A 56174-nucleotide genomic window follows, 5' to 3' on the forward strand; every position below is an offset into this window, starting at 1 on the left:
CTCGGCTTCGCGATCGGCGACGTACAGGGGCATGACGTCGAGGCGGCCGCCTTCATGGGGCAGGTCCGCATCGCGATGCGGGCCATCGCGGGCACGGCGTCCGATCCGGGGGAGGTCCTGGGCCGGACGAACGATCTGCTGCTGTCCGTGGACTCGCAACTCTTCGCGACCTGCACCTTCCTGCGACTGGACCCGGCGACCTGGGAGCTGCACAGCGCGCGGGCCGGGCACGTGGCGTGCGTGTGGGCCACCACGGAGGGCCGGTCCGGCGTCACGGAGGACCCGGGCGGCATGCCGCTGGGCATCGAGCCCGGCGAGAGCTATCCCGTCACCCGGCGCACCCTCGACTCCGACGGAGCGATCGTGCTCCTCACCGACGGGGTCGTCGAGGGCCCGTCGCTGCTGATCGAGGACGGCCTGGAGCGGGTCCGACAGCTGGTCGCGGCCCGCGTCGGGGCGAGCGCGGCGCGGCTGGCCGACGACGTCCTGGGAGCGGCCGAGCTGACGGGGCACGAGGACGACGCGGCCGTACTGGTCCTGCGGCATGCCGCGGCCCGGCGCGGGCCGCGGTGACGCCGCACCGTACCGCGCGTGTCACCGGCCGACGGCCGCCCCGGCCGGTGTCTGATGAGCGATGTGATCCGCAGCGAGGAAGTCAGACGCCGGGCCGTGTACGGGGCGCAGGTCCTGGGCGTGGCCGCCGCCTACTACCTGTCGGGGCGGCTCGGGCTGATGCGCCAGGTGGTGGTGGACGGCGCCGTGGTCACGCCGCTGTGGCCGCCCACCGGCATCGCCCTGGCCGCACTGCTGTGCCTGGGTGTCCGGGTCTGGCCGGGTATCGCGCTGGGCACGCTGGTCACGGTCTCCGAGATCGGTGACGCCTTCACGGTGAGCCGTCTGGCCATCATGTTCGGCAACACGCTGGCCCCGCTCGCCGCCTACGCCCTGTTGCGGAGGGTGGGGTTCCGCAGTGAGCTGGCCCGGCTGCGGGACGGGGTCTGCCTGGTCTTCCTCGGCGCGTTCGCGGGGATGCTGATCAGCGCGACGTTCGGAAGCCTCACGCTGCTGCTCGAGGGCAAGGTTCCGCCGGGGCGGTTCTGGCTGGTCTGGTCGTCCTGGTGGGCGGGGGACGCGATGGGCGTTCTCGTGGTCACCCCCGTACTGCTGGTGCTGCGCGGGGTGCGGCTGCCCCGCCCCACCGCCCGGTGGCTGGAGGCGTCGGTTCTCGCGGTCGTCGTGGTCGTGACGGCGTTGGTCGCGACGCGCAGCTCGCTGTCGATGATCTACCTGGTGTTCCCGGTGATCATCTGGGCTGCCCTGCGCTTCCAGCTGGCCGGCAGCGCCCCGTGCGCCCTGGTCGTCTCGGTGCTCGCCATCCTCGCCGGCACGGACGCCCTGGGGCCGTTCGCGGGGCACAGCCTGACGCAGATCATGGCCAACCTCACCCTGCTGAACGGAAGCGTCGCGCTCACCGCGCTGCTTCTCGGGGCCATCGTCGCGGAGCACAGGAACATCCGTCGCGAGACGGAGTACGCCGTCGAGGAGCTGGAGGCCCTGGTGGAGCAGCTCGCTCCGCTGTCGGCCGCTTCGCGCCAGGACAGACCGCGACGTCACGGCCCGCTCGACGGTGGTCCGCGCTCACAACGCGGGTGACTGCCGCGGACGTCCCCGGCGCCGGGGAGGAGCCGGCCCTGCCGGCGGTCAGTAGGGCAGGGGACGGCCCGACGGGGTGCGCAGATCAAGCGGCGGCGGCCCCGAAGGGGGCGGGGGACGACGGACGACAACACGGATGCGGCCCATTGCCACCACCCTCTCCTGGTCAACCGGTATGTGCCCAGTCGGCGCGGCTTCACACGTCCCGGCCTCCCCCGGTCCGCCCGCCCGTCCCCCGCAGGCCGTCGGCGCGGATGCGGGCCGGGCCCGGCGCGGTGACCCTTGATGTGTGGGGGGCGCAGATTCGAGGAGGAGGACGCATGTCCGCACTGGACAAGATCAAGAAGATGCTCAAGGGCCACGAGGACCAGGCCGGAAAGGGCGTCGACAAGGCCGGCGACATGATCGACGACCGTACGAAGGGCAAGTACAAGGGTCACGTCGACACCGCCCAGGACAAGCTCAAGCAGCAGTTCGGGACGGACCGGGACCAGGACGGGCCGCCCCGCGCCTGAGCCACCCCGCCGGTGACCGGGCCTCCGCCGTCCGGCCGCCGCCCCCGCGCACCCGTCCGCGCCGCGGATCACCCTCCGTGGTGCGGACGGGTACGCGCGGGCCGCGGTGCGGACCGGTACGCGGGCCGCGTCGTGCCTTGCACACCGCGCGCCGGGGGCCGGGCGCGACGGGGCTCGGGAAACCTGCCGGGGTTGCCCGCCGAATTCTTGTTATCGCCCCGCCCGCTCCCCATCTCCCGAGTGTGGGAAGTGACAGCACCGGATTCCGGAAGAGTGAGCACAGCATGGGCAAGGACCACCCGACGGTCTTGATCGCGGCGGCGCGGGGCGGCGACGAGCAGGCCAGGGACCGGCTCGTCTCGGCGTACCTGCCGCTGCTGTACAACGTCGTCGGACGAGCGCTGGACGGTCATGCGGACGTGGACGACGTGGTGCAGGAGACGGTGCTGCGCATGCTGCGCGGTCTGCCCGAACTGCGCCACCCGGAGCGATTCCGTTCCTGGCTGGTGGCGATAGCCATGAACGAGATACGCGCGCACTGGCGCGAGAGGCAGTCGGGGGCGGTCCCGGCGGACCGGCTGGGTCCCGTGTACGACCTGCCGGACCCCCGCGCCGACTTCGTCGAGGTGACGATCCTGGAACTCGGCCTGACCGGCCAGCGGCGGCAGGTGGCCGAGGCGACGCGCTGGCTGGACGAGGACGATCGCGCCCTGTTGTCGCTGTGGTGGCTGGAGGCCGCGGGGCATCTGTCCCGGGCCGAGGTCGCCGCCGCTCTCGAACTGTCCCCGCAGCACACGGCCGTGCGGGTGCAGCGGATGAAGGCCCGGCTGGAGGCGGCGAGGGTCGTGGTGGGCGCGCTGGCGGCCGAACCGCCGTGCGTGCTGCTGGAGGACGTCGTCACCGGCTGGAGCGGCGTCCCCTCCGCCCTGTGGCGCAAGCGGCTGGCCCGCCACGCGCGCGAGTGCACGGTGTGCTCGGGACACCGCTCGGGGCTCGTGCCCGCCGAAGGGCTGCTCGTGGGTCTCGCGCTGGTCCCGGTGGCGGCGCCGGCGGGAGCCGGGGCCGCGCCCGAACTGCTCGCCACGGCGCACCTCCGGGCGCCCGGCCCGGGCAGGGGCGGCGCGGCGCCGGGGCGCGCCGAGCGCAGACGGGAGCAGGTCCGTCGGCGCCGTCGCAACTCGGCCGTCGCCGCGGTGGTCACGGTCGCGGCGCTGGGCACGGGCGGGGCGGCCGTGCACCTCTACACCGACGGGGAGGAGCGGAACGCGACCACCGTCACGGCCGACGCTCCGGCGCCCCGATCGGGGCTATCGGTACCCACATCAGCTCCAGCGGCTACGTCCCCGGCTCCCTCGGGATCCGCGTCCGCGTCGCCCGGCGCCGCCCCGTCGCCGGGAGCCTCGCGTACGACGCCCTCGGCGAAGCCGAGGAAGGATTCCCCGCCCCCCTCGCCCGGCTCCGCGGCCTCGGGCCCGGCCCCGGCCCCCGAACCGGCCCCGCCCGCGTCCGCGTCCACGCCCGCCGCCCCGGCGGGGACGGCCGGACAGGTCACCGAACTGGTCAACGCGGAGCGGGCCGAGGAGGGCTGCGACCCGGTGACCGTCAGTGATCAGCTCAACACGGCAGCGCAACGGCACTCCGCCGACATGGCGGCCAACGACTACTTCTCGCACACCTCGCAGGACGGCAGGAACCCGGGCGACCGGATCGCCGCCGCCGGATACCGCTGGTCGACCTACGGCGAGAACATCGCCAAGGGCCAGCGCACCCCGGCCGAGGTGATGAGGTCCTGGATGGAGAGTCCGGGGCACCGCGCGAACATCCTCAACTGCGCCTTCAAGGAGATCGGCGTGGGGAAGCAGGATTCCGGCGACGGCCCGGTGTGGACGCAGGCGTTCGGCGCCCGCTGAGTCCGTGCGGGCGAGAGCCCGGACGCCGCCGGGCCGTCGAGGCCGCACGGGCGTCGTGGCCCGGCCGCCCCCGGACCCCGAGGGCCGGCCCGTCACCCCTGCCCCGTCGCCCGGGCCGGGGCAAGGGCAGGGGCAGCCCTTAGACTGCGGCAGTGATCGCTGAACCGGAGTGCGTGGTCCTGGACTGCCCTGCCCCAAAGGAGCTGGCGGCCTTCTACGCGGCGTTGCTCGGGGGCGAGGTCGACCGCCCCGACCGACGGTGGGGGTGCGATGCCGACTGGTCCACGCTGCACGCCCCCGGCGGACTCGTCCTCGCCTTTCAACGGGTGGCCGGTCACCAGCCGCCCAGCTGGCCCGGCGAGGACCCGCCCCAGCAGCTCCACCTGGACTTCAGCGTCACCGACCAGGAACGCGCCCACGACGAGGTCCTGGCGCGCGGGGCGTCCCTGCTCGACGCCGGGGACGGGAAGCGCAGCTGGCGCGTGTACGCCGATCCGGCCGGGCATCCCTTCTGCCTGGTACGCCACTGACCCTCGCGGCCCTGCTCCCGCGCCACGGGCCCGTCCGGTGCGTCGGTGCGGTCGGCGGCCGGCCGCACCGACGCCCGTAGCCACGCCCGCCTGCGGCCCGGCTCGCCGCCGGGGTCAGCGCAGAACCAGGGTCAGTGCCGCGCCGACGCAGGTGGCCGCGCCCACCGCGCCGGCCGAGACGGCGACGCAGCGGGCCCGCAGCCGGACGTAGCGCCCCGTGTACTCCTCGCGCAGTTCGTCCGCACGGTCCCTGATGCGGATGAGCGACTCCCGGGAAGCGGCGACGCGTTCGTCGGTGAACACCCGCTCGACGTCCTCACGCTGCGCCGTGGTCAGCCAGGGCAGCTGGTCGGTGAATCGGCGTGCCTGCCGCCGCGCCCGCTCGACCTCGGCGCTCCACAGCAGAAACCCTTCCAATTGGGCCAGGCCCCGGGCAGCGTCCTTCTCGGGCTTCATCCGTCCTCCTCACCGTCGGGGTCGTCAGGGCCGGAGCCGAGCTCACTCGTGCCGGTCCCCCGGGGCGACGATCACGGAGTTCTCGGGACGGTTGGTGGCTTCCTCCAGGGCGCGGACCGCCGGGTGGTGCAGGTCGAACGCCGGGGATTCGGAGCGGATGCGCGGCAGGGTGACGAAGTTGTGCCGGGGCGGCGGGCAGGAGGTCGCCCATTCCAGCGAGCGGCCGTAGCCCCAGGGGTCGTCGACCTCGATCTTCTTGCCGTACTTCGCGGTCTTCCAGACGTTGTAGAAGAACGGCAGCATCGACAGGCCGAGCAGGAACGAGGAGATCGACGAGATGGTGTTCAGCGCGGTGAAGCCGTCGGCGTCGAGGTAGTCCGCGTACCGGCGCGGCATGCCTTCCGCGCCGAGCCAGTGCTGAACGAGGAATGTTCCGTGGAAGCCGACGAACAGCGTCCAGAACGTCACCTTCCCGAGTCGTTCGTCCAGCATCTTTCCGCTGAACTTCGGCCACCAGAAATGGAATCCGGCGAACATGGCGAACACCACCGTGCCGAACACCACGTAGTGGAAGTGCGCGACGACGAAGTACGAGTCGGAGACGTGGAAGTCCAACGGCGGTGAGGCCAGGATGACGCCGGTCAGACCGCCGAACAGGAACGTGACCAGAAATCCGATGGCCCACAGCATCGGGGTCTCCACGGAGATGGACCCTTTCCACAACGTGCCGATCCAGTTGAAGAACTTCACACCGGTCGGCACGGCGATGAGGAACGTCATGAACGAGAAGAACGGCAGCAGCACACCGCCCGTGACGAACATGTGGTGGGCCCACACCGTCGCCGACAGGCCCGCGATGGCGATGGTGGCGGCGACCAGGCCGATGTAGCCGAAGACCGGCTTGCGGCTGAAGACCGGGAAGATCTCGGTGACGATGCCGAAGAACGGCAGGGCGATGATGTAGACCTCGGGATGGCCGAAGAACCAGAACAGGTGCTGCCACAGCAGTGCGCCGCCATTGGCCGCGTCGAAGACGTGCGCGCCGAACTTCCGGTCCGCCTCCAGTGCCAGCAGGGCCGCCGCGAGGACCGGGAAGGCCAGCAGGACCAGGACACCGGTCAGCAGGACGTTCCAGGTGAAGATCGGCATGCGGAACATCGTCATGCCGGGCGCCCGCATGCAGATGATCGTGGTGATGAAGTTGACCGAGCCGAGGATCGTGCCGAAGCCGGAGAACGCGAGGCCCATGATCCACAGGTCGGCGCCGATGCCCGGCGTACGGACAGCGTCGTTGAGCGGCGCGTAGGCGAACCAGCCGAAGTCCGCGGCTCCCTGGGGGGTGAGGAAGCCGGCCACCGCGATGAGGGAGCCGAAGAGGTACAGCCAGTACGCGAGCATGTTCAGCCGTGGGAACGCCACGTCGGGCGCGCCGATCTGGAGCGGCATGATCCAGTTCGCGAACCCGGCGAACAACGGCGTCGCGAACATCAGCAGCATGATCGTGCCGTGCATCGTGAACGCCTGGTTGAACTGCTCGTTCGAGAGCACCTGGATGCCGGGCCGGGCCAGTTCGGCACGCATCACGAGAGCCATGAGCCCTCCCACGCAGAAGAACGCGAAGGAGGTGACGAGGTAGAGCGTGCCGATCGTCTTGTGGTCCGTCGTCGTCATCCACTTGATGACGACGTTGCCGGGTTCCCCGCGCCGTACCGGCATTTCGTCCTGTTCGGCGCCTTCGGTATCCACCGGTTGCGAGATGCCCCTCGTCGTCACTACGACGCTCCTTCGATCGACGGCCCGTGTGGCCTCGCCGACCAGAATGGACCCGCGGCGATCGGTGCGGTGGGACATCCTTCCCCGTGCGACGCGAGCGGCCGACAAGGACACTCAAATGGCCCAAGGACCCTCCCCTGATCCAGGGCGAGTCAGCGCGCACGGCATCAGACTCGGCCCATCGCAAGGCGGCGGAGCGACCGGGTTGTCGGATACCGGATACCTGCGAACATTCCGCGTACTGGATTGCGCGCGAACGTTCCGTCATCCCCGCGAGGTGCGCCGTGGCGCCGTCGCGCACCCGCCCGGGATGATGTGACCACTCCCGGGGGCGAGGGCTCCGTGCGCGGCGGTCGGCGCAGCCCTGAGCGCCTCCCAACGTCCGCGAGCCGATCGGATATTCCCTCACGGGCCGCGGAATAGCCTCCACTGCCCCGGAGTTGGTGAATCCACAGAACGGCTTTTCCCCACACGGCAAGCTTCGAAAGGTCGAATCCATGAAGATCGGCATCATCGGCGCGGGCAACATCGGCGGCAACCTGACGCGGCGCCTCACCGCGCTCGGGCACGAGGTCGCGGTCGCCAATTCCCGAGGCCCCCACACCCTCACCGCTCTCGCGGAAGAGACCGGGGCGAAGCCGGTCACCGCGTCGGAGGCCGCGAACGGCGCCCAGTTGGTCGTGGTCACCATTCCCCTCAAGGCCGTGCCCGACCTGCCCGCCGGCTTTCTCGACGGTGCGGCGGAGGGCGCCGCGGTCATCGACACGGGCAACTACTACCCGCAGCAGCGCGACGGCCGCATCGCCGCCATCGAGGACGGGCTGCCCGAGAGCCGGTGGACGGAACGGCAGATCGGCCACTCCGTGATCAAGGCGTTCAACGGCACGTACGCCCAGGACATCCTGGACGGCGGCCGCCCGCGGGGCACTCCGGGCCGGCAGGCCCTCCCGGTGGCCGGCGACGACCAGGCGGCCAAGCAGGCGGTGCGTGACCTCATCGAGGAGCTGGGCTTCGACACGGTCGACAGCGGCGGCCTGGACGACTCGTGGCGTCAGCAGCCCGGTACGCCGGTGTACGGCAACCGGGGCGACGCCGACGCCATCGTCAAGGCGCTCTCGGAAGCGTCACCGGAACGCTCGGCGGAATGGCGCGCCTGACCCGGGCGCCACGCGGAGGGACGCCCGCGCACCCCCGCGGCCCGACCGCCGTGCGCGGGCGTGCGCACCCCCTCCACGGCCCCTTTCGCACGGGCCTCCCGACCAGGTCTACCGGCGAGTAAGGTACGGAGTCCGGGATGTCGGCCCACGGTCCGTACGACAACCCGGGTGTGCAACCTCTACGGCCGTGGACAAGGAGCCGCGTCATGCCCCGCACCATGTCCGTAGCGGACAGCATCGTCATCGACGCCACCCCGGCGCAGGTCTACGCGAAGGTCAGTGACCCCACGGCGATGGGGCGTTGGAGCCCCGAGAACCTGGGGGCCACCGTGCACGGCGATCGGCGCGACGCCTACGTCGGCATGGTCTTCGAGGGCCGGAACAAGCGCGGTGCCGCGCGCTGGACGACACGGTGCACGGTGACGGCGGCCGACCCGGGCGAGCGCTTCGCCTTCCGGGTGCACGCGATCGGCCTGCGGCGCCCTCTGTTGCCGGGGCCGATCGCCACGTGGGACTACCGTTTCGAGGCGGTGGACGGTGCGACCCGGGTCACCGAGACGTGGACCGACGGCCGCAGCCGCTGGCCGGACTTCCTCGCCAACGCCTTCGACCGCGTCGCGACGGGCGGGAAGACCTTCGCGCGGTTCCAGGGCGGCAACATCCGTACGACGCTGAAGCGCCTCAAGGAGGCGTTGGAGTCGGACGTCCGGGGAGATCAGAGCTGAGGGGCGTTCCCGAGGGCCGAGGACGGCCGGAGGTTTCGAGGGGCCCGGGTACTCCCACGCGATGACTTCGAGCGTGTGGTGGTGGTCGGCCCGATCGCGACGGCGGACCGGAGCGGCCGGCGTCAGCGGCTCGGTCCGGTCGCCCGTCGCATCGGCGATCACCGACCGTGCGGACACATCCGGTCGACTAATCCGTCGGTCCAGGAGCCACGCTCCGGGCAGCCCAGTGCGGGGGGCGGCCGAGGGACGCGGGGAGTGCCGTTCTCGCGTTGCCCTTGGCTGCGTTGAGCTGTGCCTGGGTGAGAAACAGGCTTCCCGTGAGGTCGGCGTCGGAGAGGTCGGCGTCACGGAAGTCCGCGCCGATGAGGTCGGCCAGGCGAAGGTCGGCACCGGTGAGATCGGCGGCGATCAGGTAGGCCCCGCGCAGGTCCGCTCCCCGCAGGTCGGCGCCGCGCAGCCGGGCCCCCATGAGGTCGGCACCGCGGTGGTAGCGCTTCTTGCGGCGGGGCGCGGCGGCCCGGACGAGTTCGCTGGTGCGCTGGAGCAGCCCGGCGACGCGGTCGCGGTGGCCGGCGACGTCCAGTTCCGCGAAGTCGACTGCGGGACGCGTGGTGTGCCGTTCCGTCTCTTCGAGGGCCCGGCGGAGCTCGGCGTGCAGGGGTCGTGCGGCCGGCAGCGCCAGGGCCTCGGTGAGGTACCACAGCAGTTCATGGAGCTGGCGCATCACCGGGAAGACCTGGAACATCTGCGCGGCGAGGTCGGGGGACGAACGCCAGTCGCGGCCCCCGTAGGTCTCCTGGGACACCTTCTGCCCGGCGCCGAAGCAGTCGTAAACGGTGCAGCCGGAGAAGCCCTTCGGACGCAGCCGCGTGTGGATGCCGCAGCGGAAGTCGTCCTGGAGGTTGGGGCAGGGGCGCCCGGCCTCCTTGTCGATGGCGAAGTCCGACGAGGCGGTCAGGGTGAGGGCGACGCAGCAGAGAGCGAAACAGTTCGCGCAGTCCGCACGCAGCGCCTCCCGTCCGTTGTCGGGCACGGCGGTCGGAACGTTGTCGGGCACGGGTGGCGGTCCTCGTTGGGTGGTGCTGCGGAAAGTGCGGGTGCGGAGCGCACAAGTCTACCGAGGTGCCGTGAGCGGTGCCCGTCGCCCTCAGCCACTCCAGCCGCCCTCTGTCGGCTCCTGCCTGCTCCTGCCTGCTCCTGCCTGCTCCTGCCGGTGCACACTGGGCGCGGCACGTAGTACCACGGAGGGGACGACGCATGGGCGCCGAGGAGAGCAACGGATTCGAGCCCGCGACCGGCGACGGCCCACCGGCTGCTGAGCCCGCCGCGGCTCGGGCCGCTTCGGTGCGGACCGCGTTCGAGGGGCTGCTGCAGATCCGCCGTCTCACCGGCGACGGGCGCCCCGGATCGGAGACCGCACCGGCGCCGTGGGAACGGAACCGTCCGGTGAGGGCGGTCGCGTTGGCCCTGGAGAGTTCGGGGACGACGCCTTCGGCCGTTGACCCGTCCGGGCGCCGGCTGACGGCCGGATACCGGGTGAGCGACGGGGAGTCGGCAGGTTCGGCCCGGGTCGAGTGGACGGGTCCGCCCGGCAGCGGCGCCGCTCACGACGAGGAGGAGGCACTGGCCGGCTGCGCCGCGGTCCTGCGGGAGCTGGGCTGGACGGTGTTGCTCTACCGGGGGCCTCGCAGACGGCGCTACCTGGAGGTGGAGCCGCCGGGCGAGGTGTCCGGCGGGCGCCACCGGGCGTGAGGCTGCGTTGTCAGACCCATGGGGGATGCTTGACGGCCTGACAGCTCTGAGGAGGAGACGCCGAGATGGACAACGACGAGCTCGCCGCGGCACAGGCGTACGTCCGCCTGCTGGAGGCCACCCGAGCAGCGCTCGCGGACCCCGACGACGCACCGGTCTACCTGCCGTTGCTCACCTCTCCGATGCGGGAGGCCGACCGTGCGCTGCGCAGCGCAGGGCTGGCGGGCAATGAGGACCGGTTGTTCGCTCTCGTCCGGGCACTGCGGCCGAGTCTTTCCGGCAGCGACAGATAGGGCACGCCGGGCGGCGCCGCGCCGGACAGGTGCGGCCCCGCCCGGGCGGGGGGCCGGGCTGGTGCCGGGGCGCGGGCGGGGCCCCGGCACCAGCCCGCTTCGGTCCGGCCTATCCGGCCTGTGCGGGGGTGTCCGTGGGACGGGGTGCGTCGGTGGGCCCCGGACGAGTCGTACCCAGCTCTTGATCTCCAGGGCCGAGCGGTGCGAAGAACCGGGCGACCTCCTCGTCACCGACCTCGGCGAGGGAGCCCGGCTTCCACTGCGGGGCGTTGTCCTTGTCGATGATCCTGGCGCGCACGCCTTCCACGAAGTCGGGGTGCTCGAACGCCCGGCTGGAGACACGGAACTCCTGGGCGAGAACGGCTTCCAGGCTATCCAGCCGGGCTGCCCGGCGGACCGCGGCCAGGGTGACCTTGAGTGCGAGGGGTGCCTTGGTCAGGAGTTCGTCCGCCGCCGCTTCCGCCTCGGCGACACCGCTCTCGCGCAGCTGCCGGACGATTTCCTCCACCGTGTCCGCCGCGTAGCAGGCGTCGATCCAGCCGCGCTGTGCGGCGAGCTCGCCGGCAGGCGGCTCCGCGGCGAACCGCTCGACGACGCCCCCGACCGACATGCCCTCGACGGACGCGCCCGGGACGCTCCGCTCGCCCAGCGCCTCGGTCAAGGCGGGCAGGAGCCGGGCCGGGACGTAACGATCGGCCAGACCGCAGAGAACGGCGTCGGCCGCCCCGATGGAACGGCCCGTCAGCGCCAGATGGGTGCCCAGTTCGCCCGGAGCGGAGGCCAGCAGGCGGGTGCCCCCGACATCGGGCACGAACCCGATCGCGGTCTCGGGCATGGCGACGCGTGAGCGCTCGGTGACGACCCGGATTCCGGCGTGCGCCGACACCCCGACTCCCCCGCCCATCACGATGCCGTCCATGAGCGCGACGTACGGCTTGGGGAAGCGGGCGATGCGGGCGTTGAGGCGGTATTCGTCCCGCCAGAAGTCCAGGGAAGCGCGTCCCGAGGACCGTGCGTCGTCGTGCAGGGCTCGGATGTCGCCGCCGGCGCACAGGCCCCGGTCGCCCGACCCGGAGAGCAGCACCGAGTCGATCGCCTCGTCCCGCTCCGCGCGGTCCAGGGCCTCGTGGAGCAGCCGCACCATGGTGTGGCTGAGTGCGTTGAGGGCCCGGGGCCGGTTCAGTGTGAGGTGCAGGCAGGCGCCCCTCGTCTCCAGCAGGACGGGCCGGTCGTCGTTCATGTGGTGCGCTCCGCTCGCTGGGCTCGTGGACACGTGGAACGCCTTCCATGGTCGCGGACGGTCTGCGGCCGTCGTTCCGCACCCCCCGGAACGGGCCTGGCGGAAGCACGGCGACGGAAATCACGGGGTGAGCCGCTGTGGCACTCCGCTGGATGCGGCTCGACAATTGAGGTCCTACGGGGTCCGCCGACGCGCGGCCCCGCCGGACGACCTCCGGAGCAGGAATGACCGACGACGAACGGTGGCAGGACGCCGAAGCCTCTCCGCTCCGCCGGATCGACCGGAGCACCAATGGTGAGATCCGGCCGACGGAACGCCTCGCCATGAACCGGACCGGCAGCTTCGACTGGGATCTGGACAGCCGGACCCTGGACATCGACGAGGCCGGGCTCATGGTGTTCGGCGTGGATCCTGCGGCGTTCGACGCACGCCCGGCCGCGCTGCTGGAGCGTCTGGAGCCGGCGGAACGGGCCCGGCTCGACGTCACGATCGACGAGGCCATCACTGGCGGCAGCAATTCCTACAGCGTCCACTTCCGCGTGCCCCTGGACGACGGGACCACGCAGTGGACTCATGTCCAGGCCCGCATCCTTCGGTCGAAGGACGGCAGGGCCCACCGGATCGTGGGGGTCGTCCGGGACGCGACGGCTGAGGTCACCCATTCGGCCTTCGTTCTCGATCTGGAGAAGCGACGGCAACGCCAGACCAATATCGTTGAGCGGACAACGAGTGCCATGTCACGCGCGGTGACCGTGGACGACGTGACGGCCGCCCTCACCGGACCCGGCGGACTGGCCCGGCTCGGCGCGGACGGTCTCGCCCTGGGGCTCGTGGAGAACTCCACGCTGAACATCGTCGCGCTGAGCGGTGAGTCGCTCGAAGTGCTCGACGGGCTCGGCTCCGGTGACCTCGACCGCGATGTCCCTCTCGCGGACACCATCCGCAGCGGACGCCCCCGGTTCATCACCTCCCTCGCCGCGCTGGCCCGGCGCTACCCGGAGCTGGAACCGCATCTGGGGAAGCTCCGGTTCCGTGCGGCGGCGTATCTTCCGCTGGTGGCCCAGGCCCGGTCGCTCGGCGGCCTGGCCCTCTTCTACCGCGAGCGCACGGTCTTCAACGCGGACGAGCGCATTCTGTGCCTGGGGCTCGCCGCCATCGTCGCGCAGTCCCTGCAACGGGCGATGCTCTTCGACGAAGAGCGCGAGTTCGCCACCCAACTCCAGTCGGCGATGCTCCCGCCCCGGATACAGGAGGTCCAGGGCGGCGAGATCGCGGTGCGATATCACGCCGCCTGGAGCGGCCGACAGGTCGGCGGCGACTGGTACGACGTGATCACTCTGCCCAAGAACCGTTACGGACTGGTCGTGGGGGACGTTCAGGGGCACGACACCCACGCCGCCGCGATCATGGGCCAGTTGCGTATCGCCCTGCGCGCGTACGCCGCCGAGGGGCACCCGCCGGCCACTGTGCTGGCACGAGCCTCCCGCTTCCTCGCCGAACTGGACACCGAGCGCTTCGCCACCTGCACGTACGCCCAGGTCGACCTGGCGTCCGGGGCGGTGCAGGTGGTGCGGGCCGGGCACCTCGGCCCGTTGATCCGCCACGTCGACGGGCGCGTGGGCACCCCGCAGGTGCGCGGTGGGCTGCCTCTGGGCACCTCCACGGACCTCCAGGACGAGGAATATCCGGAGACCCGGCTCGACCTGGTGCCCGGTGAGACGTTCGTGCTGTACACGGACGGGCTGGTGGAAGAGCCGGGAGCCGACCTCGACACCGGGATCGACGCGTTGCGCAGCGAGGTGAGCGCCGGGCCCGCGGGGGCGGAGGCGCTGGCCGACCACCTGTCGGAACGGCTGTGGGAACGGTGGGGGTCGGGCGACGATGTGGCGCTCCTGGTCCTGCGCCGAAGCCCGGACGTGGGGTCGTCGCACGCACCACGTCTCCACCAGTACATCCACCAGGCGGACCCGGAAGGGCTCTCGGACGCCCGAGCGATCGTGCGGCAGGCCCTGGCCGACTGGGACATGGCCGAGTTCGCCGACGACGCGGAGCTCGTCACGGGCGAGTTGTTGGTGAACGTGCTCCTGCACACCGAGGGAGGGGCGGTCCTGACCGTGGAGGTGCTGCCCGAACCGGTACGGCGGATCCGGCTGTCGGTCCAGGACCGGTCCAGCGCCTGGCCCCATCGACGTACGCCTGGCGAAACCTCGACCTCCGGCCGGGGACTGCTGCTGCTCGACGCGGTCGCCACGCGCTGGGGAATCGAGCCCCGCGGCGAGGGCAAGGCCGTCTGGTGCGAGATCGGCCCCACTCCCCCGCCGGCCACCGCGCCCCCAGCGAAGGTCTCCGAGCAGTGACGGACGGCTGGTCATGGCAGGAATCGAGTGAGGGCGGGCGGACCGAACCGGTGTGTGGTCGATTTCGTCAGGCGTCCGCAGGAGGTGTCGACTTCAAGGACGCCCGCCGGCGATCATTTGTCCTACGGGCGCCGGTCACAGAGCCATGTGCATGATGTGAAGCCCGACATAGCCCTGGGTCGGGTGCTTGAAGCCCTGCGGCAGGGTGCCGATCACGTCGAAGCCGATGGACCGGTACAGCTTGACGGCATGGATGTTGGTCTCGACCACCGCGTTGAACTGCATGGCCCGATACCCCTCGGCGCGAGCCCAGTCGACCGAGTGTTCACACAGTGCGCGCCCCACTCCCCGGCCGGAGTGAGCCGGGTCGACCATATAGGTGGCGCTGGCTATGTGGGATCCGTTGCCCAGATGATTGCGGTTCATCTTCGCCGTGCCCAGCACGGTGCCGGCTTCGTCCACGGCGACGACCACTCGGCTCGGCGCCGCGACGAACCACCATCCCTCTGCTTCCTCCCTGCTGAGTTCGAGCGGGTAGGTGAGCGTCTCGCCCGCGGAGACGATCGAGTGGAAGAACGGCCAGATGGCGGGCCAGTCCTCGGAGGTGGCTTCCCTGATCAACATGCGGATCAGGATGACCCATCCGCCTGATCGACGCGAATTGTCATGTGACAACCCGCCCACGCCATCCCAGCCTGGCGAGCAGGCCCTTTCCGTTCGGCACGCCCACCGCGGCGAAGTGTGACGCCCCGGGGCAGGAGGCCGGCTGCGGCTCGGCGGCAGGTGTCGTGGCCCCGGTACGCCGCCGGGCCCGGGACCGGACGGCCGGCGCCGCCCGGACTCCTCCGTCGTCCCCGGGGCGCGGGGCCGGCCGCTGCTCGCGTGCGCGGTCCAGCTCCAGAGTCAGGTTGACCCGCCGCCAGAGGATTTCGTCGGGGTCGTCGGCCAGAACCAACTCTCCCCATGCCTCTCTCGCGACCATGGATCCCGGCCGCCCGAAGACCGGCACCGGACGGACCCGTGCCAGGTGGGCGCGTTCATAGGGGTCGTCCACGACTTCCGCCAGGTGCACCGGGTCCAGTGCCGACGCCTGGATCGCTGCTCGCGCCCAGCCGTCGCGCGTGCGGTTCAGCAGCCGGTCGATGCGCTGCGAGCGCCAGTTGCGCGCCCGCCAGTCGGTACCCGAATCCAGCATCGCGCGCATGCCCAGGGGCGTCCGCCCGGCGAGCAGTCCGGGCTCGCGGGCCGCGAACGCGGGAAGCTCGTCCGCGAGGTAGAGCCAGACCACCGCGCGATACCGGTTCAGACAGAAGGTGATGGGTGATACGCAGCCTGCCCGTGCCAGCCGGGTGAACCGTGCCGGGGCGATGTCCAGCAAGGCCGCTCCCTCCGCCGCGCCCACGGTGCGGACCCGCTCCGCCAGGCCGTCGGGGAAGTCCGGCTGCTCCCGCAGGCGCGCGATCTCCTTCTCGTGCACCCGTGGTCGTCCACCGCCGGGTGCGCCGACAACGGCGATCAGCCCCAAGTGCACCGCAAGCTCGAACTCAGCGCGCCGGACACCCAGCTCCTGGGCCGCGCGCCCGGCTGCCACCGTCGCCGCCGGGGCGGCGGAGGAGGAGGAGGAGGAGGAGGTGTGCCCGGCCTCGGCCCCCGAGTCCGTGCGCACGCCCCCGGCGCCCGCGACTGCCCGGCCGCTCGCCTCCTCGGCCCGCGCCCGAGTGCCGTCGGCACGCACATGGCTGCCCTCGGCCCGCGCTCGTCCCCGAAGCACTCCCCTGACCGTCATGACTGACCTCCCCGTCGACCCGAATACTCTCCGTGATCACGGTAGTCCGAAGGAGTCATCACCCGACAGCCCTGTGGATAACTTCCCACCGGCGACGAGACCTGCGGGTCAGAACGGTCCTGTGTCCTCGGGCGCACTCTGGCGGACGGATACTCCGAGGTGCTCTCCCACCCGGTTGACGAGCAGGGTCATCTCGTACGCGACCTGGCCGACGTCCGCTTCGGCGGCGGTCAGGACGCACAGGCAACTGCCGTCGCCCGCGGCCGTCACGAAGAGCAGTGCCTCGTCGAACTCGACCATCGTCTGGCGGGCCCGGCCCGCCCGGAAGTGCCGCCCCGATCCGCGGGCCAGGCTCTGCAGACCGGAGGAGACCGCCGCCAGGTGCTCCGCGTCCTCGCGGGCAAGCCCGGTGCTGGCCCCGGTGACCAGTCCGTCGTTCGACAGCACCAAGGCGTGCCGTATGTATTGCACCCTGCTGGTCAGATCGTCAAGGAGCCAGTCAAGTCCCCGGTCAAGCGGCATGTGCTCGTCCTCCCCGTACCCTCGTACCCCGTGCCCCGTTACGCGCGTAAGCCTCGCGCAAGGGCCCCGTGGGGGCAAGCGCCCCTCGCCGCCCGGGGTGCCGCTTCGCGCCACGCGGGGATCGGGCTCAGGATGGGCCCATGGCACACCACATGACCGAAGACGCGTGGCGGGCGTTCCTCTCGAAGGGCACGCGCACAGCGAAGATTTCCACGGTGCGGGCCGACGGCAGCCCGCACATCGCTCCTGTCTGGTTCCTTCTCGACGGCGACTCGGTGGTCTTCAACACCGGCAAGGAGAGTGTGAAGGGACGCAATCTCGCACGGGACGGCAGGGTCGCCCTGTGCGTCGACGACGACCGGCCTCCGTACGCGTTCGCGGTGGTGCAGGGGCATGCCGAACTGAGCGAGGACCCCGCGGAGCTGCTGCGGTGGGCGACGCTCATCGCAGGCCGCTACGTGGAAGCCGGCGCCGCCGAGGAGTTCGGTCGGCGCAACGGCGTGCCCGGCGAACTGCTCGTACGGGTGCGGATCGACAAGGTGGTCGCGATGGCCGACATGGCCGACTGACGGGCGGGGGCCGGGCGCTCGGCCGTCGGCCGACGGAGGCGAGGAGCCGGGCGGTGTGCGTGCCGCTCGGCGTCCTCGACCGTACAGATCAGGACTTCTTTTCCAGGGGCCGGCAGCCGGCTTCGCACGGCACGAGGCGCCTGCACGGCACGAGGGCAAGGCTGCTGCGCGATGCCGCGCCATCGGCTCCGGCGGGCATGCCACCGGGACCACGGCGTCGGTGTCCGGCCGGGCACGCGGGCCCCAGGGGGTCGTGCGTCCCTGCCGACTGCGCGATCATGTCCTCATGGCCGACGACCACGCCCACGTACTGGACTTCTTCACCCCGCGCGCGGCCGGGTGGGACAGCCGGTTCCCCGACGACGGCCCCGCCTACTGCGCCGCGGCCGGACTGCTCGGGCTGCGCCCCGGCGATGCCGTGCTCGACGCGGGCTGCGGGACGGGGCGCGCGCTGCCCGCGTTGCGGGCGGCGGTCGGGCCCGGGGGCACGGTGCTGGGCGTCGACCTCACTCCGGCCATGCTGGAAACAGCGGCACGGGCGGGACGCGGGGACAGCGGGACGCTGCTCCGTGCCGATGTCGCGCGGCTGCCGCTGCGCGACGGCGCCCTGGACGCGGTGTTCGGAGCCGGGCTGATCTCGCACCTGGCCCGCCCCGGGGAGGACACGGCCGAACTCGCCCGAGTGGTCCGCCCTGGCGGGGTCCTGGCGCTGTTCCACCCGATCGGCCGGGCCGCCCTCGCCGCACGCCGGGGACGCACCGTCACCGACGACGATCTGCGGGCCGAGCCGCGGCTGCGCGAGCTGCTGGCCGGCTCGGGGTGGCGGCTTGAGTCCTACACCGACGAGGACGACCGCTTTCTGGCTCTCGCGGTCAGGCAGACCTGAGGCCGCCGGTACGAACGGGGCCCGGACGCCGTACGGCAAGCGCCGGGGCTGTCCGGACCGGCACGGGGCGTGGCCGGGCGGGGTGGGTCACGTCACTCGGCGGGTGCCTGCGACGGCCGGCGCCCGGGAACGGGGCAGCCACGGGCGCCCGGTGTGGGAAAGGTGCCGAGTCCGGCGATCTCGTACCCGTCCGGATAGCCCTTGATCTCGGGGTTCTGGCGGGCGTAGTGGGGCGTCCGCCGGGGCGGCAGGAGCCGAACGGCACGGGCCCGGAGCCGGAGTGCGCCCCTGGTCAGTCCGCGAGCCACCGGACCCGGTCGACGGTAGCGGAACGCCCTGAGCAGCGAGTCGTCCAGGAGTGCGAGGCTGGCGCCGCGCACCACCGGAGCGAGGGGCGCCGGATACCAGGACCCCATCAGCGCCAAGGTGGCGTCGGAGACCCGGCGGGCCCCTTCGTCCCAGCCGAAGTGCTCGCGCTCGTAGGCGTCGAGGGTGCGCTCGAAGTCCTCGTAGGTCCTCGGGATGTCCTTGATGCCCATGCGGGCGCCCAGGGCGCGGTAGTAGGCGGCGAAGGCGCCCCGTTCGTGGCAGCAGAGGCGTCGCCAGCCGAAACTGTCCAGCCAGCGCTTCGGGCTGACGACGAACGTGCACAGTACGTAGCGCATGTCGTCGTCGCTGATGTCGTAGCTGCGGTGCATCTGGTTGATCCGGCGGACGGCTGTCCGGCCTTCGTCGGTGTCGAAGCCGTGCTCCATCACCGTGTCGAGGAGCAGGGCCGTGTCGTCGTAGCGTTTCTGTGGCCGCCCCGTCAACTCCGCCGTCTCGTCCAGGAGTCGGCCGATGCTGGGCACCGCATAGGTGCGGTAGAGGGCCAGTTCGAGGGCGCGGGTGACGTCCCAGGGGAACTCGTGGGCAACGGTGAGGCGGTAGATCTCCAGGAAGTCCCGTTCGGGGTCCAGTCCCTGAATCTCTTTCAGCCGGTCGTACCGCTTCGCCATCGCTGCCCCTCTCGTTCGGCCGGATGGTCCAACCTTACGCGGAGCCCTCCAGCGGAACCGGAACTCCGGCTCCCCCGCACCCGGGCGGGGGAGGCGCGGCTCCGGCTCACCAGCCCGTTCCCCAGGGCCTCGACGAGGGCGTTACCGAGTAGTCGGGGCGCGCCGGCGGAGCGAGGGACGCAAAACCGCGTGAGGGGCTGGTGGACGATGAGCGACAGGGAGGGTCCCGCACCGCCGACGCCGCCACCCCCTCCTGGCCGGGATGCCTGGGGCCCGCGGCAGCGGCGGCCCGGGGCGGACGAGAGCGCCGCGCAGTGGTCGGCATGGCGCGAGCGGATCGCGGACGCGCCGCTCCGACGGCCGGTCTTCGACCGTAAGCCGGAGACCGGCCTCGAGGAAGCGCCGGGGGCAGTGGCTCCCCGCTCCCGCGGCATCCCGGTGTCCGCTCTCCCGCCCCCGGGCCAGCGCCGCCCGCCTCGCGAGGTGTGGCCGCTCGGGGGCCTCACCGGACAGGGCGATCAGGACGGGAGGGGACCGCCCGGGTCGGGGCGCGCCGTCCCTCGTCCGGCCTCAGCGGCCGATCTGCTTGCGGTTGATCCTGCGGAGCCTGCGCCGCTGGGAGGGGTCCAGCAGCAGATAGCCCGCCACGGGAACACCGATCACGATCAGCAGTGCCCACCAGAATCCGATCAGGGGCCACAGGATCGCTGCCGCGAGAACTCCCCCGATAGCGACCTTCGCACCGTTCGACATGGTCAACGCCTCCTTCGCGGCCGGCGCCGCTCCTGTTCTGTGTGAACGCGTCCGTGCGCCCTTACGTTCCCCGTCGGCCCCGCTATCGCAGCGGCTCACCGACTTCGTGCATGTGCGACAGCGCCTGCCGGTAGGACTCGATCAGTCCGGTTTCCGCGTACGGCATGCCGATGGTGGAACAGTGCGCCTTGACCAAGGGCTGGGCGAGTCGCAGGTTGGGGCGGGGCATGCTGGGGAAGAGGTGGTGCTCGATCTGGTAGTTCAGCCCGCCGAGGAACCAGTCGGTCAGGACGGCGCCCCGCACATTGCGCGAGGTCAGCACCTGCCGCTGGAGGTGGCCCCAGCGCTCACCGTCGGGGTCGGGCATCTCCATACCCTTGTGGTTCGGCGCGAAGGCCATGCCCAGGTGGAGACCGAACAGCGCGTGCAGCACCAGGGCGAAGACGATCGCCTTGCTCGGTGACAGGGTGCTGAGCAGCAGCGTCGCGTAGAGGGCGACGTGCGCGGTGAGCAGCAGCGCCGAGACGGCCCGCTCCCGGAGGGGCTGGCGGCGCAGGAACTGGAATCCGTAGATCTTCAGCGCGATGCCTTCGAGCAACAGCATCGGAAAGAACAGCCGGGCCTGGTTCCTGGTCAGCCAGCGGAAGAACCCCTCGCGCTGCGCCGCCTGCTTCTGGGTCCAGACCAGGGCGCCGACCCCGACGTCGGGGTCCTTGTCGATGTGGTTGGGGTTGGCATGGTGGCGTATGTGCTTGTCGTTCCACCACGCCTCGTTCATACCGAGGAGCAGATTGGCGTGGACGAGTCCGATCAGCTTGCTCGTCCTGCGGTCGGCGGATATCTGCGCGTGTCCCGCGTCATGGGCGACGAAGGCCGTGCGGGTCCACAGAACCGCCATCGGCAGGGTGAGAAGCAGGCTCCACCACGTGTCGCCCAGCAGTACGAAGCCGGTGATCACGGCCGTCAGAGCCAGCAGGTTGGCGACGATGCCGAGCACATACCGGTCCGTCCGGCGCTCCAGCAGGCCCTGCCCCCTCACGGCACGCAGCAGCGGCGCGAAATCGCTTCCGGCCGCCGCGCGGGTCTCGGCCGGGCGCTCGGCACCGCTTTCCTCGGCGGGATCCGCAACAGTGGCTGTCGCCTGGGACATGACGTCTCCGGTCTCTGGAACATATGCGCTGACCTCATCGAACGTACGGACCGGGGGGTGGTGGGAGCCATGGCGCCACCACCCGGATGCCCCTGGGGCAGACCCCCCTGCCCGATGGTGGGGCCGGCTGCACCATCAAGGCTGGAGAAGGAAAGGATGTGACGCATGCCACATAGACGTACGGCCTGTCGTCACGCGAAAGGGAGTACCCTCGGCGACTCCGCCCACTAGTCAAATTTGAGGAATCTGACATCGCTGTGCACAGGCACCCTGCGGCAACGCCCTCCGAGATCGCCGAACTGTCCCGCTGCTCCGCGGTCTTCGTCCCCGCGGATCCCGCCCGTACCGGCAGGGTCGCGTTCTGGAATCCGGACGGTAGCACCCCTTCCGGCGCCCCCGGGACCTCGTCGGAGCTGACCGTGGTCGGAGCCGACCTACGAATCCGTACGGTTTCGGCGCTGTTCCTTCCCGTGCGGGACGCCCTGCCGGTGCTGACCCGGGCACGCGCCGTCGCTCACGCCTCCCCCGCCACCGCCTTCTGGGGCGCCGCCGCGCTTCTCGCGCTTCAGTTCGTCGCGCGTGGTCTCCTGCTGCCGGGGCTCAGCGCCACCGACCACGACGCCTGGCGGGTCGGGCCGTTGAGCGCCGCCGACCTCGGAAGAATCCGGGAGCTGGCGGCGTCGATGCCGCCGACCGCGCACTCCACTCCCCTCGCGGACGAGGGCGACCGGCAGCCCGGCGGGCCGGGCGGCGCGGGCGGTGTGGCGACTGCCGCGGGCCGAGCGGCTGCCGCTGACGAATCGCGGGAACGGCTCGCGGCGCACGACTCCGGCTCCGGCTCCGGAGAACCGTCGTTGCCCGAACCGGAGCGCCTGCTGCGTGCGTTCCTGGACTCCGTGGCCGACACGATGCCCCGTACACCGGCTGCCGGCATCGCCGCCGCCGGCCCGGCGTTCACCGCCCGACAGCCGCAGCACCTGCCCGAGGCGCGGACCTGGGCGGCCGATGTGGCGGCCGGTCACGACGCGGGCGTACGACTGTCGTTGCGTATCGAGGTCGCGGGCGTGACCTCGTGGGACAGCGGCGTGAAGGCGGGCCCCGAGGGCGCCCCGCCGCCGGTGGAGGCGGGCTCCGGTCCGGACGCGGTCGCGGTCGCGCCGTCGTTCCGTGCCGTGTTGCAGCTCCACAGTGTCAGCGACCCCTCCGTGGTCGCCGACGCGGCCGAGGTGTGGGCGGGCCACTCGCAGACCGCCGCCGCTTTCGGGCCGCGGGCCCGGATGGACGCCCTCCTCACCCTGCGGCGCGCCGCCCGGGCCTGGCCCCCGCTGGCTCCCCTGCTCTCCGCCGCGGTCCCGGACTCGGTGGAACCGGCGGACGAGGAGATCGGCGAGTTGCTGGGGTCGGCCTCGCGCGCCCTGGCCGCCGCCGGGGTGCAGGTGCACTGGCCCAGGGAACTGGCCAGGAAGCTCACCGCACGCGCCGTCATCGGCCCGGACGACCGGGACGCCGCGGACCGGGACTTCCCGGACGGTGAAGGCGACGGGCAGGAGGGCCGTCCCCGGCGGCACGCCACCGGGGACACGCCCTCCTTCCTCTCCGCCGACGCCCTGCTGTCGTTCGACTGGCGGTTCACCCTCGGCGACCGGAAGCTGACCCGCGAGGAGCTGGACCGGCTCGCCGAGTCCAGCAGGCCCATCGTGCGGCTGCGCGACCAGTGGGTGCTCATCGACCCCGAGGAGGCGCGCCGGGCGCGGGAGACCCAGGACCGCAAGGTCACCCCGATCGACGCTCTGGGTGCGGTACTCACCGGTTCGACGGAGGTGGACGGCCGTCGCGTCGAAGTGGCGGCGACCGGATGGCTCCAGCAGCTGCGCGACCGGCTGGCCGATCCGGAGTCCGCCGCCCAGCAGGCGATCGGACAGCCCGAGACGCTCGCTGCGACCCTGCGCGACTACCAACTGCGCGGTCTGAACTGGCTGAACACGATGACCTCGCTCGGCCTCGGCGGCTGTCTCGCCGACGACATGGGCCTCGGCAAGACGATCACGCTCATCGCCCTGCATCTGCACCGGCAGAGCGACCGCGAAGCGGCCGGCCCGACGCTGGTGGTGTGCCCGACGTCGTTGATGGGCAACTGGCAGCGGGAGATCGAGAAGTTCGCACCGGGAACGCCGGTCCGTCGCTTCCACGGCGCGTCGCGTTCCCTGGAGGACCTGGCGGACGGCGGGTTCGTCCTGACGACGTACGGCACGATGCGGCTCGACGCGTCCCGGCTCGCCGCCGTGCCCTGGGGCATGGTCGTCATCGACGAGGCCCAGCACGTCAAGAACCCGCACTCGGCGACGGCCAAGCAGTTGCGCACCCTCGGCGGCCGTGCCCGCGTCGCGCTCACCGGCACCCCCGTCGAGAACAACCTCTCCGAACTGTGGGCCGTCCTGGACTGGACGACACCCGGCCTGCTCGGCCGCCTCGGCGCCTTCCGTACGCGGTACGCCGCCGCGGTCGAGGGCGGCGACGACCCGGGCGCCGCCGAGCGACTCGCGGCGCTGGTACGGCCGTTCCTGCTGCGCCGCCGGAAGACCGACCCGGGGATCGCGCCGGAGCTGCCGCCGAAGACCGAGACCGACCGGGCGGTGTCGCTGACGCCGGAACAGACCGGCCTGTACGAGGCGGTGGTCCGCGAGACCCTGGCGGAGATCTCCACCGCAGACGGGTTCGAGCGGCGAGGGCTCGTGATGAAGCTGCTGACGGCGCTCAAACAGATCTGCAACCATCCGGCGCAGTACCTCAAGGAGGAACAGCCGCGGATCGCGGACCGGTCGGGGAAGGTCGAGCTGCTGGACGAACTCCTGGACACGATCCTCGCCGAGCAGGGTTCGGTGCTGATCTTCACCCAGTACGTGCAGATGGCCCGGCTGCTGGAGGAACACCTGGCCGCACGCGGCGTGGGCACGCAGTTCCTGCACGGCGGTACGCCGGTGGCCCGCCGCGAGGAGATGGTGGCTCGCTTCCAGGCGGGCGAGGCGCCGGTGTTCCTGCTGTCCCTCAAGGCGGCGGGTACCGGGCTCAACCTCACCCGGGCCGGTCATGTCGTGCACTTCGACCGCTGGTGGAATCCGGCGGTCGAGGCGCAGGCGACGGACCGGGCGTACCGGATCGGCCAGACCCAGCCGGTGCAGGTGCACCGGCTGATCGCCGAGGGCACGATCGAGGACCGGATCGCCGAGATGCTCGCCCGCAAGCAGGGTCTCGCGGACGCGGTCCTCGGCTCCGGCGAGGCGGCACTGACCGAACTGACCGATGCGGAACTGGCCGATCTGGTCGAACTGCGAGGGGGCGCGCGATGAGCGACGACTACGAGGACGACGACTACGGGTACGGAGCGGGGTACGGGACGGGCGGCGTGGAGGGGAGCGACGACGAGACGGCGCGGCACGGCGGGCACGGACCGGAGCGGACGTTCGCGGCGCTTCCCCCTGCGCAGGGCCGGGGTTTCGCCACCTCGTGGTGGGGCCGGGCCTGGCTCAAGGCTCTGGAGGACACGGCGCTGGACGGACAACAGCTCAAGCAGGGCCGACGGCTGGCCCGGGAGGGCGGGGTCGGTGCGGTCTCCGTACGGCCGGGGCGGATCACGGCCGTGGTGCGGGACCGCGACGGCACGGCCTACCGGAGCGACGTCCTGCTCCAGCAGCTCGGCGTGGGCGACTGGGACCGGTTCCTGGACATGGCCGTGGACCGGGCCGGGCACATCGCGGCGCTGCTGGACCGGGAGATGCCGCCGCACCTGGTGGAGGACGCGGCGGGCGCCGGGGTCGATCTGCTGCCCGGCATCGGGGATCTGGAGCCGGAGTGCACCTGCGGGGCCTGGGACCACTGCCCCCATTCGGGCGCTCTCTGCTACCAGGTGGCGCGTTTGCTGGACGAGGACCCGTTCGTCCTGCTGCTGATGCGGGGGCGCGACGAGCGGCGGCTTTGGGACGAACTCCAGGCGCGCAGCGCCGCCCGCGCGGTGCGGGCGGGGGACGACGGGGCGAGGGAGACCGCCGACGGCGCGGAGCGTGAGGTGCACGGAGTCCCGGCCGGGGAAGCGTTCGCGGCGGCCGGGATTCTGCCGCCGCTGCCCGCTCCCCCGTCGGCCCCCGACGAACCGGGACGCGGGCCGTCGCTGGACACCGAGACCGGGCCCGTGCCCGGGATCGACCCGCCGGCGCTGGAGGTGCTGGCGGCCGACAGCGCGGTTCGGGCGCACCGGATGCTGCGCGAGGCCCTGGCGCCGGGGCACGAACGGCACCCCCTCCCGGTGGAACCGACCCCGCGGCAGGACGCGGTGCGGCTCGCCGCGGACGCGCGGCCGGAGCCGCGGATCGGGGCCCGGCTGGCCGAGGGGTCCGGGCGCCCGGCCGCTGACCTGGACGCCGCGGTCCGCGCCTGGCGGTACGGCGGGGCCGCGGCACTCGCCGTGCTGGACGAGGAGTGGACACCGGACCCGGACGACCTGATGCGGGCCCGTGCGCGGCTCGGCGAGGCGTGGGAGGCGGGTGACCGGCCGGCGCTGCGGGCGAGTGGGCGAACCCGCTGGACCGTCGCGGGCGCCGACCTCCAGCTCCGGTACGACCGGAACGGGCGGTGGTGGCCCTACCGCAAGGAGCGCGGTCGTTGGGTTCCGGCCGGACCGGCGGACGACGACCCGGCGGGAGCGCTGGCGGTGGCCACCGGTGGTGGCGTGGACTGATCGCACCCGTTGGACGCGACGGACACGGCAGTCCGAAACGCCCGTCGCCGGCAAGCGTCAGCGGACGACGGACACGGCGGTCCTGAAGGCCCGTCGCCCGTCGCCCCACGCCTCACGCCTCACGCCGGCAAACGTCAGCCGGCGGCGGGCGGCCGTGAGGGGCCGTGCGGTGGGCCGGACGCCGGGCAGCCGAAACGCGCGGCGGCGGCAGGGAACCGGCCCCCCGGCGGGTCTCGTCATCTGCATCACGGAGATGATCGACGAGCCGACCCTCACCGGTTCGGCTCCGCCGCACCCCCGGCCCGAGCCCGGTCCGGGCCCTGTCCTCGCCCCGTCACCGCCCGCTGCCCCGCCCCCCGGACCCAGGAGTGCTGTTGCACCGCAGAAGGCTCATTCAGTGCGCCGCCGCGACCATGGGGGTGGCCGTCGTGCCGGCCTCCGCCCGGGCGGTGGCCGCGCCGAAGGTCCCCACCGACTACGCGAGTGCCCTCTGGGCTCCGGCCTCCCCCGCCAACTACACCGTTCCCTCCCGACCTTCCGAGCGCCGGGTCGACCGCGTCGTCATCCATGTCGCCCAGCAGCTGTTCACGCCGACCGCGGGCATCTTCCGCAACCCCGCCAAGCAGGTGTCGGCCCACTACGTGGTGCGCTCGGGTGACGGCCACGTCGCCCAGTGCGTACGTGAGAAGAACATCGCCTGGCACGCGGGCAACTGGGACTGGAACACCCGGAGCATCGGCATCGAGCACGAGGGCTGGGTGGACCGCCCGGAGTTCTTCACGGACATCATGTACCTGCGGTCGGCCAGACTCACAGCAGACATCTGCGAGCGTCACGGCATTCCCAAGGACCGGGAGCACATCGTCGGCCACCACGAGGTACCGGGCAGCGATCACACCGACCCGGGCGTCCACTGGGACTGGGAACGCTACCTCCGGCTCGTCGGCGACGTCGTCTGAGCACCCTTCCCCGTCAACCCGGTTGACGGCGCCGCGCCCGCGGCCGTCACGGCGGCCGACGGCAGGAGGTATCTCGGCGAGGGCGACGTCACGACGTGGAAGGCACGCGCCCTCCGCCGGAACGCCGAATGCCCGTCCCTCTCACCCGACGGCACCCGGATCGCCTTCGAGACGAGGGTCCGCGAGGGCGCCCGGGACCCGTGGCGACTCCACGTGCTGGACCTGAGAACGATGCGTGAGACTCCGGTCGCCGAGACCCTCAGCGTCGACGACCAGGCGGCATGGCTGGACGACACGACCCTCGCCTACGCCCTTCCGGGCCGGGCGAAGGGCACCTCGGACATCTGGACGGTCCCCGCCGGCCCCTCGGAGACCGGGCCGAGCCTGCTCCTGAGGGACGCGTCGTCACCTTCCGTGGTCGTGGGGGACAGCTGACGCGTGGGGGGGGACGCCGACAGCCGGTGGCGGGGCGGCTCCATGGCCGTGGCGCGTCGCGGTGGTCAGCGGCGCAGGCGGACCTTCAGACGCCGTCGCGGGCTTCGACGAGAAGGAGGGCGACGTCGTCAGGGTCATCCGGCCGGCGCATGGTGTCGACGAGCCGGGCACAGGTGGCGTCGAGGGGCGGGCTCGCCGTGGCGAGCGTGTCGAGGAGGAGGTCGAGGCGTTCGTCGATGGGGTCCTCGCGGGTTTCGACGAGGCCGTCGGTGTAGAGGAGCAGCTGGTCGCCCCGGTGCAGCGGGACGGTGGTGGAGTCGAAGTCGACGCCACCGACGCCGAGCGGGGCCCCGGTCGGCAGGTCGAGCGGGCCGGGCCGGTGACCGGGGCGGGTGAGGATGGGCGGAAGGTGCCCGGCGTTGGCGACGCGGCACCGCTCGGTGCGCGGATCGAAGATGGCGTAGAGGCACGTGGCGATGTAGTGCTCCAGGTCGTGCGTGAGCTGGTCGAGTTGGTGGAGGACCTCTTCCGGGGGGAGGTCGAGGGCCGCATAGGCGCGGGCGGCCGTGCGCAGCTGGCCCATGGTGGCGGCGGCGTCGATGCCGTTTCCCATGACGTCGCCGATGACGAGGGCCGTCTTGCCCCCCGTTAGGGGAATGACGTCGTACCAGTCGCCTCCGACCTCGTTGGCCGCCTGGGCGGGCCGGTACAGGGAGGCGATCTTCAGACCGGGCCGCTGGGGCGAGGTGGGCGGCAGCAGGCTGCGCTGCAGGGTTTCGGCGGCGGTCCGTACGTGCTGGTGCCACCGGGCGTTGTCGATCGCGATGGCGGCCCGGGCGGCCAGTTCGCGGGCGAGCAGGACGTCGTCCGAGTCGAAGGGGGCGGGGTTCTGCGCACGCAGCAGGTCGAAGGCGCCGAGGACCTCGTCACGGGCGATCAGGGGCACCGCGAGATAGGAGTGCACGCCCGCGCGGGCGAGGGCGTCGGCGGCCTCGGGGCTGCGAGAGATCCGCCGCAGGTCCCGGTCGTCGCAGTGGGTCACGAGGACGGGCTGTCCGGTGCGCACACACTGCGTGATCAGCCGGTCCGGGCCGTAGGCGGACACCTCGCCGACCGGATCGGCCGCGTCGGTGACTTCGGTGGGAACGGCGGAGGCGACGGCCAGCGCCCGGAACAGCTCCGGACCATGCGGGTGCGGTGACGGCGTGCGGCAGGACAGAACGTCGTTCAGCACGTCGACCGCGGTCACGTCTGCCAGCAGTGGAACCGCGACCTCGGCGAGTTCCCGGGCGGTCCGCACCACTCCGAGTGTCGTCCCGATCCGGGCGGAGGCGTCCGCGATCAGTGCGAGCCGCCTGCGCGCCCGTTCGGCCTCGGCGGCGGCCAGGTACCGCTCGGTGACGTCGACGACCGAGGAGGCCACACCGATCACCTCTCCGTCGGGCCCGTGGATGCGGTAGTAGGACACGGACCACGCGTGGTCGTGATCAGGATCGGCGCGGGTCCGGGTCACGATGTGCTGGTCGACGCGCGGCGTTCCCGTCGTCAGTACGTGCTGGAGCGCCGATTCCACCGTTGCGGCCCCGTCAGGGGGGTGGATGTCGCGGGGGCGTCTGCCGACGTGATCGGCGGCCGACAACCCGTTGATCCGTTCCAGCGCGGGATTGACCAGCCGGTAGCGAAGTTCGGTGTCCAGCAGGGCGAACCCGACCGGCGCCTGCGAGACCAGTTGCTCCGACGACGCCAGCCGGCTCTCCACTCCGTGCAGCGCCGTCTGGTCGACGGCGATCCCCAGCGCGTACACGTCCCCGAGGTCATCCAGCAGCCGTACGTTGCGGAACTCCACCAGCCGCGTCGACCCGTCCCGGTGCCGGACCGGGAACACTCCGGCCCAGCTCTGCCCCGAAGCCATCACCCCGGCGAACAGCTCCACCGCCCGGTCCCGGTTCTCCTCGCTGAGCAGCAGCCGGGCCGCGTACTGTCCGAGCGCCTCCTGCGTCGGGTATCCGAACGTGTCAGTGGCCTGCGGGCTCCAGAACACGATGCGGCCCTCGGGGTCCACCACGATCGCCGCGACATTCAGGAGATCCAGCAGTCTCGCCCCCGCCTGCCGGCCCGCGGGGGCGCCGGACTCCGCGGCGTCGGAGCCCTCGGCTTCGGGCGGGGCGTCGTGGGCCATCGCTGCTCCCTCCACTCCCCCGCCCCGGCGGCACACACCGTGCCGCCGGCTGAGCGCTTCCTCCCATGCTGCGCCCGAGGCGGCGCCGGGGGCATCCTGGGAGGACGGGAGGTCCAGGGCCGAACCCGCGATCCTCGTCCTTCCCCTCGCCGCTCTCCGGCCCGAGCGGCCGGCGGGTCGGTGAGGCATGGACCCGGTGTCCGGTGGGCAGGGGCGGTCGCCCGCGCAGTCGACCCGCCCCCGGCTCTCCGGGAACGCCGCATGCCGCCCGCACAACAGAATCCGTTGCCCGGTGTCGAGCCCCGTGAGAGCATCGAGCCCCCACAGGCCGTCTCCTTTCGTCCGCGCTTCACCGCGCGAAGGAAAGAATGCGGGCCTTTGCTCTGTCCACGGTTTGAGAAATCCATCAAGATCTGCGAATGACGGGTACCGCTCGATGCGCACAACGGAGTCGGCAGAAGCCTCTGTCGAGGATGCGAACAACGTAGTGATCGCATCCTCGACGGCGCGGGACAACTACTTGGTCAGAAACTTCTTCGGGTCCGTCGTCACTCCGGAGGGCCTTGCCTCCGGTTCGTACGACCTCACACAGAAGAACGTCTACCTGTGTGGCGATCTATCGGCGATCAAAAGCCGTCAACTGCACGCTGCCGCCCGGGTTTTCGTCGTACGTGAACTGTCGCACGGTCGCGATGAGGACGTCGACGAGCGTTGGACGCCCATCGACTCGGGCCGGGTGCCGATACGTGTACACGGCCTCGGCGTGTACTACCGCCGCTTCTTCGCTCCCGACGCCGATCACTTCGGACGGATACGTGCGGAGCACGCGTTCCAGTCCCTGACGGAGTCGACCAAACCCGGCACGGCCCATCGCAGCGGGATTTATCTGACGCCCGTCACACAGAATGGCGACGACCTGGAGTTCCGCCTGCTCCGGTGCTCCACGAACCTCTCGGGGCCGACCGAGAACTTCGGCCCGACCGACACCAGCGTGGTCGAGGCTCTGAACCACGAGGCCGACTCGGTTTTCCGGAACCATGCACCGCTCAATCACGTTCTCGCCCAGATTTACCACAACACCTCTGCCACGGCCGAGCGCAAGCAGTCCAAGGCGAAGATCTCGGCCCATGCCGACAAGACCAAGGACATGCCCGCTCACGGCACCATGGCCTTCTGCACCTTCTACGACCGGCTCGACCGGCTGCGGCCGCCGGCCGAAGATTCCTTCGACTACGGAGTCAAGGGAGTCAGCGGGCTGACGGAGCTCCGCTTCCGCCTCAAGGAGCCGGCTCAGGAACATGACGGGGACGCGCTTCCCTCGCAGTTCTCCCTGACTCTTTATCCCGGCTCCGTTTTCTTCATGCCGCTGTCCACCAACCGGTTGTACACGCACGCGATTCGCCCCTCGTCGCTGGCCGTCGAGTCGCTTCCGACCCGCCTGGGGTACGTGGTGCGCTGTTCGAGTACCGAGGCCGTTCACAGGAACGGCCACACGTTCATCAAATCGGCCGGAGAGCCGGTGAAGCTGGGTCCCCCCACACCGGACGGCGTGCTGGAACTGCGCAGGCTGTACGCCGAGGAGAACAGGACCTCGTCCTTCATCGACTACGGCGACAGGTTCCCCTTCAGCATGAACACGGGGGACTACCTTGCCCCCACTGTCTAGCATTCCGGGCGGGATCATCGCGTGCACGTTGCCGGGGGAGCGCGATCTCTTCGCGGAGCTGTCCGCCTCCGCTCGATCGGAAGACGTGGGGAAGGGCCGCAAGGGCGCCGTGCTCACCAAGGCCGACGAAGCGGGTGGCGTGCCCCTCGTACGCACCACCACTCGCTACGGCATCCCTGCGCAGCGATTCCGGCCGGTGCACGAAGAGTTGGCCCAGCGGATTCAGGAACGCGCGGCGCTTCCGGTCGGTTTCAACAACGCTCTTCTGGAGAGCTACACGAACGCCTACGCAACCATGGGTCTTCATTCGGACCAAGCGCTCGATCTGGCCGAAGGTTCCTTTATCGCCGTCTTCTCCTGCTATCAGCACCCCGAGGCGAGCCCGCCGAGGAAGCTGATCTTCGAATCGAAGGAGCCCGACGGCGAGAGGTTCGAGATCCCTCTCGCTCATCACAGCATCGTCGCGTTCTCCGTCGCATCGAATCGGCGGCTCAGGCATAAGATCGTCCTGGACGCGCCCGCCCGGAAGGCGGAGAACCAGTGGCTGGGCATGACGTTCCGGACATCCAAGACCTTCGTCCGATTCCGCGACGGGAAGGTATACCTCCCTCAGGGCACGCCCCTCACCTCGGCGGACGACGAGCAGAGGCAGGAGTTCTACCGACTGCGGCGCCGGGAGAACAAGGAAGCGGACTTCGTCTACCCGCCGCTGACCTACACCATCAGCGAGAGCGATCTGCTGCCGCCGAGTTCCCCGCCGGCCGGGCAGGGAGATGTCCGCTGACTTCATCGGTTTCGAAGCGTCCAAGAGGTACGCGCCAGGGCCGGGCCGCTCAGTCGCGCCACCACGGCTCACGCACGTACAGGGTCTCCTCGCCCGTGCACCCCGCACCGTTGGAGAGCTCGTCCGTGTCCAGGTTCCACCCGACGACGCCACTCCCCTTGCGGCTCAGCTCGATCAGGCGGTTGCTCTCGGTCCGTGTGCCGTCGGTGACCTCACAGCGGACGATCGAGGTCCACGCCTGCCCGTTCAGCGCGGCGACGAAGGACAGTACCGGGAGCGCGAGGGTCGTCAGTCCCAGCGCCGCCCACTGCTCCAGGGCGGCCGCCCGTCGCAGCACCCGCGACGGGCGGTAGCCGTTGTCGCGGAATGGTCCCGCTCCCGTCCGCCGACCACGGTGTCCGTGCGGGCGCCGTCTGCCGGTTCGGTACTCCACCACGACGCCCTTGCGCAGCACATAGGCGCCGAGCCCGGTGCCCAGACCCCACCAAGGTCCGAAGAAGCACCCGATCACCACCCCCACCGCGACCGGATTGACGACGGTCAGCGCCACCCGCTGGAGCGCCCGCAGGACACCGCCTTCCACCGGGACGGCCCCGCGCGCCGCGAACAGGGCGAAAACGACTCGGGAGACGACGACGGCCAGCACGGAGGCGAGGAGCGGGTCGGTGAGCACCATTCCGATCAGGACGTCCGGCCAGTTGGCTGGTTCCATACCGATGAACACGTCGCGTGCCGCGGTGCCGCCGCCGACCGTGTACGCGACCTCCGTCACCGGCACCGCCAGCGCCACCGCCAGCAGCACCGTGTGCCCGGGGCCGCCCTTGCGGTCGGCCGACCGGGCCGCCTCCTCCTCGTCGGGGCCGGGGAACCCGTCGCCGCCCGTGTCCGACGTCAGCGCCACGACGGCTGCCGATGCCCGACGGCGGAGGGCCGGAGGCGGGCCGGACCGGCGAGGGCGCTTCCCGCCCGCGCGTCGGCCCGGCAGCCGGCCCCTGGGACGGCGGCCGGCCGTTCACCGGCATCGGCGGAGTGTACGAGGGCCATGGGCGTTCCTGCCTCCCGGTGCGGCTGACGGGGCGGCGTGCGAACGCCGTGCCTGCTCAGCACCCTCTCCCTCTCACCGCGCGCCGGCCACCGGCACTACGCCGGCCGGGTCGGCGCAGTGCCGGCCGGCGTTCCTTCCGGCGTTTCGGGAGTCCGGTCGGAGCCGGCGGCCCTCGAGGGCCCGGCTCGCAGAGGGCTCCCGGGACGACAGCACACGCCGCACCGCCGGAAGTCCGCTCGGCCGCACCGTTTGCGGAGCGAGGGAGGCCGCCCCGCCCGCGGAGGCGGCTTCCTGACGGCGCTGAGGCACAGGCGTCGCCCGTGCCCCGTCACGCCGCGAGGCCGCGCACGAGGTCGGAGGTCGATGATGGCCTCCGCCGGCCGCCGGCGCCGCCGGCCGCGCAACGGACGACGCCGATCGCTCTACCGTCCGGGGGCCGTCCCCCCGGGCGAGCGCGAGAGGTGAACACGCAGGAGTTCCGCCACTTCGGGGGCGGCCTGCTCCGGAATCCAGTGCCCGACTCCGGTCAGGGTGTGGGAGGTGTACGGGCCGGACACGAACCTGGGGGTGTGCCGGCCGCCGGCCGGGCCGAGGGCCGGGTCGCTGTCGCTGTCGATGAACAGCGTCGGGACGGTGATCCGGGCCGGCCCGCCCGGGGCGCTGAAGGGCATCGCCCGGTACCAGTTGAGGGCGGGGGTGAGAGCGCCCGAGGCCAGCAGGGCCTCCATGTCCCGGGCAAGGTTGGCCGCGGTCTGCCCCGTCGCCATGCGCTCGGCGGCACGGGGTGCCGCCGCCGGATCGATACGACGCAGCAACAGCTCGGGAAGCCACGGCAGCTGGAAGAAGTACATGTACCAGGACATCAGGAACTGGCGGCTGGTGAGGAGGGCCCGTACGAACGCGGCGGGGTGCGGCACGGAGAGGGCGGTCAGGGTCGCCACCGCGTCCGGCCGTGCGGCGGCCAGCGTCCAGGCGACGGCGGCGCCCCAGTCGTGCCCGACGATGTGCACCTTGCGGCCGGAGGGCTCGGCCGCCTCGATGAGGGCGACGACGTCCTCGGTGAGCTGGGACATGCGGTAGGAGAACCTGCCGCGCGGCCGGGCCCGGGGGGAGTACCCTCGCTGATCGGGCGCCAGCGTGCGGTACCCCGACGCGTGCAGCAGAGGGGCTAACAGATCCCAGGAGCTCGCCCGCTGGGGGAACCCGTGCAGGAGCACCACGATCTCCCCGTCGAGCGGCCCCCGGTCCACGACGTCGAAGACCAGGCCGTCGCGCCGGAACGACGTGAGCCGCCCGTCCTCCCCGCTCCCGGCCGTCACCGGTGGGCCCCCGGGCCGTGGAAGACGCGGACGGGGCCCCGGGACACGGGGCGGGTGCGGACGGGGTCGTCCGCCACGGGTCGGGCGTCGTAGATCACGGTGTTCGTCGTTCCTCCGTCGGATCGGGCCTCGCCCCTCGTACGCGACGAGCCGGCCCGGCCCGTCGCCCATCGTCGTATGCCCCCATGAAACCCCTTTGAAACCAGGAGAGTTGGACACGGCTCCCATCGGTTCCTGGAGCGGCCTCACACCTCCGCGGTCCGGGCCGGCTCCGCCCGGCGGAGTTCGTGGGCTTCGGCGAGAAGGAGGTAGCCGCTGGCGGTCCAGGTGTAGGCGCGGTCACGCAGACCGGTGCCGGTGAGGGCGTCGAAGTTCTCGGCGAAGCCGGAGGTCTCGCACAGGGCCCGGAAGCGAGCACTGACGGACTCGGCGAGGCGCAGGTGCCCTGCGCGACGCAGTCCGTCCTCGATGAGCACGGTGGACGGGGCCCAGATCGGTCCACGCCAGTAGCCGTCGGAGAGGTAGCACGGGGACGCCGGGTGTTCGGTCGCCAGCCCGTGCTCGGTCAGGTGGGTCTCCAGCCCGCGTGCCAGCGCCGCGCTGATGGGCTCCGGCAGATGCTCGCCCAGCGCCATGGGCATCAGGTCGAGGAGGCTGGAGCTGCCCCACGTGGTGCCGCCGTCGGCCGAGCGGGCGATGAACCGGCCGCCGTCCCACAGCTCGTCGAGCATCGCCCGCTGTGTCCTGTCGGCCTCCCGGGTCCACCGGCGGGCGTCGTCGAGCCGGTCCAGTTCTAGTGCCAGGGAGGCCAGTTCGCGCAGTTGCAGGACGAGGAACGCGGCGAGGTCGGCGGTGACGACGACACGCTCGGGATCGAAGGTGGTGGCGTTGTCCCACCCGCTGTCATTGCCGTGCTGGTAGTGGGGCAGGGCGGCTCCGGGGGCGCGGCGTACGGTGAGCCAGAAGTCCGTCCAGCGGGCGAGCTTGTCGTAGGCGTCGGTGAGCCTTTCCGTCCCGACGCCTCCGGCGAGCCGTCGGCGCAGGTGGCCGAAGGCCCACCCGTGAATGGGGGGTTTGACGAAGTTGTGCAGCACTTCGGAGTGGGTGACCGAGTCCGGCAGGGCCCCGCTTTCGTCCTGCTGGTCGAAGGGCAGGACGAACTGGTCCCAGGCCAGACCCGGATCGCCCGGAGCGAGGGCGAGGGCGTTGAAACAGTGGTCCCAGCTCCACACCTTGTCCATCCAGTGTTTGGACATGAGGACGGCGGTCCTGGTCACGAAGCCCTTCGGCCGGACGGTCGCGGACCACAGCACGTAGGCGGCGAGTTCCGCGGCCGGCGTGGCGGGAGAGCGCCACGGCGCGATGGCGTCGCAGAAGGCCGCGAAGGCGGTCCGGGCGGCTTCCACGACCTGGTCGAAGTCCGCGGAGGCGGCGAAGGGCCGGCGCGCGGTCTCGTACTCCTCGACCGCGATCTCCCAGCTTCCGTCGCCGGAGGCGCCGATCGTGACGCCGCGGTCGGCGCTGCCGAGAGTCTGCTGCCCGGCCGCCCGGGCCACAGCCCCGGCCAGCAGGGTGATCCGGTAGCGGCGGCCGGTCTCGTAGGAGGTGAAGACGTACGCGTCGGCGTGCGGCTCCCGGTAGAAGTAGGTGCCGCTGAACGGGGTCAGGGCCCGCGTCGCCGCGAGGATGCGCAGCTGGAGGCCGCTGCCCCGCAGCCGTACGGTGTCGGGCGACTCGAAGGCGAGGTCGACGCGCCCGGCGGGGCCGGCCCAGCTCGACTACCGGAACCACGTCGTGTACGTGCCGTTCAACGAGCCCGAGGGGAACATGTTCGGCTCGGGCCGATGGAGCTACGACAACGTCTCCTGGCTGGACCGGCCGGAGCAGTTCTTCGCCGCGTGGAAGGAGGTCTACCACCTGATCAGGAGCCTGGACCCCGACGCGCGCATCGCGGGCCCCAACACCTCGCAACTCTTCGACCAGGTCAAGGGGTTCCTCGCCTACGCCAAGGCTCACGACGTGGTGCCGGACGTGATGACCTGGCACGAGCTGTCCTCGCCCGCCGCCGTCCGCACGAGTGTGGCCACGTACCGGAGCTGGGAGAAGGAGACGGGGGTCGGCCCGCTGCCGGTCAACGTCAACGAGTACGGCCACAACTACCACCTCTCGGTGCCCGGGCAGGTCGTCCAGTGGGTCTCCGCCATCGAGGAGTCGAAGATCGACGCCGATCTGGCGTACTGGAACATCGACGGCAACCTCAACGACTCCGCCGTGGAGGCCAACAAGGGCAACGGCCAGTGGTGGCTGTTCAACGCCTACGGCCAGATGTCCGGCCACACCGTCGAGGTGACCGCCCCGCACCCGAACGTGCAGTACACCCTCCAGGGCGTGGCGACCCTCGACGAGCGCAAGAGGCAGTCCCGGGCGGTCTTCGGCGGCAAGAGCGGCGATGCGGACATCGTCTTCCGCAACGTCGACCCCCGACTGTTCGGAACGACCGTGCACGCCACCGTGCAGGAGATCCCCTGGACCGGTCAGGTCGGCGACTCCGCGCAGCCCCTGCGGCTGTCGGACCGCAAGGCCGAGGTCGGCGCGGACGGTTCGGTGACCCTGCCGATGCGGGACATGAACGAGATGTCGGCGTACCAGGTCATCCTCTCCCCCGGCGCCAACGGCGCACCGGTCGCGCCCTCGGTCGGCTGGCGCAAGACGTACGAGGCGGAGAACGCCACGTACACCGGCTCCGGCTACTCCAGGAACGGCCCGGAGGGGACACCCTCGGACGTCGGCAGGTTCGCCACCTCCGGAACGTACAACGTGGGCGGTCTGCGCACCGGCTCCGACGGGGTGCTCGCCTTCGACGTCGACGTCCCGCAGGACGGCGCCTACGACCTGAGCGTCTTCGCCAACTCCTACAACATGTACGACCTGGTGAAGGAGCAGGGCCCGACCAACGTCTTCCTGCGCGTCGACGGCAAGGACCCGCAGGAGCTGCGGCTGCCGCTGGGCTACAAGTGGGTGGTGTGGGGTCACACCGACACCACCGTGGCGCTGACCGCCGACCGGCACCGGATCACGCTGGCCGCGCAGGACCCTGACCTCGGGGTCACCAAGGGCGACGCGATCATCGACAAGATCGACCTCGGTCTGCGCGACGCGCGGGTCTCGCGCCCCGCCGTGTACGAGGCCGAGTACGCCACGGTCCACGGGGCCCAGCCGGTCTACACTCACGCCGGCGCCTCCGGACCCGGCACGGTGCCGCTCGGCGGCGGCGCTTCCACGACGTTCTGGGTCCACTCCCCCGACGACAGCGAGTCCACCGTCTCCGTGGACCACCTGGGCGGCGGCCGGGCGACGCTGGCCGTCAACGGCGAGAAGGCGGACCTGCCTGCGGTGGGGGCCGCCAGGAAGGGCACGACCGCGGTCAAGGTGTTTCTGTCCGGCGGCATCAACAAGATCACCCTGACCGGCGCGTCGGGCGGGCTGGTCCTCGACCGCCTGCGGGTCGCGAAGTCGCGGGGCGCTCTGAAGCCCTCCGTCCACCAGGCCGAGGACGGTTCCGTCACCGGCGCGGCCAAGGTGACCGGGGGCCACACCTTCGCCGCCGGCGGCGAGGCCGTCACCGGCATCGGCCACGGGACGGCCAACGCCCTCGCCCTCGACGTGACGGCGGCCAAGGCCGGCCGGCACGCGCTGACCATCCGCTACTCCAACGCCGAACAAGCGCCCGCCACCCACTACAACCCCGACCCGGTCGCACGCCACGCGGACCTGTCGGTCAACGGAGGAGCGGCTCGCCGCGTGCTGTTCCCGACCACCTTCCACTTCAACAACTTCTGGGAGCTGACCCTCCCGGTCACCCTCCGGGAGGGCACGAACCGGCTGTCGTTCACGGCGGACGAACTGCCCGACTTCGACGGGGACACGTACAACCAGTACGACCAGCGGTCACCGTACGCACCCGTGATCGATCAGGTAGCCGTGACGCCGCTGTCCGCCCCGTAGGGCCGGGAGTCGCCGAGGCGGGGCGTCCGGAGTCCCACGACGCCCCGCCTCGGCCCTCGCCGTGCGGTGACACCCCTCCCCGGGCGCGGACGTCCCTGCCGCGGCCACGCGTTATTCGGCTGCCGGTTTCCTCGCGGCGGGCTAAGGTCTCGCGCATGTCCGAACCTGTCACGATTCGCCAGTACACCCCCGCGGACGAGGACGCCTCGATGGACGTGTGGTCCAGGGCGAGTCTCGTCGCCCATCCCTTCATTCCCGGCGAGGGCGAGGGCGAGCGCGCACGCAAGATGCGCGAGATCTATCTCCCCCACGCCGAGAACTGGGTCGCCGAGTCGAACGGCCGCGTGGTGGCTCTCCTGGGCCTGCTGGACGCGGAGATCGGCGGGCTCTTCGTGGCGCCGGAGGCGCAGGGAGCGGGCGTGGGCCGCCGCCTGGTCGAGCACGCGGCTGCGCTGCACGGCTCGTTGACGCTCGACGTGTACGAGAAGAACGCGCGGGCCCGTGACTTCTACTCCCGCATGGGCTTCGTGGAGGAGAGCCGCCGCGTCGACGAGGAATACGACGAAGTCATGCTCAGGCTCGTCCGGCCGGACCGGAGGACCTCGGCCTGACCCCGTGCGCCCGCTGACCGGAGCGTGTCCGGGGCGCGCCGATGGGGGGCGCTCCCGGACACGCTCCGGTCAGCGGACTCCCCCGGTCAGCTGTCGCCGCGATCACGCAGCCAGGTGTCCGACTCGCGGAGATAGCGGTCCAGCCGGGCCGCCCCGGCCAGCATCGCACGTCCCCGGGCTGCCAGCCGGGCGTGCCAGTCGCACAGGGCGACCGCCAGCGGCTCCACACCTCCGGCCGTCCTCACCCGGGCCATCAGCGGCGCGATCCGCTCCAGTCGGTAGCCGCCCCGCCTGAGCTGGTGAACCAGCCCGGCGTCCCGGACATCGGCCCCGGCGTACACCCGGTACCCGGTGCGCGGGTCGCGGCGCGGGGTCAGGAGCCCGGCACGCTCCCACTTCCGCAGGGTGGCGGGCCCGACCCCCAGCTTCCGCGCCAGCGGCCCCACGAACACGCCGCCGGTGCTCGACGCGTCGTCGGGTGCGGGTATCGCGCCCGGGCCCAGATCGCGGAGGGCCTCCTCTACGGCTCGCAGTGTCCGCCGGTCCTCCAGGAGCCGGGCGTGGCTCTCGTCGACGAGGCGGAACGCCTCCTGCGGCTCGTCGCGGTTCACCGCCCGCATGATCGATGTCGCGGTTCCGTGCCCGTGCCCGGGGATCAGTGCGAGGAACGCCTCCAGGGCGTACGCGTGCAGCGGAGTGTACGTGCGATAGCCGTGGGGGGAGCGACCGGCCGCCGGGAGGATTCCCGCCGCCTCGTAGTTCCTGACGGCCTGCGTCGACAATCCGTGCCGACGGGCGAGGTCCACCGGCCGGAGGTGTTCAGCGGTTTGAAGCTTTCTCCCCATGTCACGGAGCGTATCGCGGCAAAGTCTCAACCGAGGGTTCAGCGATACGGTTGAAGCCATGGCAGACGACATCAAGGACATCGCTCACGCCGTCGAGGCGGCCTCCGTCATGGGGCTGTTCCCCTCCCCGCCCCGGATGCTGGCGCTGGGCGAGCCCACCCATGGAGTGGACGCTCCTCTCCGCCTGCGCAACGCGCTCTTCCGGCGCCTTGTCGAACAGGAGGGCTACCGGACGATCACCATCGAGAGCGACTGCGTGGCGGGCCTGCTGGTGGATCACCACGTGACGACGGGCGCGGGCACACTGGACGAGGTGATGGAGCAGGGGTTCAGCCACGGCCTCGGAGCCTCTGCGGCCAATCGTGAACTGGTCCGCTGGATGCGCGCGTTCAACGAGGGCCGGCCCGCACCCGACCGGCTCCGCTTCGCCGGCTTCGACGGCCCTCTGGAGATGGCTCACGCCGCGAGCCCCCGGGAAAGCCTCATGTCGCTGCACCGCCTGCTCGCGGACCATGTGGACACGGGTCTGCTTCCCTGCACCGCCGAGAGGCTCGACCGCCTGCTGGGCGCCGACGACCGGTGGACCGACCCGGCGGCGATGCTGGATCCGTCCGTGTCCTTCGGGCGGTCGGCCGAGGCGGGGGAACTGCGGCTGCTCGCCGACGATCTGGGGGCGCTGCTCGACGCGTGGACGCCGCACCTGATCACGGTGGCCTCGCGGGAAGCGTTCGAGCGCACGCTCCTGTACGCGCGGGCCGCCACCGGCCTGTTGCGCTACCACTTCTGGATGGCCGACACCTCACCGCACCGTCTGTCACGGCTTGTGGGCCTGCGGGACCAGATGATGGCCGGCAATCTCCTCGCGCTCGCCGAACGCGGTCCGGTTCTGGTGCACGCCCACAACAGCCATCTCCAGCGGGATCTGAGCTCGATGCGGATGGGCGGGCGGCGACTGGAGTGGTGGAGTGCGGGCGCCCTCGTGGACGCCCGCCTGGGCGAGGAGTACGGCTTCCTCGCCACCGCGTTCGGCACGATGCGGCACCAAGGGGTCGACGTTCCGCCGCCGGACACCCTCGAAGGAGCCCTGTACACGCTCCCGGCGGACGCCTGCCTGCTGGGGGCCTCCGAGCTGGCAGGCGCCCTCGGAGCCGCTGTCCCCGAACGGCGCGCCTCCCCCTACTTCGGCTACGCCCCGCTCGACCCGGCCCACCTGGACCGTATCGACGGAATCGTGTTCATGAAGGACGTCCCGGAGGACTGAGCGAAAGCCGTCCGTCACCGGCGACCGGGCCCATGGGGCCGGGCCCGGGACCCGGCCCCGGGCCGGGCGCGGACGTGGCGTGCGTCTGGTTCACTCTGGGCCCACCGGCCCGCCCGGTCGGCCTGAACCGGTCCGGCCGCAGACGGTGGCGTCCCCCCCGCCCGGGCTCCGCGCCGCGACCGGTTGACTGACGACCCGCTGCCGGGGTACTCGACCGCAGGTGGCCGCGGTCGGAGCGTGGCCGCGGCAGCGGTGCCGGGAGAGACCGACCCGGGCGCCGAGGAATGGGGCCGGGCGCGGCAAAGGGGCGCCGGCGGGCCGTGGCGGAAGGGATGGTGCCCGTGGAGTGGCTGATCACGGCGGCCGGGGCCGTGCTGGTGGGCGTCGGTCTGCGCGATGTGTTCCATACGCTCTGGCACCCCACCGGGCGGGGCGGCCTGAGCACGGTGATGATGACCGTCGTGTGGCGGCTGACCCGTCGCTTCCCTCCCCACGCGGCGGTCGCCGCGCTCTCCGGCCCTCTGTCGGTCCTCGCCGTGATCCTCATGTGGGCCGTGTTCGTCGTGGCCGGATGGACACTCGTCTACTGGCCCCACATCCCCGACGGCTTCTCCTACGCCCCCGGTCTCAATCCCGAGGAACGCGCCGGCATCGTCGACGGCCTGTACCTGTCACTGATCATGGTCGGCACCCTCGGCCTGGGCGACATCGTCCCCACCGACGCCTGGCTCCGCCTGGCCGCCCCGTTCGAGGCACTGATCGGTTTCGCCCTGCTGACGGCCGCCGTCTCCTAGATCAGCCAGATCTACCCCGCCCTGACCAGAAGACGGCTCCTGGCCCTGCGGCTGGCGTCCCTGCGCGCCGTGGGCGGCCTCCCGCCGCCGCCCGGGGCCGCGGCCACCGCGGTCCTCCTCCAGCACCTGGCCCAGGAGGTGGACCACGTCCGCCTCGACCTCGCCCAGCATGCTGAGACGTACTACTTCCACGACGGTGAACCGGATGCCTCCCTGGCCTCGATGGCCGGTTACGCCGCCGACCTCGCCCTTCAGGGGCAGCACTCCCGCGACGCGGCCGTCCGCATGAGCGCCGCCATGCTCGGCGGATCCCTCGAGAACCTCGCCCGGACCCTGCGGGCCCAGTTCCTCCACCGCGGCGAAGACGCCCGTGGGGTCTTCGCCGCGTACGCCGCCGACCACGGCCACCCCCTGGCACGCGCCTGAACCGGTTCCGTCGCCTCCGTGCCACGGTCGGCCCGAGGGGCCGCGGACGGTGGCGAGCGGACCCGCGGCGCTCGGCATCGGCCGCCCGTCCGCGTGGCCGTGGACATCACCGGGGCATCCCGTCGGGCCGTGACGCGGTGACCACCGCTGAGGACCGCCTCCGCGGACGCTCTCTGTCGCTCACCGCCCGCGGAGGCGGCGAGAGCCTCTACCGTGCGGGGAGTGGGCCCGGCGTACTGGGGCGTGTCTCGGAAGTACGTGCGGTACCCCGCGTGGCGGTGACATCCATGGCCGGTGTTCTCGTCCGATCATGCGGGCGCCGTGTTCTTCGATGTCGACGGCACCCTCGTCCCAGGCACGAGTTCGTCGGTCTTCCTGGCCGGCTTCCTCGGCCGTCGGGACGAGTCGGCCAAGGCCGAGGATGCCTATGCCTCCGGTGACCTGGACAACCGACAAGGCTCGGAGCTGGATGCCAAGGGCTGGGCGGGTGTGTCCGAGGATCAGGTCTCCGGCCGGCTCGACGGGCTTCCCCTGGTCTCCGGCATCGCCGAGACCGTGGGCTGGTGCCGGCAAACGGGTTGGCGCCCGTGCTGGCCACACTGGCCTGGTCGCCGGTCGGCAGTTACCTGACCGACCGTTTCGGCTTCCACGCGTTTCAGCGGACCTCGGCTGGAGATCACCGGCAGTCGCTTCACCGGCCGCGTCGCCCGCCACTTCGACGAGCACGACAAACGAGACTTCGCCCTCGAACGCGCCCGGGAGCTCGGGCTGACCCTCCGTTCGTGCGGGGCCGTCGGAGACAGCCGCTCCGACCTGCCCTTGTTCGCCTCCGTCGCACTGAGTGCGGCGTTCGATGCCTCGGCCGGAGCACGGGCGGCCGCGACCGTCACGGTGGACGGCGGCGACCTCGGGGCGTGCTCCCCGCCCTGAGCCGCTTGGTCACAGCCACTCGTTGACCGCTACGAGGACGGCCGCTCGTAGCGGACCACGGGCCTGTCGTATCTCGCGGCTGGGGAACGGTGCCTCTTGAGGCGATTGATTGCCGCACTCGACTGTGTGCCGGGCCTCAAGACGCACTTCCTCTGCCTGCCAAGGAGCGACGACGGGGCTTCCAAGCCGCGCACGCCTCGTCGGGCCGGGGCGCCCCCGCCTCGATGCATCCCGTCCAGTCGGAGCGCGGACACGACGCCTTCGCCGCGTCGATCGTCGCCGACCTCAAGGACGCGGTCTCCCGCTGTCCCGGGGACGCCGGGCTGGGACGCCTCGTGCGGGAACTGCGGGAAGAGTCCGACGCCTTCGCCCATCACTGGGCCACCGGGACGGAGGCGGCCCAGCACACGACGGACCGCAAGACGACCAGGCATCCCGAGGTCGGTGACATCCTGTTCGACTGCGACGTCCTCATCGTCCCCGGCGCAGACCTGCGCATGGTCACCTACACGGCGACCGGAAGTGTCGAGGCGGGGAAACTGGACCTTCTTCGCGCCACGGGCGGCCGCACCGCCGACGCTCACCTCTGACTCGCACGGTCACCGACGGCCACGTCATCACCCTGCGCGCGGCACGTTGTGGACGCCCCCGGCGCGCCGAACGCTCAGCACGCCCGGACGGGTGAACCACTTGGCCGCAGAGGAATAGTGGGACGGGACCGTTGTTGTTCCCACCATGACTTCTGAGATTTCCGGAACGGGCAGGGCATTCGGACGCGTGGGGATCTGGAGCGGAGCCCTGCACGCGTCGCGGGTGGACGACGCGGGCAGGGGGGCCATCGCCGAGGCGGTCTCCGAGCTCGAGGAGCTGGGCTACGGCACCGTCTGGATCGGGGGCAGTCCGACGCCGGAGGACGCCGCCGCCGTCGTGGCCGCCACACGGTCGGTCACCGTGGCCACCGGCATCCTGAGCATCTGGAACCACACGGCCGAGGAGGTGGCTGCCGCCATCGCCGCGATCGAACCGGGGGCGCGCGCCCGCTTCGTCCTCGGTCTGGGCGTCAGCCACGGGCCGATGGTGCCGCAGTACGCGAAGCCGTACAGCGCCATGGTCTCCTACCTCGACGCACTCGACGCCGCCGATCCGTCCGTGGGTTCCGGCCACCGCGTCCTGGCGGCTCTCGGGCCGAAGATGCTGAAGCTCGCGGCGGGCCGGTCCCTGGGCGCGCACCCCTACCTCGTCACCACCGAGCACACCGCGGAGGCCCGCGAGGCGCTGGGCCCCGACGCCCTGCTCGCCCCGGAGCTGACCGTGGTGCTGGACACCGACCTCGAACGGGCCCGCACCACCGCGCGGGCGATGCTGGGGATGTATCTCCAACTGCCCAACTACACCGACAACCTGCTGCGCCTGGGGTTCGCCGCGGGCGACTTCGAGGGCGGCGGCAGCGTCCGTCTGCTCGACGCCCTGTTCGCTCTGGGCGACGCCGAGCGGGTGAGGAGCCGGACACAGGAGTACCTCGACGCCGGGGCCGACCACGTCGCGCTTCAGGTGCTGACCGCCGAGGAGGGCGGCGGGGGTCTGCCCCGGGCCGAGTGGCGTCAGCTGGCCGAGGCGTTCGGCGACGGTCTCTGACGTACTCCGGGGCGGTTCCGCGGCCGGCGCCCTCTCCCCCGAGCCGACCGGAGCCGCCCCTCCTCTCCCCTGTCAACACGCCGCGTCTCTCATCCCGTTCGGGTGAGGTACGGCGTGTCGGGAGGATCCCGGGGCGTCTCCGGGCGACCGATCGTGGAGGGGGAGTCGTGGGAGTGTCACGCGCGTACGGGCGAGCCATCAGCGAGGGGCCGACGCCGGCCGACGTGGCGGGAGCGCCCGCCCTGCCGTTTCCGAGCGGCTGGTCCGCACTGGCCTTCACCCACGAGTTGCGGCCGGGCACCGTGCTCACCCGGCCCCTCGCGGGGCGTGACGTCGTCCTGTACCGCACCGCCGCGGGAACGCTCCGCGCCGTCCATCCGTACTGCCCGCATCTGGGGGCCATCTCGGTCTGGCGAAGGTCGAGGGGGAGGAACTCACCTGCCCCTTCCACTTCTTCTCCTTCGGCCCCGACGGCACGTGTGCGCGCACGGGGTACGGCACGCCGCCGCCGCGGTCCCGGCTGACGCGTCTGCCCGGCCACGAGGTGAACGGGGGCGTCTTCGTCTGGCGGCACCATGACGGGCGTGATCACGCGTGCCCGCAGCGGCGACGGCGAGGACAGCGCCGTGCTTACCTGACCGGTCCGCTCCACGCCTGCCCCGAGCCCCGGTCTCCCTGTGCCTCTTCCCGGTGCCGCGGACGCCGGGGCTCCGCACTTCGGGCATCATTCGGGCAGTGATCACGGGAAAGCGGGCGGCCGGGCCGACCGAATCCGTCATCGTCCCGGCCCTGACCAGCACTGTCGCGCCCGGAAAGCGGGCACGAACGGGCCGAGTGGATGAGGTGAAGCGACTGGTCGCCGCCCCGGGACTGCTTGTACAAACGACACATGAGCCCGAACGGACCTTCGGGCTCCGCCCGCAACGGGCCCAGCAGCGACCAGGGAAGTGCGCCGTGGACACCGAGGAACGCCGTCGGGGAATTCTGGACACGGCCCGGCGGGAGGGATCGGTCGGCGTCAACGCCCTCGCGGACCTGTTCAAGGTGGCCAAGGAGACCGTCCGCCGCGATCTGCATGCGCTGGAGGAGCACGGGCTCGTGCGCCGGACCCACGGCGGCGCCTACCCCGTGGAGTCGGCCGGCTTCGAGACCACGCTCGCGGTCCGCACCACGCGCAACGTCCCGCAGAAGTCGCGGATCGCGACCGCCGCCGCCGATCTGCTCGGCGACGCCGAGACGGTCTTCGTCGACGAGGGCTTCACCCCGCAGCTCATCGCCGAGGCGCTCCCCCAGGACCGGCCGCTGACCGTGGTCACCGCTTCCCTGGCAGTCGCCACCTCCCTCGCCGGGGCCGAGAAGACGTCGGTCATCCTGCTGGGCGGCCGGGTACGCGGCTCGACGATGGCGACCGTCGACCACTGGGCCTCCCGGATGCTCGCGGACTTCGTCATCGACCTCGCGTATCTCGGAGCCAACGGCATCTCCCGGGAGTACGGGCTCACCACCCCGGATCCCGCCGTCGCCGAAGTGAAGGCGCAGGCTCTGCGCAGCTCCCGGCGGAGGATATTCGCCGGGATCCACAGCAAGTTCGGCGCGGTGAGCTTCTGCCGGTTCGCCGGGGTGAGCGACTTCGAAGCGATCGTCACCGACGCCGGACTGCCCTCGGCGGAGGCCCAGCGCTACACCCTCCTGGGGCCCCAGGTCGTCCGCATCTGACTGACCGGCCCGCCCACCGCACGGCTCCCCACCCGCGCCCCCCGCCGTCGTCCTCACCGCCGGGGCCCGGTCCGCCGTGCCCGCAGCACCCGTTCGCCCGCCACGACCCGATCACCGAGCCGCTACGACTGATCAGGAGCCCCCATGCCTCATCCAGGAACCCGCCGCCGACCACGTATACGCGCACGGGCCTGCGCCGTGACCGCCGCACTGGCCCTGCTCGCCACCGGTTGCGCGGGAGCGGGCGGGACCTCCTTCGGCGGCGGCGACGCGCTGAACGTGCTGATGGTCAACAACCCGCAGATGGTCGAACTGCAGAAGCTGACCGCGCGGCACTTCACGCGGGAGACCGGCATCAAGGTCCACTTCACGGTGCTGCCCGAGAACGACGTACGCGACAAGATCAGCCAGGACTTCTCCAACCAGGCCGGCCAGTACGACATCGCCACCATCAGCAACTTCGAGCTGCCGTTCTTCGCGAAGAACGGCTGGCTGCACCCGCTGGACGCGTACGCGGAGGCCGACACCGCCTTCGATCAGGAGGACATCCTGCGGCCTCTGCGGGAATCCCTGACCGCCGAGGACGGCAAGCTCTACGCCCAGCCGTTCTACGGCGAGTCGTCGTTCCTGATGTACCGCAAGGACGTCTTCGAGAAACACGGCCTCACCATGCCCGAGAAGCCGACCTGGCAGCAGGTGGCGAAGCTCGCCGAGCGGGCGGACGGGGCGGAGCGCGGGATGAAGGGCATCTGCCTGCGCGGACTGCCGGGCTGGGGTGAGGTCATCGCCCCGCTCACCACGGTCGTCAACACGATGGGCGGCACCTGGTTCACCGAGGACTGGGAACCACGGCTGACCGCGCCGGAGTTCAAGAAGGCGACGAAGTTCTACGTCGATCTCGTACGGGAGCACGGGGAGCTCGGCGCCCCCCAGTCCGGGTACGCCGAATGCCTCAACAACATGACCCAGGGCAAGTCCGCCATGTGGTACGACGCCACGGCGGGCGCCGGGTCCCTGGAGGCGAAGGGCTCCCCGGTGAAGGGGAAGATCGGTTACGTCCCCGCCCCCGTCGAGCGGACCGAGAGCTCCGGCTGGCTCTACACCTGGGCCTGGGGGCTGCAGAAGGCGTCCACGAAGGCCGACGACGCCTGGAAGTTCGTGTCCTGGGCGTCGAGCAAGGAGTACGAGGAGCTGGTCGGGGCCACCAGCGGGTGGTCCAACGTCCCCGCCGGCAAACGGGCGTCCACCTACGCCAACCCCGACTACCGGGCGGAGGCGGGCGCGTTCGCCGACGTCACCGAGCTGGCCATCTCCCAGGCCGATCCGAAGAATCCGGGCACCCAGCCCCGCCCGACCGCGGGCATCCAGTTCGTCGGCATACCCGAGTTCACCGACCTGGGCACGCGGGTGGCACAGGAGATCAGCGCCGCCATCGCGGGCCGCCAGTCGGTGGACGCCGCGCTCGCCGCCTCCCAGAAGCTGGCCGAGAAGGTCGCGGAGGAGTACCGATGACCGTCACCGCAACCAGGGAGACCACGTCCCCACCGGTCCCGGCGAAGAAGCCGGGCGGCGGCAGCCGGCGGCGCGCCTGGGCGACCCGCGCTCCCCTGCTGCCCGCGCTCGTCTTCCTGATCGCCGTCACCCAACTGCCCTTCGTGGCGACCCTGGTGATCTCCCTCTTCGACTGGAACTCCCTCAAGCCGGAGAAGCGCCACTTCACCGGACTGTCCAACTACGCGTCCGTCTTCACCGACGAGGCATTGCGCGAATCGGTCGTGACGACCGTGGTCCTGACCGCGTCCGTCGTCATCGTCAGCGTCGTGCTCGGACTCGTCTTCGCCCTGCTCCTGGACCGCGCCTTCTTCGGCCGGGGGTTCGTGCGCACCCTGCTGATCACGCCGTTCCTGCTGGTGCCCGTCTCCGCCGCGCTGCTGTGGAAGCACGCGCTCTACAACCCCGAGTACGGGCTGTTCAACGGTGCCCTCACCTGGTTCGGCGAGCTGTTCGGCATCGAGAGCGTCGCGCAGCCCGAGTGGACGTCCGAGATGCCGCTGATCGCCATCGAGGCGTCGCTCGTGTGGCAGTGGACGCCGTTCATGATGCTGATCCTGCTGGCCGGGCTGCAGAGCCGGCCGGCCGAGATCATGGAGGCCGCACGGCTGGACGGGGCCGGGCCCTGGCAGATGTTCCGCTACCTGACGCTTCCGCATCTGCGCCGCTACCTCGAACTCGGCATCCTGCTCGGGTCGGTGTACATCGTGCAGAACTTCGACGCGGTGTTCACCATCACCTCCGGCGGGCTCGGCACCGCCAATCTCCCCTACACCGTCTACGAGACCTTCTACCGGGCCCATGAGTACGGGCTGGCTTCCGCCGCGGGCGTGGTCGTGGTGATCGGCACGATCATCATCGCCACCTTCGCGCTCCGGGTGGTCTCGTCGCTCTTCCGTGAGGAGGCGAGCCGCGCATGAGCGTCTCGACCGCGACATCCCCTTCCGTCAGCCCCTCCACGCGCAAGGCCCGCCGACGCGGAGCCGCCCTCGGCGTGGCCGCGTGGGTCGTGGGGATCGGGTTCTGCCTGCCGGCCCTGTGGATGGTGCTGACGTCCTTCCACGCGGAAGCCGACGCGGCCACCAATCCGCCCTCTCTCGCCGCCGCGCTGACGCTGGACGGCTACCGCACGTTCTTCGGTGGCGGAGGCGGCCCGACGCCGTGGCCGCCGCTGGTCAACTCGCTGGCGGCCTCGTTCTTCTCGACCGTGCTGGTGCTGCTGCTCGCGCTTCCGGCCGCGTACGCGCTGTCCATCCGGCGGGTGCGCAAGTGGACGGACGTGATGTTCTTCTTCCTGTCCACCAAGATGCTGCCGGTGGTCGCGGGGCTGCTCCCGGTGTACCTGTTCGCGAAGAACGCGGGGCTGCTGGACAACATCTGGCTGCTGGTCCTGCTCTACACCTCGATGAACCTGCCGATCGCGGTGTGGATGATGCAGTCGTTCCTCGCGGACGTCCCCGTCTCCATCATCGAGGCGGCGCAGGTGGACGGGGCCCGGCTGCCGACGGTGCTGGGCCGGGTCGTCGCCCCGGTCGCCGGCCCCGGTATCGCCGCGACCGCCCTGATCTGCTTCATCTTCAGCTGGAACGAGCTGTTGTTCGCCCGGGTGCTGACCGGCGTGGTCGCCGGGACCGCACCCGTCCATCTGACCACCTTCGTCACCAGCCAGGGCCTCTTCCTGGCCCAGTTGTGCGCGGCGTCGGTGGTCGTGTCCCTGCCGGTGCTCGTCGCCGGCTACGCCGCCCAGGACAAACTCGTCCAGGGCCTCTCCCTGGGAGCAGTCAAATGAGGGCAGCCATCGTCGAATCCCCCGGCAAGGTGTCCGTGGTCACCGTTCCGGACCCCACGCCCGGCCCCCGCGACGTGGTCGTCGAGGTCGCGTCGTGCGGGCTGTGCGGCACCGACCTCCACATCCTCCAGGGCGAGTTCGCGCCGACCCTGCCGATCGTCCCCGGGCACGAGTTCGCCGGGGAGATCGTCGGCCTCGGCGCGGACGTCACCGAACTGGCGGTCGGCGACAAGGTGGCCGTGGACCCCTCGCTGCACTGCCACGAGTGCCGCTACTGCCGTTCGGGGCGGGGCAACCTCTGCGACAACTGGGCGGCGATCGGCGTCACCGTCCCCGGGGGCGCGGCCGAGTTCGCGGTGGCGCCCGTCGCCAACTGCGTACGCCTGCCCGAGCACATCGACGTGCGGGACGCGGCGCTGATCGAGCCGCTGTCCTGCGCGGTGCGGGGGTATGACGTCCTCAACGGCAATCTCGGGGCGCAGGTGCTGATCTACGGGTCCGGGACCATGGGTCTGATGATGCTGGAGCTGGCCAAGCGCACCGGCGCCGCGTCGGTGGACATCCTGGACGTCAACGCCCAACGGCTGGCCACCGCGACGACCCTGGGGTGCACCGGAGCGGCCGCCCGCGCCGAGGAGCTGGACCACCGGGGCGGCTGGGACGTCGTCATCGACGCCACCGGCAACGCGGGCGCCATCCAGGACGGTCTGGGGAGGGTCGCCAAGGGCGGTACGTTCCTCCAGTTCGGGGTCTCCGACTACGCCACGACCGCGGTGATCGAGCCGTACCGGATCTACAACCAGGAGATCACCATCACCGGGTCGATGGCGGTCCTGCACAGCTACGAGCGGGCCGCGGCGCTCTTCGCGAGCGGGGTGCTGGACGCGTCGGTGTTCATCAGCGACCGGCTGCCGCTGGAGCAGTACCCGGAGGCCATCGAGCGCTTCCGGGCGGGGATCGGCCGCAAGATCGTGGTCGAGCCGTGACGGATACCCGGGCCCCGGACGCCCCCTGCGGCCGGTGCCCCGGTTCCGGCTCCGTGCTCGTGCTCGGCGAGGCGCTGGTGGATCTGGTGCCGGCCGGCGGCGACGCCGGGGTGCGGGCGGCCCAGCCGGGCGGCGCTCCCGCGAACGTCGCGGTGGGCCTGGCCCGGCTCGGCGGTCGGCCGTCCTTCGTGGGCGGGCTCGGCGACGACGCCTTCGCGGGGAGCATCGAGGCGTGGCTGACCGGTGCGGGCGTCGATCTCTCGCTGAGCGCCCGGTCGCCGCTGCCCACGGCGCTCGCCGTGGCCGACCCGGGCGAACACGGGAACACCTACCGTTTCCACTTCGGGGACACGGCGACCTTCCGGCTGCCCGACCGCACCGGGGAGACGGCGCGCTTCGACGCTGTGTACGCGGGCGGGCTCGCCGCGGTCGTGGAGCCGGCCGCCGGCGTCGTGGCCGCCACCGCGCGCGCGGCCGCCCGCTCGGGGCTGCTCGCGGTGGACCCGAACGTGCGGGAGGACCGCGTGCTCGATCCCGTGCGGAGTCTCGGCCGGCTGCGCGAGCTGTGCTCTCTCGCCCAGGTCGTCAAGGCGAGTGACGAGGATCTGGTGCGCCTGTGGCCGGACGCCGCCCCGGAGGCGAGCTGTCGCAAGCTCGCCGGGGAGGGCCGCTTGGTGGTGATGACGCGGGGTTCGAGGGGCGCCACCGCGTACGTCCACGACGCACCGGCGGTCTCGGTCCCCGCCCTGCCGGTGCGGGTGGTGAACACCATCGGGGCGGGCGACGCGTTCATGGCGGGGATGCTGACCTGGCTCGGGGCGCAGGCCCGCTGGGATCCGGCGCTGTCCGCCGCGGGAACGAAGGCGATGCTGGTGTACGCGGCCAGGACGGCCGCGTCGGTCTGCGCCACGGCGGGAACGGAACCCACGGCCCCGCTTGAGGTGTGAAGCCGACGCCCATCGGGCATCACCATCAGGACCCGAGTTCCGCACGGCCCTCCCCCGGCCCACGGAAAGCGCCGCGGCCCCACCCGGCTCTAGAGCCCGGTGGGGCCGCGGCGTCGCCTCAGCTCTGCGGACGCCTGCCGTGGTTCGCGGCGTTCTTGCGGCGGGCCTTCTTCTTACGACGTCGCTTCGAGGACATCGAACCCTCCCTCTCTCTGCTGGGTACTCCGTTGCGGGCGGTGCGGCCCGGCGATCACCTCGCCGCACTCCCACCCACACCGTGGCAAACACCTGGTGCGCACGCAACCGACGGTGCACCGCCGAGCGGGTGTGGACAGGTGTGCGGATGCCCGGTCCGCCGGGCGTGCCGCCGCGCGTGGCCGTCGACGGGCGGGCCGCTCAGGGCCGGTAGCGCAGCGGATGGTCATCCGGCACCTGGACGACGGCGATCCGCACACCGTCGGGGTCGGCGATCCACATCTCGACCAGTCCCCAGGGCTCGCGCCTCGGCGGCCGCAGGATGCTCACGCCCTTCGCCCGCAGTTCGTCGTGGGCGGCTTCGGCGTCGTCGACCTGGAGCCAGATCCGCAGCGACGCGGAGGGCGGCTCCTCGCCCCGGCCGGAGACCTCCAGGAAGCCGCCGCCGAGGAAATAGACCGTGCCGCGCTCCGGCCCCGTACCGAATTCCCGGTAGACGGCGAGGCCCAGGGCCTCGCCGTAGAAGGCGCGGGAGCGCTCGGGGTCGGTGGGGCGCAACAGGATCCTGCTGCCCAGTACGTGCACCATGGGCCGAGCGTACGCCTTTCGCTCCGGTGGGCCGGGGTCCCGGGGTCCGTCAGTCGGTCAGCCCGTCGATGAAGTCCTCCGCGCACCGGTCCTCGGCGGACTGCCCGTCGGCCTGGTTCATGCAGTCCTCGAAGTTCTGGAACTCCTGGGAGTCGAACACGGAGACGGCCAGCACGAGGACGACCGCGGAACCGATGAGGCCGATCGCTCCGAGCGCGGCGCCCACTATCGCCATCGCCCGGCGCGGCGCACGGCCCTGGCGGGTGCGGAGCGCGGCGATGATGCCGAAGACGACGGCGAGCAGGCCGAGGAGCAGTCCGCCCACCACGGTCCAGAAGAACAGGCAGGCGATGAGGCCGAGGACGAGTGCGGCGACCGCGAAGCCGTTGGTCCGTGCCGGCTCCTGGCCGCCGTAGGGGTCGTGGCCGGTCGCGGGCTGCCCCGGGTACGAGGAATCCGGGTACGAGGGAAGGGACATCGGGGAAGTGCTCCTGTTCTCCTGGCTTCCCCTCCACCTGCCCCGTGGCGTGGTCTCCATGCGCCGCGTTGGTCACGCTCCGGCAACTAAATGCCCTGGCCAGGGGCTTCTCGGTGGAGCTCGGCCGACAGGTGGTGCTGGAGCGGGCGGCCGACCGCGGCGAGATCGTGGACGAAGGCCAGCGTGTCCTGGTCCGTCAGGGTGTAACGGCGGCGGGTGGCGTCGACCTCCTTGGCGGTGGGGGCGAGGGACACCCGCTCGGTGGCGAGGTCGACGGCGCCGCCGCGGGCGTGGCCGACCGAGATCTCCGCGATGCCGGTGGGCTGGGTGATCAGGGCCTCCACCCGCCCGTCCGGCCGCAGGCGCCACCACCCGCTCTCCCGTGCGGACGGCCGCACGGGGTGCCCGTCGGCGTCGAGCAGCCAGGCCCGGGCCTCGTACGCGAGGAAGGGCCGCCCGTCATGGCTGAAGGTGACCTCCTGCGCGTACGTGAAGTCCGCGTCGAGCGTCGGATACCCGCCGCGGCCCGTGCCCCGCCAGGTGCCGAGGTAGCCGGCCACCGGGGCGAGCAGCGGATGCGGCGCGGGGGACGCGTCGGGGCGGAGGGCGTCGGGGAAGGGCAGTGGGCGAACGGGGTCGTGCATGGGTGTGCGCTCCTGGATCGGGGCCGGTGCAGGATCGCAGCGTAGGGCCTTTCGTCCGGAGCGGGCCGGAGCAGGCCGGAACCGGTCCGTAGCGGGCGGCCGCAGGGCGGCGGAGGGAGTCGCCGTAGAGCACGGGCGGTCGACGGCAGAGCGGCGGGCGTGTGTGCCGGGGGCCGCCGGACACGCCCCAGCCCGGCCCGCTCCGGACGAACGGCCCCGGGGGCTCCCCGTCGGACCGCCGTCGTCGCGCGGCAGACGGTGGTCCGACGGGGAGCGCCCGGGGCCGGGAGCGCGGCGGCTCTCACGCGGGGTCCGCCGCCATGCCCTCCCTCAGGCTCCTGGGCCGCAGGTCGGTCCAGTTCTGCTCGACGTAGTCCAGACAGGCCCGGCGGGTGTCCTCCGGGTGGGCCACGGCCCATCCGGCGGGCACCTCGGCGAACGCGGGCCACAGGGAGTGCTGCCCCTCGTCATTGATGAGCACCAGGTAGGCGCCGTCCTCGTCGTCGAACGGATTGGTCACCGCATCCTCCATCAACATAGGTAAGGCTGGCTTTACTTGGTCGCCAGCGACCTTACCCACCCAACTCGCTGTTGACGCACCGACTTCCCCGCCCGGCTCGCCCGGGCCCGGTCGCGATCGGCCGGCACACCCCGCCCCACGGCGGCGCGGGAGCGCCCGCCCCTCCGTGACTCGGGCACGGGGAACGGGCAGGGTCAGAGCCCGAGGTCGCTCAGGCGGGACTCGTAGCGGATGGTGCGTTCCTCGGAGTCGGCGGCCGGGCTGTCCCACAGGGCCTCCAGCTCGGATCGCACGGTGCCGGGCAGCGCCTCGTACCGCTCCGACCAGGTGTCGGAGTTCGGTATCCAGTAGCCGACGACCTTGAAGCGATCCGCCGGGAGCCCCAGCTCGCGCCGGAGGTAGCGACGCACCGACCGCAGGGCGTTGGTCTCCCCCGCGACCCAGACGTACCCGCCAGCGAAGTCCGTGCCGGGCGGGACGGCGGCGGCGACGAGGTCGGCCAGGCGGCTGGGACCGTGGCCGTTTCCGCCGTAGGTCCAGGTCACCTTGGAGTCGGGCAGCTCACGCAGGGGCAGTACGGCCGAGGGGTCCGGCGCCTCCAGAACCACCCGGGTCCTGACATGGTCCGGCGTGCTCTCCAGCAGGCGGGCGGCGGCGGGCAGACCGGTCTGGTCGGCGACCAGCACCTGCCAGGAGAGGTCGGCCGGGGGGCTGTAGAGCCCGGTGGGATCGTTGATGCCCACGAGGTCCCCGGGCTTCGCCTCGGCCGCCCAGCCGGACGCCACCCCGCCCTCGTGCATGACGAAGTCGACGTCGACCTCGCCCGCCTCCGGGCGCACCGCTCGGATCGTATAGGTGCGCATCGGCGCGACGGGGCGACCCGCAGGGGTCTCCCAGCCGCCCTGTTCGGTCGTCAGGGGCAGGGAGACGTCGGTGCGGTCCGGGCCGTGCGGAAGGAAGATCCGCACGTACTCGTCACCGACTCCGGTGCTCCTGAAGCCCGTCAGACCGGCCCCGTGGAAGGTGACGCGGGTCATGGCCGTGGTGAGCGGCCGCACTCGGGCGACGACGGCTCGGTGGATCGTCATGGACACTGCCCCTTCGTACGCGTGGTCGGCCTGAGCGCCTCGCCGCCGGGACGAGAGAACCGAATTGACTTAGGCCAGCCTAACCTTCCATGAAAGCGGGTTCGAGACCGCATCGGTCACCGGTCGGGCGGCGGGCCCCCGAGGCCGCCACGGTTGACAGCGGCCCAGTGGCACCGCGACCGCCATGTGCCGACCCGCTGGACGGACGATCCGGCCGGAGCCATCCCGACCGGTCGCCCGCGTCCCGGCGGCTGGGAGTGGATCGCCGATGATTCGGGGGGATTCGACGGTCGGTGACGATCTAGCATGGCGTGATGAGCCGACTGCCGACCCCTCACGCCCGGCGCTCCGTACTCCGTCTGCTGGGTGGCGTCCTGGTGACCGTTCCGCTCGCGGCCTGTGGCTCGGAGCCCGAACCACTCTCGCCGTCGCCCGCCGGGAAGGCGACCGGATCGCCCTCGGCCGCGACGGGGGAAGCCGGGCGGGCCTTCGCCGCGCTGGAGCGGGAGTACGCGGCGCGGCTCGGCGTGTACGCCGTCGACACCGGGTCCGGACACACGGTCTCCCACCGTGACGGGGAACGGTTCGCCTACGCCTCCACGTTCAAGGCGCTGGCGGCGGGGGCCGTGCTGCGCGAGCACGGTCTGGACGGGCTGGAGAAGGTGGTGACGTACCGCCGTGAGGACCTGGTCGACCACTCGCCCGTCACCGAGAAGCACGTGGCCACCGGAATGAGCCTCGGCGATCTGTGCGCCGCGGCCATCCACCGGAGCGACAACACCGCGGGCAACCTGCTGTTCGACGCGATCGGCGGGCCACGGAGGCTGCAGGCCGTGCTCGCGGAGCTGGGGGACGAGGTGACCCTGATGGAGCGCCGGGAGACCGAGCTCAACGAGTGGTCTCCCGGCGCCGTCCGCGACACCAGTACGCCCCGGGCCCTGGCCGAGGACCTGCGGGCCTTCGTCCTGGGCGATGCCCTCGGCAAGCCGGAGCGGGCCCGGCTCGTCCAGTGGCTCAGGAC

The 56174-nt window shown here is 71.8% G+C and carries 52 protein-coding genes and 2 pseudogenes (2 of these 54 running past the window's edge); 34 read left to right on the plus strand and 20 right to left on the minus strand.

Features of this window, described 5'->3' with window-relative positions; translation table 11 throughout:
- The 5 genes from ACIQMU_RS22865 to ACIQMU_RS22885 form a co-directional block, all read left to right on the plus strand.
- A protein-coding gene (locus ACIQMU_RS22865; protein WP_402689567.1) for a PP2C family protein-serine/threonine phosphatase crosses the window boundary here: on the plus strand, positions 1-573 show its 3' portion. The gene continues 261 nt to the left of window position 1, outside the view; 573 of the gene's 834 nt are visible here — the last part of the coding sequence; its start codon lies beyond the left edge, outside the window; its stop codon occupies positions 571-573.
- A 63-nt stretch (positions 574-636) separates the two neighbouring features.
- Positions 637-1653: an MASE1 domain-containing protein gene (locus tag ACIQMU_RS22870; protein ID WP_402689592.1), complete on the plus strand. Its 1017-nt coding sequence runs from the start codon at positions 637-639 to the stop codon at positions 1651-1653.
- A gap of 320 nt (positions 1654-1973) precedes the next feature.
- Entirely contained in the window at positions 1974-2168 is a 195-nt protein-coding gene (locus ACIQMU_RS22875; protein WP_352242513.1) for an antitoxin, read from the plus strand.
- A 284-nt stretch (positions 2169-2452) separates the two neighbouring features.
- Positions 2453-4078 (plus strand): sigma-70 family RNA polymerase sigma factor, encoded by a 1626-nt coding sequence (locus tag ACIQMU_RS22880; RefSeq protein ID WP_402689568.1) that lies wholly within the window; start codon positions 2453-2455, stop codon positions 4076-4078.
- Between the two features lie 152 nt (positions 4079-4230).
- Positions 4231-4608: a VOC family protein gene (locus ACIQMU_RS22885; protein WP_402689569.1), complete on the plus strand. Its 378-nt coding sequence runs from the start codon at positions 4231-4233 to the stop codon at positions 4606-4608.
- Positions 4609-4722: 114 nt separating this feature from the next.
- On the opposite strand, the gene ACIQMU_RS22890 is transcribed toward ACIQMU_RS22885, so the two are convergent.
- Together ACIQMU_RS22890 and ctaD are read right to left on the minus strand one after the other, a co-directional pair.
- Positions 4723-5064, minus strand: a complete 342-nt coding sequence (locus tag ACIQMU_RS22890) for a hypothetical protein (RefSeq protein ID WP_352242510.1) — start codon at positions 5062-5064, stop codon at positions 4723-4725.
- Positions 5065-5106: 42 nt separating this feature from the next.
- Positions 5107-6780, minus strand: a complete 1674-nt coding sequence (gene ctaD, locus ACIQMU_RS22895; protein WP_352242605.1) for a cytochrome c oxidase subunit I — start codon at positions 6778-6780, stop codon at positions 5107-5109.
- 500 nt (positions 6781-7280) lie between these two features.
- Between ctaD and ACIQMU_RS22900 the strand changes: the two genes are divergently transcribed.
- Together ACIQMU_RS22900 and ACIQMU_RS22905 are read left to right on the plus strand one after the other, a co-directional pair.
- The gene (locus ACIQMU_RS22900) at positions 7281-7994 is read left to right on the plus strand and encodes an NAD(P)-binding domain-containing protein (protein WP_352242509.1); all 714 of its coding nucleotides are present in this window, start codon (positions 7281-7283) and stop codon (positions 7992-7994) included.
- Positions 7995-8200: 206 nt separating this feature from the next.
- Complete coding sequence (locus ACIQMU_RS22905; RefSeq protein WP_352242508.1) at positions 8201-8719, plus strand: SRPBCC family protein; 519 nt, start codon at positions 8201-8203, stop codon at positions 8717-8719.
- A 187-nt stretch (positions 8720-8906) separates the two neighbouring features.
- Here ACIQMU_RS22905 and ACIQMU_RS22910 read toward each other — a convergent pair whose 3' ends face one another.
- Complete coding sequence (locus ACIQMU_RS22910; RefSeq protein WP_402689570.1) at positions 8907-9776, minus strand: pentapeptide repeat-containing protein; 870 nt, start codon at positions 9774-9776, stop codon at positions 8907-8909.
- A gap of 200 nt (positions 9777-9976) precedes the next feature.
- On the opposite strand from ACIQMU_RS22910, the gene ACIQMU_RS22915 reads away from it, so the two are divergent.
- Positions 9977-10471, plus strand: a complete 495-nt coding sequence (locus tag ACIQMU_RS22915) for a hypothetical protein (RefSeq protein WP_352242506.1) — start codon at positions 9977-9979, stop codon at positions 10469-10471.
- A gap of 65 nt (positions 10472-10536) precedes the next feature.
- Positions 10537-10764, plus strand: a complete 228-nt coding sequence (locus ACIQMU_RS22920; protein ID WP_352242505.1) for a hypothetical protein — start codon at positions 10537-10539, stop codon at positions 10762-10764.
- 109 nt (positions 10765-10873) lie between these two features.
- On the opposite strand, the gene ACIQMU_RS22925 is transcribed toward ACIQMU_RS22920, so the two are convergent.
- Positions 10874-12004, minus strand: a complete 1131-nt coding sequence (locus ACIQMU_RS22925) for an enoyl-CoA hydratase/isomerase family protein (protein ID WP_352242504.1) — start codon at positions 12002-12004, stop codon at positions 10874-10876.
- Between the two features lie 224 nt (positions 12005-12228).
- On the opposite strand from ACIQMU_RS22925, the gene ACIQMU_RS22930 reads away from it, so the two are divergent.
- A complete protein-coding gene (locus ACIQMU_RS22930) occupies positions 12229-14361 on the plus strand; it encodes a SpoIIE family protein phosphatase (RefSeq protein WP_402689571.1) in 2133 nt (710 codons plus the stop codon).
- Positions 14362-14496: 135 nt separating this feature from the next.
- On the opposite strand, the gene ACIQMU_RS22935 is transcribed toward ACIQMU_RS22930, so the two are convergent.
- From ACIQMU_RS22935 to ACIQMU_RS22945, 3 genes are all read right to left on the minus strand, one after another.
- A complete protein-coding gene (locus ACIQMU_RS22935; RefSeq protein WP_402689572.1) occupies positions 14497-14985 on the minus strand; it encodes a GNAT family N-acetyltransferase in 489 nt (162 codons plus the stop codon).
- A 40-nt stretch (positions 14986-15025) separates the two neighbouring features.
- The gene (locus ACIQMU_RS22940) at positions 15026-16147 is read right to left on the minus strand and encodes a DUF6397 family protein (protein WP_402689573.1); all 1122 of its coding nucleotides are present in this window, start codon (positions 16145-16147) and stop codon (positions 15026-15028) included.
- 108 nt (positions 16148-16255) lie between these two features.
- Entirely contained in the window at positions 16256-16669 is a 414-nt protein-coding gene (locus tag ACIQMU_RS22945; protein WP_352242500.1) for a roadblock/LC7 domain-containing protein, read from the minus strand.
- Positions 16670-16809: 140 nt separating this feature from the next.
- Here ACIQMU_RS22945 and ACIQMU_RS22950 point away from each other — a divergent pair, with 140 nt between their 5' ends.
- The gene (locus ACIQMU_RS22950) at positions 16810-17238 is read left to right on the plus strand and encodes a PPOX class F420-dependent oxidoreductase (RefSeq protein WP_352242499.1); all 429 of its coding nucleotides are present in this window, start codon (positions 16810-16812) and stop codon (positions 17236-17238) included.
- Between the two features lie 286 nt (positions 17239-17524).
- Positions 17525-18124 (plus strand): methyltransferase domain-containing protein, encoded by a 600-nt coding sequence (locus ACIQMU_RS22955; protein ID WP_352242498.1) that lies wholly within the window; start codon positions 17525-17527, stop codon positions 18122-18124.
- 92 nt (positions 18125-18216) lie between these two features.
- On the opposite strand, the gene ACIQMU_RS22960 is transcribed toward ACIQMU_RS22955, so the two are convergent.
- From ACIQMU_RS22960 to ACIQMU_RS22970, 3 genes are all read right to left on the minus strand, one after another.
- Positions 18217-19122, minus strand: coding sequence for an oxygenase MpaB family protein (locus ACIQMU_RS22960; RefSeq protein ID WP_352242497.1), 906 nt, complete (start codon positions 19120-19122; stop codon positions 18217-18219).
- Positions 19123-19692: 570 nt separating this feature from the next.
- Positions 19693-19875 (minus strand): hypothetical protein, encoded by a 183-nt coding sequence (locus ACIQMU_RS22965; RefSeq protein WP_026291218.1) that lies wholly within the window; start codon positions 19873-19875, stop codon positions 19693-19695.
- Positions 19876-19957: 82 nt separating this feature from the next.
- Positions 19958-21025: an acyl-CoA desaturase gene (locus ACIQMU_RS22970; protein ID WP_352242496.1), complete on the minus strand. Its 1068-nt coding sequence runs from the start codon at positions 21023-21025 to the stop codon at positions 19958-19960.
- A 257-nt stretch (positions 21026-21282) separates the two neighbouring features.
- On the opposite strand from ACIQMU_RS22970, the gene ACIQMU_RS22975 reads away from it, so the two are divergent.
- The 4 genes from ACIQMU_RS22975 (at position 21283) to ACIQMU_RS22990 (ending at position 27151) form a co-directional block, all read left to right on the plus strand.
- Positions 21283-24372 carry a DEAD/DEAH box helicase gene (locus ACIQMU_RS22975; RefSeq protein ID WP_402689574.1) on the plus strand — a complete coding sequence of 1030 codons (3090 nt, stop codon included), beginning with the start codon at positions 21283-21285 and terminating at the stop codon, positions 24370-24372.
- Positions 24369-25757 carry an SWF or SNF family helicase gene (locus ACIQMU_RS22980; RefSeq protein WP_352242494.1) on the plus strand — a complete coding sequence of 463 codons (1389 nt, stop codon included), beginning with the start codon at positions 24369-24371 and terminating at the stop codon, positions 25755-25757. Before ACIQMU_RS22975 ends, ACIQMU_RS22980 begins: the two co-directional genes overlap by 4 nt.
- 374 nt (positions 25758-26131) lie before the next feature.
- Positions 26132-26716 (plus strand): N-acetylmuramoyl-L-alanine amidase, encoded by a 585-nt coding sequence (locus ACIQMU_RS22985; protein ID WP_352242493.1) that lies wholly within the window; start codon positions 26132-26134, stop codon positions 26714-26716.
- Positions 26717-26947: 231 nt separating this feature from the next.
- Positions 26948-27151 carry a hypothetical protein gene (locus tag ACIQMU_RS22990; RefSeq protein WP_402689575.1) on the plus strand — a complete coding sequence of 68 codons (204 nt, stop codon included), beginning with the start codon at positions 26948-26950 and terminating at the stop codon, positions 27149-27151.
- A gap of 85 nt (positions 27152-27236) precedes the next feature.
- Here the strand turns inward: ACIQMU_RS22990 and ACIQMU_RS22995 are convergent, their stop codons facing one another.
- Positions 27237-29330, minus strand: a complete 2094-nt coding sequence (locus tag ACIQMU_RS22995; RefSeq protein ID WP_402689576.1) for a SpoIIE family protein phosphatase — start codon at positions 29328-29330, stop codon at positions 27237-27239.
- A gap of 436 nt (positions 29331-29766) precedes the next feature.
- Here ACIQMU_RS22995 and ACIQMU_RS23000 point away from each other — a divergent pair, with 436 nt between their 5' ends.
- Positions 29767-30996 (plus strand): hypothetical protein, encoded by a 1230-nt coding sequence (locus ACIQMU_RS23000; protein ID WP_352242489.1) that lies wholly within the window; start codon positions 29767-29769, stop codon positions 30994-30996.
- Positions 30980-31780, plus strand: a complete 801-nt coding sequence (locus ACIQMU_RS23005; protein ID WP_402689577.1) for a hypothetical protein — start codon at positions 30980-30982, stop codon at positions 31778-31780. The genes ACIQMU_RS23000 and ACIQMU_RS23005 overlap by 17 nt, the downstream gene beginning before the upstream one ends.
- Positions 31781-31829: 49 nt before the next feature.
- On the opposite strand, the gene ACIQMU_RS23010 is transcribed toward ACIQMU_RS23005, so the two are convergent.
- The 3 genes from ACIQMU_RS23010 to ACIQMU_RS23020 all read right to left on the minus strand — a co-directional run bounded on the left by ACIQMU_RS23010 (position 31830) and on the right by ACIQMU_RS23020 (position 35700).
- The gene (locus ACIQMU_RS23010; RefSeq protein WP_352242604.1) at positions 31830-32675 is read right to left on the minus strand and encodes a hypothetical protein; all 846 of its coding nucleotides are present in this window, start codon (positions 32673-32675) and stop codon (positions 31830-31832) included.
- Between the two features lie 572 nt (positions 32676-33247).
- A complete protein-coding gene (locus tag ACIQMU_RS23015) occupies positions 33248-34144 on the minus strand; it encodes an alpha/beta fold hydrolase (RefSeq protein WP_352242487.1) in 897 nt (298 codons plus the stop codon).
- A gap of 245 nt (positions 34145-34389) precedes the next feature.
- Entirely contained in the window at positions 34390-35700 is a 1311-nt protein-coding gene (locus tag ACIQMU_RS23020) for an amylo-alpha-1,6-glucosidase (protein ID WP_402689578.1), read from the minus strand.
- 91 nt (positions 35701-35791) lie between these two features.
- On the opposite strand from ACIQMU_RS23020, the gene ACIQMU_RS23025 reads away from it, so the two are divergent.
- Positions 35792-38149: a cellulosome protein gene (locus tag ACIQMU_RS23025; RefSeq protein ID WP_402689579.1), complete on the plus strand. Its 2358-nt coding sequence runs from the start codon at positions 35792-35794 to the stop codon at positions 38147-38149.
- A gap of 155 nt (positions 38150-38304) precedes the next feature.
- On the plus strand, positions 38305-38760 hold the full coding sequence (locus tag ACIQMU_RS23030; RefSeq protein WP_352242482.1) for a GNAT family N-acetyltransferase: 456 nt from the start codon (positions 38305-38307) through the stop codon (positions 38758-38760).
- Positions 38761-38846: 86 nt separating this feature from the next.
- On the opposite strand, the gene ACIQMU_RS23035 is transcribed toward ACIQMU_RS23030, so the two are convergent.
- A complete protein-coding gene (locus ACIQMU_RS23035) occupies positions 38847-39605 on the minus strand; it encodes a TioE family transcriptional regulator (RefSeq protein WP_402689580.1) in 759 nt (252 codons plus the stop codon).
- A 58-nt stretch (positions 39606-39663) separates the two neighbouring features.
- On the opposite strand from ACIQMU_RS23035, the gene ACIQMU_RS23040 reads away from it, so the two are divergent.
- The 13 genes and pseudogenes from ACIQMU_RS23040 to ACIQMU_RS23100 all read left to right on the plus strand — a co-directional run bounded on the left by ACIQMU_RS23040 (position 39664) and on the right by ACIQMU_RS23100 (position 51640).
- Positions 39664-40866 carry an erythromycin esterase family protein gene (locus ACIQMU_RS23040; RefSeq protein WP_352242480.1) on the plus strand — a complete coding sequence of 401 codons (1203 nt, stop codon included), beginning with the start codon at positions 39664-39666 and terminating at the stop codon, positions 40864-40866.
- A 341-nt stretch (positions 40867-41207) separates the two neighbouring features.
- Positions 41208-41660: an ion channel gene (locus ACIQMU_RS23045; RefSeq protein WP_402689581.1), complete on the plus strand. Its 453-nt coding sequence runs from the start codon at positions 41208-41210 to the stop codon at positions 41658-41660.
- 69 nt (positions 41661-41729) lie between these two features.
- Positions 41730-42086 carry a hypothetical protein gene (locus ACIQMU_RS23050; RefSeq protein WP_402689582.1) on the plus strand — a complete coding sequence of 119 codons (357 nt, stop codon included), beginning with the start codon at positions 41730-41732 and terminating at the stop codon, positions 42084-42086.
- A 321-nt stretch (positions 42087-42407) separates the two neighbouring features.
- A pseudogene (locus ACIQMU_RS23055) lies at positions 42408-43042 on the plus strand (HAD family hydrolase).
- Positions 43043-43240: 198 nt separating this feature from the next.
- Positions 43241-43606, plus strand: a complete 366-nt coding sequence (locus tag ACIQMU_RS23060; RefSeq protein ID WP_402689583.1) for a hypothetical protein — start codon at positions 43241-43243, stop codon at positions 43604-43606.
- Positions 43607-43751: 145 nt separating this feature from the next.
- Positions 43752-44651 carry a TIGR03620 family F420-dependent LLM class oxidoreductase gene (locus ACIQMU_RS23065; RefSeq protein WP_352242477.1) on the plus strand — a complete coding sequence of 300 codons (900 nt, stop codon included), beginning with the start codon at positions 43752-43754 and terminating at the stop codon, positions 44649-44651.
- A gap of 167 nt (positions 44652-44818) precedes the next feature.
- Positions 44819-45282, plus strand: a pseudogene (locus ACIQMU_RS23070) (Rieske 2Fe-2S domain-containing protein); the annotation flags it as partial.
- Positions 45283-45605: 323 nt separating this feature from the next.
- Positions 45606-46367: a DeoR/GlpR family DNA-binding transcription regulator gene (locus ACIQMU_RS23075; RefSeq protein ID WP_402689584.1), complete on the plus strand. Its 762-nt coding sequence runs from the start codon at positions 45606-45608 to the stop codon at positions 46365-46367.
- Between the two features lie 144 nt (positions 46368-46511).
- The gene (locus tag ACIQMU_RS23080; RefSeq protein WP_352242475.1) at positions 46512-47879 is read left to right on the plus strand and encodes a sugar ABC transporter substrate-binding protein; all 1368 of its coding nucleotides are present in this window, start codon (positions 46512-46514) and stop codon (positions 47877-47879) included.
- On the plus strand, positions 47876-48838 hold the full coding sequence (locus ACIQMU_RS23085) for a sugar ABC transporter permease (protein ID WP_352242474.1): 963 nt from the start codon (positions 47876-47878) through the stop codon (positions 48836-48838). Before ACIQMU_RS23080 ends, ACIQMU_RS23085 begins: the two co-directional genes overlap by 4 nt.
- Positions 48835-49707, plus strand: a complete 873-nt coding sequence (locus ACIQMU_RS23090) for a carbohydrate ABC transporter permease (RefSeq protein WP_352242473.1) — start codon at positions 48835-48837, stop codon at positions 49705-49707. The genes ACIQMU_RS23085 and ACIQMU_RS23090 overlap by 4 nt, the downstream gene beginning before the upstream one ends.
- A complete protein-coding gene (locus ACIQMU_RS23095) occupies positions 49704-50693 on the plus strand; it encodes a zinc-dependent alcohol dehydrogenase family protein (RefSeq protein WP_352242472.1) in 990 nt (329 codons plus the stop codon). The genes ACIQMU_RS23090 and ACIQMU_RS23095 overlap by 4 nt, the downstream gene beginning before the upstream one ends.
- Positions 50690-51640 carry a PfkB family carbohydrate kinase gene (locus ACIQMU_RS23100; RefSeq protein ID WP_402689585.1) on the plus strand — a complete coding sequence of 317 codons (951 nt, stop codon included), beginning with the start codon at positions 50690-50692 and terminating at the stop codon, positions 51638-51640. The genes ACIQMU_RS23095 and ACIQMU_RS23100 overlap by 4 nt, the downstream gene beginning before the upstream one ends.
- Positions 51641-52036: 396 nt before the next feature.
- Here ACIQMU_RS23100 and ACIQMU_RS23105 read toward each other — a convergent pair whose 3' ends face one another.
- From ACIQMU_RS23105 to ACIQMU_RS23125, 5 genes are all read right to left on the minus strand, one after another.
- Complete coding sequence (locus tag ACIQMU_RS23105; protein ID WP_352242723.1) at positions 52037-52423, minus strand: VOC family protein; 387 nt, start codon at positions 52421-52423, stop codon at positions 52037-52039.
- A gap of 49 nt (positions 52424-52472) precedes the next feature.
- Positions 52473-52901: a DUF4190 domain-containing protein gene (locus ACIQMU_RS23110; RefSeq protein ID WP_352242722.1), complete on the minus strand. Its 429-nt coding sequence runs from the start codon at positions 52899-52901 to the stop codon at positions 52473-52475.
- A gap of 86 nt (positions 52902-52987) precedes the next feature.
- Positions 52988-53545: an FABP family protein gene (locus tag ACIQMU_RS23115; protein ID WP_352242721.1), complete on the minus strand. Its 558-nt coding sequence runs from the start codon at positions 53543-53545 to the stop codon at positions 52988-52990.
- Between the two features lie 301 nt (positions 53546-53846).
- Complete coding sequence (locus ACIQMU_RS23120) at positions 53847-54065, minus strand: MbtH family protein (RefSeq protein ID WP_352242720.1); 219 nt, start codon at positions 54063-54065, stop codon at positions 53847-53849.
- A gap of 194 nt (positions 54066-54259) precedes the next feature.
- Positions 54260-55153, minus strand: a complete 894-nt coding sequence (locus tag ACIQMU_RS23125) for a siderophore-interacting protein (protein WP_402689586.1) — start codon at positions 55151-55153, stop codon at positions 54260-54262.
- A 314-nt stretch (positions 55154-55467) separates the two neighbouring features.
- Between ACIQMU_RS23125 and bla the strand changes: the two genes are divergently transcribed.
- Positions 55468-56174, plus strand: partial view of a class A beta-lactamase gene (gene bla / locus ACIQMU_RS23130; RefSeq protein WP_352242718.1) — the 5' portion only. Its footprint extends 247 nt past the window's final position; only the first 707 of its 954 coding nucleotides appear in the window; it begins with the start codon at positions 55468-55470; the stop codon falls past the right edge of the window.

The sequence above is a fragment of the Streptomyces sp. NPDC091649 genome (genome assembly GCF_044756785.1).
In the GTDB taxonomy this organism is placed as follows: domain Bacteria; phylum Actinomycetota; class Actinomycetes; order Streptomycetales; family Streptomycetaceae; genus Streptomyces.

What these genes read in the sequence shown, in the direction of transcription:
- ACIQMU_RS22875 (WP_352242513.1), top strand. Translation starts at nt 1,974, where the DNA reads ATGTCCGCACTGGACAAGATCAAGAAGATGCTCAAGGGCCACGAGGAC.
- ACIQMU_RS22880 (WP_402689568.1), top strand. Translation starts at nt 2,453, where the DNA reads ATGGGCAAGGACCACCCGACGGTCTTGATCGCGGCGGCGCGGGGCGGC.
- ACIQMU_RS22890 (WP_352242510.1), bottom strand. Translation starts at nt 5,064, where the DNA reads ATGAAGCCCGAGAAGGACGCTGCCCGGGGCCTGGCCCAATTGGAAGGG.
- ctaD (WP_352242605.1), bottom strand. Translation starts at nt 6,780, where the DNA reads ATGCCGGTACGGCGCGGGGAACCCGGCAACGTCGTCATCAAGTGGATG.
- ACIQMU_RS22905 (WP_352242508.1), top strand. Translation starts at nt 8,201, where the DNA reads ATGCCCCGCACCATGTCCGTAGCGGACAGCATCGTCATCGACGCCACC.
- ACIQMU_RS22915 (WP_352242506.1), top strand. Translation starts at nt 9,977, where the DNA reads ATGGGCGCCGAGGAGAGCAACGGATTCGAGCCCGCGACCGGCGACGGC.
- ACIQMU_RS22920 (WP_352242505.1), top strand. Translation starts at nt 10,537, where the DNA reads ATGGACAACGACGAGCTCGCCGCGGCACAGGCGTACGTCCGCCTGCTG.
- ACIQMU_RS22925 (WP_352242504.1), bottom strand. Translation starts at nt 12,004, where the DNA reads ATGAACGACGACCGGCCCGTCCTGCTGGAGACGAGGGGCGCCTGCCTG.
- ACIQMU_RS22930 (WP_402689571.1), top strand. Translation starts at nt 12,229, where the DNA reads ATGACCGACGACGAACGGTGGCAGGACGCCGAAGCCTCTCCGCTCCGC.
- ACIQMU_RS22935 (WP_402689572.1), bottom strand. Translation starts at nt 14,985, where the DNA reads ATGTTGATCAGGGAAGCCACCTCCGAGGACTGGCCCGCCATCTGGCCG.
- ACIQMU_RS22940 (WP_402689573.1), bottom strand. Translation starts at nt 16,147, where the DNA reads ATGACGGTCAGGGGAGTGCTTCGGGGACGAGCGCGGGCCGAGGGCAGC.
- ACIQMU_RS22945 (WP_352242500.1), bottom strand. Translation starts at nt 16,669, where the DNA reads ATGCCGCTTGACCGGGGACTTGACTGGCTCCTTGACGATCTGACCAGC.
- ACIQMU_RS22950 (WP_352242499.1), top strand. Translation starts at nt 16,810, where the DNA reads ATGGCACACCACATGACCGAAGACGCGTGGCGGGCGTTCCTCTCGAAG.
- ACIQMU_RS22955 (WP_352242498.1), top strand. Translation starts at nt 17,525, where the DNA reads ATGGCCGACGACCACGCCCACGTACTGGACTTCTTCACCCCGCGCGCG.
- ACIQMU_RS22960 (WP_352242497.1), bottom strand. Translation starts at nt 19,122, where the DNA reads ATGGCGAAGCGGTACGACCGGCTGAAAGAGATTCAGGGACTGGACCCC.
- ACIQMU_RS22965 (WP_026291218.1), bottom strand. Translation starts at nt 19,875, where the DNA reads ATGTCGAACGGTGCGAAGGTCGCTATCGGGGGAGTTCTCGCGGCAGCG.
- ACIQMU_RS22970 (WP_352242496.1), bottom strand. Translation starts at nt 21,025, where the DNA reads ATGTCCCAGGCGACAGCCACTGTTGCGGATCCCGCCGAGGAAAGCGGT.
- ACIQMU_RS22980 (WP_352242494.1), top strand. Translation starts at nt 24,369, where the DNA reads ATGAGCGACGACTACGAGGACGACGACTACGGGTACGGAGCGGGGTAC.
- ACIQMU_RS22990 (WP_402689575.1), top strand. Translation starts at nt 26,948, where the DNA reads ATGCGTGAGACTCCGGTCGCCGAGACCCTCAGCGTCGACGACCAGGCG.
- ACIQMU_RS22995 (WP_402689576.1), bottom strand. Translation starts at nt 29,330, where the DNA reads ATGGCCCACGACGCCCCGCCCGAAGCCGAGGGCTCCGACGCCGCGGAG.
- ACIQMU_RS23000 (WP_352242489.1), top strand. Translation starts at nt 29,767, where the DNA reads ATGCGCACAACGGAGTCGGCAGAAGCCTCTGTCGAGGATGCGAACAAC.
- ACIQMU_RS23030 (WP_352242482.1), top strand. Translation starts at nt 38,305, where the DNA reads ATGTCCGAACCTGTCACGATTCGCCAGTACACCCCCGCGGACGAGGAC.
- ACIQMU_RS23035 (WP_402689580.1), bottom strand. Translation starts at nt 39,605, where the DNA reads ATGGGGAGAAAGCTTCAAACCGCTGAACACCTCCGGCCGGTGGACCTC.
- ACIQMU_RS23040 (WP_352242480.1), top strand. Translation starts at nt 39,664, where the DNA reads ATGGCAGACGACATCAAGGACATCGCTCACGCCGTCGAGGCGGCCTCC.
- ACIQMU_RS23060 (WP_402689583.1), top strand. Translation starts at nt 43,241, where the DNA reads ATGCATCCCGTCCAGTCGGAGCGCGGACACGACGCCTTCGCCGCGTCG.
- ACIQMU_RS23065 (WP_352242477.1), top strand. Translation starts at nt 43,752, where the DNA reads ATGACTTCTGAGATTTCCGGAACGGGCAGGGCATTCGGACGCGTGGGG.
- ACIQMU_RS23080 (WP_352242475.1), top strand. Translation starts at nt 46,512, where the DNA reads ATGCCTCATCCAGGAACCCGCCGCCGACCACGTATACGCGCACGGGCC.
- ACIQMU_RS23085 (WP_352242474.1), top strand. Translation starts at nt 47,876, where the DNA reads ATGACCGTCACCGCAACCAGGGAGACCACGTCCCCACCGGTCCCGGCG.
- ACIQMU_RS23090 (WP_352242473.1), top strand. Translation starts at nt 48,835, where the DNA reads ATGAGCGTCTCGACCGCGACATCCCCTTCCGTCAGCCCCTCCACGCGC.
- ACIQMU_RS23095 (WP_352242472.1), top strand. Translation starts at nt 49,704, where the DNA reads ATGAGGGCAGCCATCGTCGAATCCCCCGGCAAGGTGTCCGTGGTCACC.
- ACIQMU_RS23105 (WP_352242723.1), bottom strand. Translation starts at nt 52,423, where the DNA reads ATGGTGCACGTACTGGGCAGCAGGATCCTGTTGCGCCCCACCGACCCC.
- ACIQMU_RS23110 (WP_352242722.1), bottom strand. Translation starts at nt 52,901, where the DNA reads ATGTCCCTTCCCTCGTACCCGGATTCCTCGTACCCGGGGCAGCCCGCG.
- ACIQMU_RS23115 (WP_352242721.1), bottom strand. Translation starts at nt 53,545, where the DNA reads ATGCACGACCCCGTTCGCCCACTGCCCTTCCCCGACGCCCTCCGCCCC.
- ACIQMU_RS23125 (WP_402689586.1), bottom strand. Translation starts at nt 55,153, where the DNA reads ATGACGATCCACCGAGCCGTCGTCGCCCGAGTGCGGCCGCTCACCACG.